The organism is Salmonella sp. 741265050_HSA (genome assembly GCF_046569445.1).
Classification (GTDB): Bacteria; Pseudomonadota; Gammaproteobacteria; order Enterobacterales; family Enterobacteriaceae; genus Salmonella; species Salmonella enterica.
In genome coordinates this window covers 1-57,538 of sequence record NZ_JBKFSV010000007.1, presented here as the reverse complement: position 1 = coordinate 57,538, position 57,538 = coordinate 1, and the positions used below count along the sequence as shown (strand labels likewise).

56 protein-coding genes, 2 tRNA genes, 1 other RNA gene and 1 riboswitch (1 of these 60 cut by a window edge) are annotated in these 57,538 nt (G+C 54.1%); of the genes, 23 read left to right on the top strand and 36 right to left on the bottom strand.

Annotated elements, in window-relative coordinates:
* Window positions 1–790 carry the 5' portion of an ATP-dependent RNA helicase RhlE gene (gene rhlE / locus ACLD4F_RS13925; RefSeq protein WP_000007065.1) on the bottom strand. 572 nt of this gene lie to the left of the window's left edge, so the window shows 790 of its 1,362 coding nt (coding positions 1–790); its start codon is at window positions 788–790; its stop codon lies off the left edge, out of view.
* A 229-nt stretch (window positions 791–1,019) separates the two neighbouring features.
* On the opposite strand from rhlE, the gene cecR reads away from it, so the two are divergent.
* From cecR to ACLD4F_RS13900, 5 genes are all read left to right on the top strand, one after another.
* Window positions 1,020–1,694: a transcriptional regulator CecR gene (gene cecR, locus ACLD4F_RS13920; RefSeq protein WP_001025254.1), complete on the top strand. Its 675-nt coding sequence runs from the start codon at window positions 1,020–1,022 to the stop codon at window positions 1,692–1,694.
* Entirely contained in the window at window positions 1,694–2,689 is a 996-nt protein-coding gene (gene hlyD, locus ACLD4F_RS13915) for a secretion protein HlyD (protein ID WP_000743431.1), read from the top strand. The genes cecR and hlyD overlap by 1 nt, the downstream gene beginning before the upstream one ends.
* Complete coding sequence (locus ACLD4F_RS13910; RefSeq protein ID WP_079944588.1) at window positions 2,682–4,418, top strand: ATP-binding cassette domain-containing protein; 1,737 nt, start codon at window positions 2,682–2,684, stop codon at window positions 4,416–4,418. Before hlyD ends, ACLD4F_RS13910 begins: the two co-directional genes overlap by 8 nt.
* Window positions 4,411–5,541, top strand: coding sequence for an ABC transporter permease (locus ACLD4F_RS13905; protein ID WP_000045762.1), 1,131 nt, complete (start codon window positions 4,411–4,413; stop codon window positions 5,539–5,541). The genes ACLD4F_RS13910 and ACLD4F_RS13905 overlap by 8 nt, the downstream gene beginning before the upstream one ends.
* A gap of 115 nt (window positions 5,542–5,656) precedes the next feature.
* Window positions 5,657–6,763: an ABC transporter permease gene (locus ACLD4F_RS13900; RefSeq protein WP_000469050.1), complete on the top strand. Its 1,107-nt coding sequence runs from the start codon at window positions 5,657–5,659 to the stop codon at window positions 6,761–6,763.
* On the opposite strand, the gene ACLD4F_RS13895 is transcribed toward ACLD4F_RS13900, so the two are convergent.
* Window positions 6,725–7,135 (bottom strand): YbhQ family protein, encoded by a 411-nt coding sequence (locus tag ACLD4F_RS13895; protein ID WP_000871970.1) that lies wholly within the window; start codon window positions 7,133–7,135, stop codon window positions 6,725–6,727. The two genes, ACLD4F_RS13900 and ACLD4F_RS13895, sit on opposite strands and share 39 nt — an antisense overlap.
* A gap of 132 nt (window positions 7,136–7,267) precedes the next feature.
* Between ACLD4F_RS13895 and ACLD4F_RS13890 the strand changes: the two genes are divergently transcribed.
* From ACLD4F_RS13890 to ACLD4F_RS13880, 3 genes are read left to right on the top strand one after another with little or no spacing between them, the layout of a single operon-like run.
* On the top strand, window positions 7,268–8,026 hold the full coding sequence (locus ACLD4F_RS13890) for an endonuclease/exonuclease/phosphatase family protein (protein WP_000192039.1): 759 nt from the start codon (window positions 7,268–7,270) through the stop codon (window positions 8,024–8,026).
* Window positions 8,023–9,264, top strand: a complete 1,242-nt coding sequence (gene clsB / locus ACLD4F_RS13885; RefSeq protein WP_000649639.1) for a cardiolipin synthase ClsB — start codon at window positions 8,023–8,025, stop codon at window positions 9,262–9,264. Before ACLD4F_RS13890 ends, clsB begins: the two co-directional genes overlap by 4 nt.
* Window positions 9,264–10,226: a YbhN family protein gene (locus tag ACLD4F_RS13880; RefSeq protein WP_001129817.1), complete on the top strand. Its 963-nt coding sequence runs from the start codon at window positions 9,264–9,266 to the stop codon at window positions 10,224–10,226. Before clsB ends, ACLD4F_RS13880 begins: the two co-directional genes overlap by 1 nt.
* Window positions 10,227–10,228: 2 nt before the next feature.
* On the opposite strand, the gene ACLD4F_RS13875 is transcribed toward ACLD4F_RS13880, so the two are convergent.
* The 9 genes from ACLD4F_RS13875 to moaA form a co-directional block, all read right to left on the bottom strand.
* On the bottom strand, window positions 10,229–10,789 hold the full coding sequence (locus ACLD4F_RS13875; protein ID WP_017441930.1) for a hypothetical protein: 561 nt from the start codon (window positions 10,787–10,789) through the stop codon (window positions 10,229–10,231).
* A gap of 7 nt (window positions 10,790–10,796) precedes the next feature.
* Window positions 10,797–11,405 carry a hypothetical protein gene (locus ACLD4F_RS13870; protein ID WP_079944589.1) on the bottom strand — a complete coding sequence of 203 codons (609 nt, stop codon included), beginning with the start codon at window positions 11,403–11,405 and terminating at the stop codon, window positions 10,797–10,799.
* A gap of 23 nt (window positions 11,406–11,428) precedes the next feature.
* A complete protein-coding gene (locus ACLD4F_RS13865) occupies window positions 11,429–12,136 on the bottom strand; it encodes a Bax inhibitor-1 family protein (RefSeq protein WP_079944590.1) in 708 nt (235 codons plus the stop codon).
* Between the two features lie 145 nt (window positions 12,137–12,281).
* Complete coding sequence (locus ACLD4F_RS13860) at window positions 12,282–12,986, bottom strand: Bax inhibitor-1 family protein (RefSeq protein ID WP_000373611.1); 705 nt, start codon at window positions 12,984–12,986, stop codon at window positions 12,282–12,284.
* Window positions 12,987–13,033: 47 nt separating this feature from the next.
* On the bottom strand, window positions 13,034–13,486 hold the full coding sequence (gene moaE, locus ACLD4F_RS13855) for a molybdopterin synthase catalytic subunit MoaE (RefSeq protein ID WP_001209385.1): 453 nt from the start codon (window positions 13,484–13,486) through the stop codon (window positions 13,034–13,036).
* 1 nt (window position 13,487) lies between these two features.
* A complete protein-coding gene (moaD, locus tag ACLD4F_RS13850) occupies window positions 13,488–13,733 on the bottom strand; it encodes a molybdopterin synthase sulfur carrier subunit (RefSeq protein ID WP_000598599.1) in 246 nt (81 codons plus the stop codon).
* On the bottom strand, window positions 13,726–14,211 hold the full coding sequence (gene moaC, locus ACLD4F_RS13845; protein ID WP_000080894.1) for a cyclic pyranopterin monophosphate synthase MoaC: 486 nt from the start codon (window positions 14,209–14,211) through the stop codon (window positions 13,726–13,728). Before moaC ends, moaD begins: the two co-directional genes overlap by 8 nt.
* A 2-nt stretch (window positions 14,212–14,213) precedes the next feature.
* A complete protein-coding gene (moaB, locus tag ACLD4F_RS13840) occupies window positions 14,214–14,726 on the bottom strand; it encodes a molybdenum cofactor biosynthesis protein B (protein ID WP_000084604.1) in 513 nt (170 codons plus the stop codon).
* 21 nt (window positions 14,727–14,747) lie between these two features.
* Window positions 14,748–15,737: a GTP 3',8-cyclase MoaA gene (gene moaA, locus ACLD4F_RS13835; protein ID WP_000168180.1), complete on the bottom strand. Its 990-nt coding sequence runs from the start codon at window positions 15,735–15,737 to the stop codon at window positions 14,748–14,750.
* Window positions 15,725–15,869, bottom strand: a riboswitch (molybdenum cofactor riboswitch). (Overlaps the previous gene by 13 nt.)
* A gap of 264 nt (window positions 15,870–16,133) precedes the next feature.
* Between moaA and yvcK the strand changes: the two genes are divergently transcribed.
* On the top strand, window positions 16,134–17,042 hold the full coding sequence (gene yvcK / locus ACLD4F_RS13830; protein ID WP_001246031.1) for a uridine diphosphate-N-acetylglucosamine-binding protein YvcK: 909 nt from the start codon (window positions 16,134–16,136) through the stop codon (window positions 17,040–17,042).
* Window positions 17,043–17,133: 91 nt separating this feature from the next.
* Here the strand turns inward: yvcK and slrP are convergent, their stop codons facing one another.
* The 7 genes from slrP to bioB form a co-directional block, all read right to left on the bottom strand.
* Complete coding sequence (slrP, locus tag ACLD4F_RS13825) at window positions 17,134–19,431, bottom strand: SPI-1 type III secretion system effector E3 ubiquitin transferase SlrP (RefSeq protein WP_411010896.1); 2,298 nt, start codon at window positions 19,429–19,431, stop codon at window positions 17,134–17,136.
* Window positions 19,432–19,438: 7 nt separating this feature from the next.
* Window positions 19,439–19,612, bottom strand: coding sequence for a hypothetical protein (locus tag ACLD4F_RS13820; RefSeq protein ID WP_001539544.1), 174 nt, complete (start codon window positions 19,610–19,612; stop codon window positions 19,439–19,441).
* Between the two features lie 308 nt (window positions 19,613–19,920).
* A complete protein-coding gene (gene uvrB / locus ACLD4F_RS13815) occupies window positions 19,921–21,942 on the bottom strand; it encodes an excinuclease ABC subunit UvrB (protein ID WP_000042502.1) in 2,022 nt (673 codons plus the stop codon).
* Between the two features lie 650 nt (window positions 21,943–22,592).
* Window positions 22,593–23,279, bottom strand: a complete 687-nt coding sequence (gene bioD, locus ACLD4F_RS13810; protein WP_001578698.1) for a dethiobiotin synthase — start codon at window positions 23,277–23,279, stop codon at window positions 22,593–22,595.
* Entirely contained in the window at window positions 23,272–24,027 is a 756-nt protein-coding gene (gene bioC / locus ACLD4F_RS13805) for a malonyl-ACP O-methyltransferase BioC (RefSeq protein ID WP_024798377.1), read from the bottom strand. Before bioC ends, bioD begins: the two co-directional genes overlap by 8 nt.
* Window positions 24,011–25,168: an 8-amino-7-oxononanoate synthase gene (gene bioF / locus ACLD4F_RS13800; protein WP_023254714.1), complete on the bottom strand. Its 1,158-nt coding sequence runs from the start codon at window positions 25,166–25,168 to the stop codon at window positions 24,011–24,013. The genes bioC and bioF overlap by 17 nt, the downstream gene beginning before the upstream one ends.
* Entirely contained in the window at window positions 25,165–26,205 is a 1,041-nt protein-coding gene (gene bioB / locus ACLD4F_RS13795; RefSeq protein WP_000090724.1) for a biotin synthase BioB, read from the bottom strand. Before bioB ends, bioF begins: the two co-directional genes overlap by 4 nt.
* Before the next feature lie 86 nt (window positions 26,206–26,291).
* On the opposite strand from bioB, the gene bioA reads away from it, so the two are divergent.
* Window positions 26,292–27,581, top strand: a complete 1,290-nt coding sequence (gene bioA / locus ACLD4F_RS13790) for an adenosylmethionine--8-amino-7-oxononanoate transaminase (RefSeq protein WP_000205502.1) — start codon at window positions 26,292–26,294, stop codon at window positions 27,579–27,581.
* Window positions 27,582–27,638: 57 nt separating this feature from the next.
* Complete coding sequence (locus ACLD4F_RS13785) at window positions 27,639–28,115, top strand: kinase inhibitor (RefSeq protein WP_080095347.1); 477 nt, start codon at window positions 27,639–27,641, stop codon at window positions 28,113–28,115.
* Window positions 28,116–28,199: 84 nt separating this feature from the next.
* On the opposite strand, the gene hutH is transcribed toward ACLD4F_RS13785, so the two are convergent.
* From hutH to hutI, 5 genes are all read right to left on the bottom strand, one after another.
* A complete protein-coding gene (hutH, locus tag ACLD4F_RS13780; RefSeq protein WP_411010895.1) occupies window positions 28,200–29,720 on the bottom strand; it encodes a histidine ammonia-lyase in 1,521 nt (506 codons plus the stop codon).
* A 1-nt stretch (window position 29,721) separates the two neighbouring features.
* Entirely contained in the window at window positions 29,722–31,407 is a 1,686-nt protein-coding gene (gene hutU / locus ACLD4F_RS13775; RefSeq protein ID WP_411010894.1) for a urocanate hydratase, read from the bottom strand.
* A gap of 196 nt (window positions 31,408–31,603) precedes the next feature.
* Window positions 31,604–32,329 carry a histidine utilization repressor gene (locus ACLD4F_RS13770; RefSeq protein ID WP_000287413.1) on the bottom strand — a complete coding sequence of 242 codons (726 nt, stop codon included), beginning with the start codon at window positions 32,327–32,329 and terminating at the stop codon, window positions 31,604–31,606.
* Between the two features lie 44 nt (window positions 32,330–32,373).
* Window positions 32,374–33,315: a formimidoylglutamase gene (gene hutG, locus ACLD4F_RS13765; RefSeq protein ID WP_000195687.1), complete on the bottom strand. Its 942-nt coding sequence runs from the start codon at window positions 33,313–33,315 to the stop codon at window positions 32,374–32,376.
* Window positions 33,312–34,535, bottom strand: a complete 1,224-nt coding sequence (hutI, locus tag ACLD4F_RS13760; RefSeq protein ID WP_001249481.1) for an imidazolonepropionase — start codon at window positions 34,533–34,535, stop codon at window positions 33,312–33,314. Before hutI ends, hutG begins: the two co-directional genes overlap by 4 nt.
* A gap of 237 nt (window positions 34,536–34,772) precedes the next feature.
* Between hutI and ACLD4F_RS13755 the strand changes: the two genes are divergently transcribed.
* A complete protein-coding gene (locus ACLD4F_RS13755; RefSeq protein ID WP_001094776.1) occupies window positions 34,773–36,056 on the top strand; it encodes a putative acyl-CoA thioester hydrolase in 1,284 nt (427 codons plus the stop codon).
* 143 nt (window positions 36,057–36,199) lie between these two features.
* Here the strand turns inward: ACLD4F_RS13755 and pgl are convergent, their stop codons facing one another.
* Window positions 36,200–37,195: a 6-phosphogluconolactonase gene (gene pgl / locus ACLD4F_RS13750; RefSeq protein ID WP_411010893.1), complete on the bottom strand. Its 996-nt coding sequence runs from the start codon at window positions 37,193–37,195 to the stop codon at window positions 36,200–36,202.
* Window positions 37,196–37,358: 163 nt separating this feature from the next.
* On the opposite strand from pgl, the gene ACLD4F_RS13745 reads away from it, so the two are divergent.
* Window positions 37,359–38,177 (top strand): pyridoxal phosphatase, encoded by an 819-nt coding sequence (locus ACLD4F_RS13745; RefSeq protein WP_023196373.1) that lies wholly within the window; start codon window positions 37,359–37,361, stop codon window positions 38,175–38,177.
* Here the strand turns inward: ACLD4F_RS13745 and modC are convergent, their stop codons facing one another.
* The 4 genes from modC to ACLD4F_RS13725 all read right to left on the bottom strand — a co-directional run bounded on the left by modC (window position 38,178) and on the right by ACLD4F_RS13725 (window position 41,017).
* Window positions 38,178–39,236: a molybdenum ABC transporter ATP-binding protein ModC gene (gene modC / locus ACLD4F_RS13740; RefSeq protein WP_000891710.1), complete on the bottom strand. Its 1,059-nt coding sequence runs from the start codon at window positions 39,234–39,236 to the stop codon at window positions 38,178–38,180.
* Between the two features lie 2 nt (window positions 39,237–39,238).
* Window positions 39,239–39,928: a molybdate ABC transporter permease subunit gene (gene modB, locus ACLD4F_RS13735; RefSeq protein WP_000604026.1), complete on the bottom strand. Its 690-nt coding sequence runs from the start codon at window positions 39,926–39,928 to the stop codon at window positions 39,239–39,241.
* The gene (gene modA / locus ACLD4F_RS13730; protein WP_000951413.1) at window positions 39,928–40,701 is read right to left on the bottom strand and encodes a molybdate ABC transporter substrate-binding protein; all 774 of its coding nucleotides are present in this window, start codon (window positions 40,699–40,701) and stop codon (window positions 39,928–39,930) included. Before modA ends, modB begins: the two co-directional genes overlap by 1 nt.
* 166 nt (window positions 40,702–40,867) lie before the next feature.
* Window positions 40,868–41,017 carry an AcrZ family multidrug efflux pump-associated protein gene (locus ACLD4F_RS13725; RefSeq protein ID WP_000891513.1) on the bottom strand — a complete coding sequence of 50 codons (150 nt, stop codon included), beginning with the start codon at window positions 41,015–41,017 and terminating at the stop codon, window positions 40,868–40,870.
* A gap of 128 nt (window positions 41,018–41,145) precedes the next feature.
* Between ACLD4F_RS13725 and modE the strand changes: the two genes are divergently transcribed.
* From modE to gpmA, 8 genes are all read left to right on the top strand, one after another.
* Window positions 41,146–41,934, top strand: a complete 789-nt coding sequence (gene modE / locus ACLD4F_RS13720) for a molybdenum-dependent transcriptional regulator (protein ID WP_001147416.1) — start codon at window positions 41,146–41,148, stop codon at window positions 41,932–41,934.
* Between the two features lie 67 nt (window positions 41,935–42,001).
* Window positions 42,002–43,477 carry a molybdate ABC transporter ATP-binding protein ModF gene (gene modF, locus ACLD4F_RS13715; protein ID WP_000096940.1) on the top strand — a complete coding sequence of 492 codons (1,476 nt, stop codon included), beginning with the start codon at window positions 42,002–42,004 and terminating at the stop codon, window positions 43,475–43,477.
* A 170-nt stretch (window positions 43,478–43,647) separates the two neighbouring features.
* A complete protein-coding gene (locus ACLD4F_RS13710; RefSeq protein WP_000885531.1) occupies window positions 43,648–44,556 on the top strand; it encodes a DUF2167 domain-containing protein in 909 nt (302 codons plus the stop codon).
* Window positions 44,557–44,778: 222 nt separating this feature from the next.
* Entirely contained in the window at window positions 44,779–45,795 is a 1,017-nt protein-coding gene (gene galE, locus ACLD4F_RS13705) for a UDP-glucose 4-epimerase GalE (protein ID WP_001265465.1), read from the top strand.
* Window positions 45,796–45,805: 10 nt separating this feature from the next.
* Window positions 45,806–46,852 carry a galactose-1-phosphate uridylyltransferase gene (galT, locus tag ACLD4F_RS13700; RefSeq protein WP_000187471.1) on the top strand — a complete coding sequence of 349 codons (1,047 nt, stop codon included), beginning with the start codon at window positions 45,806–45,808 and terminating at the stop codon, window positions 46,850–46,852.
* Window positions 46,853–46,854: 2 nt separating this feature from the next.
* Complete coding sequence (galK, locus tag ACLD4F_RS13695) at window positions 46,855–48,003, top strand: galactokinase (protein ID WP_411010892.1); 1,149 nt, start codon at window positions 46,855–46,857, stop codon at window positions 48,001–48,003.
* Entirely contained in the window at window positions 47,997–49,037 is a 1,041-nt protein-coding gene (gene galM / locus ACLD4F_RS13690) for a galactose-1-epimerase (RefSeq protein ID WP_000931428.1), read from the top strand. The genes galK and galM overlap by 7 nt, the downstream gene beginning before the upstream one ends.
* Before the next feature lie 223 nt (window positions 49,038–49,260).
* On the top strand, window positions 49,261–50,013 hold the full coding sequence (gpmA, locus tag ACLD4F_RS13685) for a 2,3-diphosphoglycerate-dependent phosphoglycerate mutase (RefSeq protein WP_000301554.1): 753 nt from the start codon (window positions 49,261–49,263) through the stop codon (window positions 50,011–50,013).
* A gap of 90 nt (window positions 50,014–50,103) precedes the next feature.
* On the opposite strand, the gene ACLD4F_RS13680 is transcribed toward gpmA, so the two are convergent.
* The 3 genes from ACLD4F_RS13680 to aroG all read right to left on the bottom strand — a co-directional run bounded on the left by ACLD4F_RS13680 (window position 50,104) and on the right by aroG (window position 53,165).
* Entirely contained in the window at window positions 50,104–50,880 is a 777-nt protein-coding gene (locus ACLD4F_RS13680; protein ID WP_001214710.1) for an ABC transporter ATP-binding protein, read from the bottom strand.
* Complete coding sequence (locus ACLD4F_RS13675) at window positions 50,880–51,959, bottom strand: FecCD family ABC transporter permease (protein WP_108638843.1); 1,080 nt, start codon at window positions 51,957–51,959, stop codon at window positions 50,880–50,882. The genes ACLD4F_RS13680 and ACLD4F_RS13675 overlap by 1 nt, the downstream gene beginning before the upstream one ends.
* A 153-nt stretch (window positions 51,960–52,112) precedes the next feature.
* Window positions 52,113–53,165, bottom strand: a complete 1,053-nt coding sequence (aroG, locus tag ACLD4F_RS13670; protein ID WP_079981576.1) for a 3-deoxy-7-phosphoheptulonate synthase AroG — start codon at window positions 53,163–53,165, stop codon at window positions 52,113–52,115.
* Window positions 53,166–53,484: 319 nt separating this feature from the next.
* Here aroG and ACLD4F_RS13665 point away from each other — a divergent pair, with 319 nt between their 5' ends.
* A complete protein-coding gene (locus ACLD4F_RS13665; protein ID WP_000784380.1) occupies window positions 53,485–53,871 on the top strand; it encodes a YbgS-like family protein in 387 nt (128 codons plus the stop codon).
* 110 nt (window positions 53,872–53,981) lie between these two features.
* Window positions 53,982–54,920 carry a CDF family zinc transporter ZitB gene (gene zitB / locus ACLD4F_RS13660; RefSeq protein ID WP_000951247.1) on the top strand — a complete coding sequence of 313 codons (939 nt, stop codon included), beginning with the start codon at window positions 53,982–53,984 and terminating at the stop codon, window positions 54,918–54,920.
* Here zitB and pnuC read toward each other — a convergent pair.
* From pnuC to ACLD4F_RS13635, 5 genes are all read right to left on the bottom strand, one after another.
* Window positions 54,917–55,636: a nicotinamide riboside transporter PnuC gene (gene pnuC / locus ACLD4F_RS13655; protein WP_000345367.1), complete on the bottom strand. Its 720-nt coding sequence runs from the start codon at window positions 55,634–55,636 to the stop codon at window positions 54,917–54,919. The two genes, zitB and pnuC, sit on opposite strands and share 4 nt — an antisense overlap.
* A gap of 24 nt (window positions 55,637–55,660) precedes the next feature.
* A complete protein-coding gene (gene nadA / locus ACLD4F_RS13650) occupies window positions 55,661–56,704 on the bottom strand; it encodes a quinolinate synthase NadA (protein ID WP_000115344.1) in 1,044 nt (347 codons plus the stop codon).
* A gap of 294 nt (window positions 56,705–56,998) precedes the next feature.
* Window positions 56,999–57,124, bottom strand: a non-coding RNA gene (locus ACLD4F_RS13645) — RtT sRNA.
* 128 nt (window positions 57,125–57,252) lie between these two features.
* A tRNA-Lys gene (locus ACLD4F_RS13640) sits at window positions 57,253–57,328 on the bottom strand.
* Window positions 57,329–57,462: 134 nt separating this feature from the next.
* Window positions 57,463–57,538: transfer RNA gene (locus tag ACLD4F_RS13635), tRNA-Lys, on the bottom strand.

Below are 57,538 nucleotides of genomic sequence, written 5' to 3'. Positions count from 1 at the left end.
GTTCCGCCAGATGGTTCGCGCCATGCTTGGTGCGGGTGAAGACCAACACCTGCTGCCAGTTGCCCTGGCCAATCATCTGCGACAACAGTTCACGTTTGCGTTTTTTATCGACAAAGTGCACGTGCTGCGTTACCTGCTCTGAGGCCGTGTTGCGGCGCGCCACTTCGATTTCCAGCGGGTTGCGCAACAGCTTTTCGGCGAGCGCTTTGATGTCGTCAGAGAACGTGGCGGAGAACAGCAGATTCTGACGCTTCGCCGGCAGTTTCGCCAGCACGCGACGAATGTCGTGAATGAAGCCCATATCCAGCATACGGTCGGCTTCATCCAGTACCAGAATCTCAATCTGATCCAGCTTCACGGCATTTTGATGTTCCAGGTCGAGCAGACGTCCCGGCGTCGCCACCAGCACATCCACGCCGCCGCGCAGTTTCATCATCTGCGGATTGATGCTTACGCCGCCAAACACCACCAGCGAGCGAATGTTGAGGTATTTACTGTAATCTCTAACGTTTTCGCCAATTTGCGCCGCCAGCTCGCGGGTTGGCGTGAGGATCAACGCGCGCACCGGGCGACGACCTTTAGCGTGCGGCTGATGGGTAATCAGATGCTGCAACAATGGCAGGGTAAAACCCGCCGTTTTACCGGTTCCGGTCTGGGCGCTGGCCATCAGATCGCGGCCTTCCAGCACGGCGGGAATCGCCTGTTGCTGAATAGGGGTAGGTTCACGGTAACCCTGCTCGGCAATGGCGCGCAGGATATCAGGGTTTAATCCCAGGGAATCAAAAGACATAACTACTCCGGACCGCCCCGACCGTTGCCGGTGTAGTTTTCAGGGAGATGCTCAAATTTGGAATGACAAAAACCACAATGTCATGAAGGGGCGGAGTGTAGCAGTTTTTGTGATGCGGCGCATAAATTATCCCGGAAGGTAGCAAAGACAAATTAATCGACCACACTGGACAAGTGCCATTATGAGTCATAGTCTTAATCAATCGATTGATTAAAAATTAGGGCGTGTGATGAATATTCCCACCACGACCACCAAGGGCGAGCAGGCGAAAAGTCAGCTCATTGCCGCCGCACTGGCGCAGTTTGGCGAGTATGGCCTCCATGCCACCACGCGCGATATCGCCGCGCTGGCGGGGCAAAATATTGCCGCCATTACTTACTATTTCGGCTCAAAAGAGGATTTATACCTCGCCTGCGCCCAGTGGATTGCCGATTTTCTTGGCGAAAAATTTCGCCCCCATGCTGAAAAAGCGGAACGTCTGTTTAGCCAGCCTGCCCCTGACCGGGACGCCATACGCGAGCTCATTCTGCTCGCCTGCAAGAACATGATTATGCTGCTGACGCAGGAAGACACCGTTAACCTGAGCAAATTTATTTCACGCGAGCAGCTCTCTCCCACGTCGGCCTATCAATTGGTTCATGAACAGGTTATCGATCCGTTGCACACCCATCTGACAAGATTGGTTGCCGCTTATACCGGCTGCGACGCCAATGATACGCGCATGATTTTGCATACCCATGCCTTACTGGGCGAAGTGCTGGCGTTCCGTCTCGGCAAAGAAACTATTCTGTTACGTACCGGCTGGCCGCAGTTTGATGAAGAAAAAGCGGAGCTGATTTACCAGACGGTAACCTGCCACATCGATCTTATTCTGCACGGTTTAACGCAAAGGAGTCTGGACTGATGAAAAAACCTGTCGTTATCGGACTGGCAATCGCAGCGATCGTCGCTGTGATTGCCGGTGGAACCTGGTGGTATCAAAGTCGGCAGGACGATGGGCTGACGCTATACGGTAATGTCGATATCCGTACCGTCAATATCAGCTTTCGCGTCGGCGGCAGGCTGGCGTCGCTGAATGTTGATGAAGGCGATGCCATCAAAGCCGGACAGGTGCTCGGCGAACTGGATCACGCGCCATACGAAAACGCGCTAATGCAGGCGAAAGCTGGCGTGTCGGTCGCGCAGGCGCAATATGATTTGATGCTGGCAGGCTATCGCGATGAAGAGATAGCCCAGGCCGCCGCCGCCGTCAGACAGGCGCAAGCCGCCTATGACTACGCACAAAACTTTTATAACCGTCAGCAAGGATTGTGGAAAAGCCGCACCATTTCCGCTAACGATCTGGAAAACGCCCGCTCATCGCGCGATCAGGCGCAGGCGACGCTGAAGTCCGCGCAGGATAAACTGAGCCAGTACCGTACCGGTAATCGTGAACAGGATATCGCCCAGGCGAAAGCCAGCCTGGAACAGGCAAAGGCCCAACTGGCGCAGGCGCAGCTTGATTTGCAGGACACCACGCTTATCGCGCCTGCCAACGGAACCTTGCTCACCCGCGCGGTCGAGCCTGGCAGTATGCTGAACGCCGGCAGCACGGTATTAACGCTCTCGCTGACCCGCCCCGTCTGGGTGCGCGCCTATGTCGATGAACGCAACCTCAGTCAGACGCAACCGGGGCGCGACATTCTGCTATATACCGACGGTCGTCCTGACAAACCTTACCACGGCAAGATTGGTTTCGTTTCGCCCACCGCGGAATTTACGCCGAAAACCGTCGAAACGCCGGATCTGCGTACCGATCTCGTCTATCGCCTGCGCATTATCGTCACCGATGCGGACGATGCGTTACGCCAGGGGATGCCAGTCACGGTGAAATTTAATGACGAGGCACGGCATGAGTGAGGCCGTTATTACGCTGCACGGTCTGACGAAGCGCTTTGCGGGAATGGATAAACCCGCCGTCGCGCCGCTCGACTGTACCATTCATTCCGGTTATGTCACCGGGCTGGTAGGGCCGGACGGCGCAGGAAAAACCACGCTGATGCGTATGCTGGCGGGCCTGCTCAAAGCCGATGGCGGCAGCGCGTCCGTATTAGGCTTCGACCCGATACAAAACGACAGCGAGCTGCACGCGGTTCTGGGCTATATGCCGCAGAAATTCGGGCTGTATGAAGATCTTACCGTCATGGAGAACCTTAATCTCTATGCCGATTTGCGCAGCGTTACCGGCGAGATACGGGAAAAGACCTTTGCCCGTTTGTTGGAGTTTACCGCCCTCGGCTCTTTCACTGGCCGTCTGGCAGGAAAATTGTCCGGCGGGATGAAGCAAAAACTGGGGCTGGCCTGTACGCTGGTCGGCGAACCGAAAGTGCTGCTGTTGGATGAACCGGGCGTTGGCGTTGACCCGATTTCACGGCGCGAGTTGTGGCAAATGGTCCACGAACTGGCGGGCGACGGGATGCTGATTTTATGGAGCACCTCCTATCTGGATGAAGCCGAACAGTGCCGCGATGTGCTGCTGATGAATGAAGGCGAGCTGCTCTATCAGGGCGAACCTAAAGCGCTGACGCAAACGATGGCCGGTCGTAGCTTTCTGATGAGCAGTCCACAGGAAAACAACCGTAAGTTGCTACAGAGAGCGCTCAGACTGCCGCAGGTGAGCGACGGCATGATTCAGGGACGTTCGGTACGCCTGATCCTGAAAAAAGAGGCGACCGCAGCAGATATTCGCCAGGCCGAAGGGATGCCGGAAATCACCCTCAATGAGACCGCGCCGCGCTTCGAAGATGCGTTTATCGATCTGCTTGGCGGAGCGGGAACCTCGGAGTCTCCGCTGGGTTCAATCCTGCATACGGTTGAAGGCACTGCCGGCGAAACGGTGATTGAAGCGCAGGAACTGACGAAAAAATTTGGCGATTTCGCGGCCACGGACCATGTTAATTTCGTCGTACAACGCGGCGAGATTTTTGGCCTGCTCGGCCCGAACGGCGCGGGTAAATCAACCACCTTTAAAATGATGTGCGGCCTGCTGGTGCCGACATCCGGCAAGGCGCTGGTGCTGGATATGGATCTGAAAGTCAGCTCCGGCAAAGCCCGTCAGCATCTGGGCTATATGGCGCAAAAATTTTCGCTTTACGGCAACCTGACGGTTGAGCAGAACCTGCGTTTTTTCTCCGGCGTCTACGGTTTGCGGGGCCGCGCGCAAAATGAAAAAATTCAGCGCATGAGTGAAGCGTTTGGTCTGAAAAGCATCGCGTCGCATCCCACCGATGCGCTGCCGCTGGGCTTTAAACAGCGACTGGCGCTGGCCTGCTCGCTGATGCACGAACCGGATATTTTATTCCTTGATGAACCAACGTCCGGGGTTGATCCCCTCACCCGCCGTGAATTTTGGCTGCACATTAATAGCATGGTGGAAAAAGGGGTCACGGTAATGGTGACGACCCACTTTATGGATGAGGCGGAATATTGCGATCGCATCGGACTGGTTTATCGCGGGAAGCTTATCGCCAGCGGTACGCCGGACGATCTCAAAGCGCAGGCCGCCGATGAGCAACAGGCCGATCCGACGATGGAGCAGGCCTTTATCACTCTCATTAATGACTGGGATAAGGAGCATACGCATGAGTAAGTCTCTCTCCTGGCGCCGCGTGCGTGCGTTGTGCGTCAAAGAGACGCGCCAGATCGTGCGCGATCCCAGTAGCTGGCTGATTGCGGTGGTAATCCCGCTGCTGTTGCTGTTTATTTTTGGTTACGGCATTAACCTCGACTCCAGCAAGCTGCGGGTGGGGATTCTGCTTGAACAACAAAGCCAGGAGGCGCTGGATTTCACTCATGCGATGACCGGTTCACCCTATATCGACGCGACCATTAGCGATAATCGCCATGAATTAATTGAAAAAATGCAGGCCGGACGCATTCGCGGACTGGTGGTGATTCCGGTGGATTTCGCGCAGCAAATGGCGCGCGCCGGTGACAGCGCGCCGATTCAGGTGATTACCGACGGCAGCGAGCCAAACACCGCCAACTTCGTTCAGGGTTATGTTGAAGGCATCTGGCAAATCTGGCAACAGCAGCGGGCGGAAGATCGCGGCGACACCTTTGAACCGCTCATCGACGTCCAGACGCGCTACTGGTTTAACCCGGCGGCGATCAGTCAGCATTTTATCATTCCCGGGGCGGTGACCATTATCATGACGGTAATTGGCGCAATCCTCACCTCGCTGGTCGTTGCCCGCGAATGGGAGCGCGGCACGATGGAGGCGCTGCTCTCAACCGAAGTGACGCGTGTTGAACTGCTGCTGTGTAAGCTTATTCCCTATTACTTTCTCGGTATGCTGGCGATGCTGCTCTGTATGCTGGTATCGGTGTTTATTCTCGGCGTGCCGTATCGCGGTTCGCTGGTGATTCTGTTTATCATCACCAGTCTGTTTTTACTGAGTACGCTGGGGATGGGGCTGTTGATTTCCACCATCACTCGCAACCAGTTTAACGCCGCGCAGGTGGCGCTGAACGCCGCCTTTTTGCCCTCGATTATGCTGTCCGGATTTATCTTCCAGATAGACAGTATGCCTGCGGTGATCCGCGCGGTGACCTATATTATTCCGGCGCGCTATTTTGTCAGCACCCTGCAAAGTCTGTTTCTGGCCGGCAATATTCCGGTCGTGTTAGGCGTTAACGTACTGTTTTTAATCGCCTCGGCGGTGATGTTTATTGGCCTGACGTGGCTAAAAACCAAACGACGGCTGGATTAAATATGTGTATGGATAATTGTCGTCGTAGGCCGGATAAGGCGTTCACGCCGCCATCCGGCATTATGCCTGATGCGCTTTGCTTATCAGGCCTACAAACTGGACTGAGAGGACGGACATGTTTCATCGTTTATGGACGTTAATTCGCAAAGAACTGCAATCGCTTTTACGCGAACCGCAAACGCGCGCGATCCTGATTCTGCCGGTGCTGATTCAGGTCATCCTGTTTCCGTTCGCCGCGACGCTTGAAGTCACTAACGCGACTATCGCCATCTATAACGAAGATAACGGCAAACATTCGGTAGAACTTACCCAGCGCTTTGCCCGCGCGAAAGCGTTTACCCATGTGCTATTGCTGAACAGTCCGCAGGAGATCCAGCCGACTATCGATACGCAAAAAGCGCTGCTGCTGGTGCGCTTCCCGGCGGATTTCTCGCGGAATCTGGATACCTTCCAGCCTGCGCCGATGCAACTCATTCTTGATGGACGTAACTCCAACAGCGCGCAAATCGCCGCCAATTATCTGCAACAGATCGTCAAGGAGTATCAGCAGACATTGATGGACGGTAAGCCAAAGCCCAACAATAGCGAACTGGTGGTACGCAACTGGTATAACCCGAATCTGGACTACAAGTGGTTTGTGGTGCCCTCGCTGATCGCCATGATCACCACTATTGGCGTGATGATCGTCACTTCGCTGTCCGTCGCCCGCGAGCGTGAACAAGGCACTCTGGATCAACTGCTGGTCTCTCCGCTCACCACCTGGCAGATTTTCGTTGGTAAAGCGGTGCCGGCGCTGATTGTCGCGACCTTCCAGGCCACGATCGTGCTGGCTATCGGCATTTGGGCATACCAAATTCCCTTCGCCGGTTCGTTAGCGCTGTTTTATTTCACGATGGTGATTTACGGGCTGTCGCTGGTAGGCTTTGGCTTGCTGATATCATCGCTTTGCGCCACGCAACAGCAGGCGTTTATCGGCGTCTTTGTCTTTATGATGCCGGCGATTTTGCTCTCGGGTTATGTCTCGCCGGTGGAAAATATGCCGGTCTGGCTGCAAAACCTGACGTGGATAAATCCTATCCGCCACTTTACTGATATTACCAAGCAAATTTATCTTAAGGATGCGAGTCTGGGAATTGTCTGGGGAAGTTTGTGGCCGCTACTGGTGATAGCGGCCACCACGGGGTCAGCGGCGTATGCGATGTTTAGACGCAAAGTGATGTAGCTTTTTATCTTTCGCCAGTAGCGAGACCACGGCGGGCCCGGCCAGGATAGCCAGCCCCGCCAGCGCCAGCAAGACATTGTTTTGCAATACGCGGGATAGCAGCCAGAGGACAATCAGCGCGGTGCCGAAGTACCAGGTGGTAGTCAGCTCTTCCAGCACATCCGCCACATCGCGCCAGCGTTGCTCATGATGGCGCTGCAACGCCAGCATCAGCAGTACCGTCACGCCATAAAGCACGCATAATCCCAGGCCGACGCGCACTAATGTGCCGCTCATCCAGCCTATTACCAGCATCGCCACTACCAGTAAATGCAACATAATCTGCCAACAACCGAGGCCGGTTGCGACACGAACGCGTTGTTGCCACTTCATGGCTTTTCTCCTGAAGCATTTTTCTCTCATTATTCAGAGTACCGAACTTTACGGAAAATTCCGTAAGACCGCATCTTTTTGTGACGACGACTACACTATTTCAATCAGGATAGTGACGCGGACAGGAAGAAAATGACTCAACACACGCGAAATTTTTCATTCAAAGTGCTCACAATTAATACGCACAAAGGTTTTACCGCCTTTAATAAACGCTTCATCCTGCCGGAGCTGCGCGACGCCGTCAGAACGGTCGGCGCCGATATCGTCTGTCTGCAAGAAGTGATGGGCGCGCATGAAGTACATCCGCTGCATATCGAAAACTGGCCGGACACTACCCACTATGAATTTTTGGCCGACACCATGTGGAGCGATTTCGCCTATGGCCGCAATGCGGTCTATCCGGAAGGCCACCACGGTAACGCGGTTCTTTCTCGCTATCCCATTGAACATTATGAAAATCGCGACGTCTCGGTCGGCGGTAGCGAAAAACGCGGCGTGCTCTATTGCCGCATTACGCCGCCCATGCTCAACCGCCCTATCCACGTCATGTGCGTACATCTCGGCCTGCGGGAGAGCCACCGCCAGGCGCAGTTAACCATGCTGGCGGGATGGGTGAATGCCTTGCCGGAATCAGAACCGGTGCTGGTGGCCGGAGACTTTAATGACTGGCGGCAAAAGGCCGGCCCGCCATTAAACGCGGCCGGGCTGGAGGAGATATTCACCCGTGCCCATGGCCGACCGGCGCGCACATTCCCGGTGAGTATGCCGCTGCTGCGACTCGATCGTATTTACGTCAAGAATGCGAACGCCAGTTCTCCTACGGCGCTACCGCTGCGGAACTGGCGACATTTATCAGACCATGCCCCCCTTAGCGCGGAGATCCATCTATGAAATGCGGCTGGCGTGAAGGTAATCAAATTCAGCTACTGGAAAACGGCGACCAGTTCTATCCTGCCGTGTTTGAGGCTATCGCTCAGGCACAGCAAAAAATCATTCTGGAAACCTTTATCTTGTTTGAAGATGAGGTGGGTAAAAAACTCCATGCCGCTCTGCTAAAAGCCGCACAGCGCGGCGTAAAAGCCGAAGTATTACTCGACGGCTACGGCTCTCCCGATCTCAGCGACGCGTTTGTCGGCGAATTAACCTCGGCGGGCGTGATTTTTCGCTATTACGACCCCCGCCCGCGTCTACTGGGGTTGCGAACCAATATCTTCCGCCGAATGCACCGCAAAATTGTGGTAATTGATGATCGTATTGCCTTTGTCGGCGGCATTAACTACTCCGCCGAACATATGTCGGATTACGGCCCGCAGGCGAAACAAGACTACGCGGTACGGGTCGAAGGGCCTGTTGTGGCCGATATCCTGCAATTCGAAGTCGAGAATCTGCCGGGGCAAAGCCCCGCGCGCCGCTGGTGGAAGCGCCATCACCAGGCTGAAGAAAACCGTCACCCCGGCGAAGCGCAGGCGCTGTTTGTCTGGCGGGATAACGAAGAGCACCGCGACGATATCGAACGTCATTATCTGAAAATGCTGACCCAGGCAAAGCGTGAAGTGATTATCGCTAACGCCTATTTTTTCCCCGGCTATCGCTTGCTCCACGCAATGCGTAAAGCCGCCCGCCGTGGCGTGAGCGTAAAACTGATTGTCCAGGGGGAACCAGATATGCCGATAGTCAAAGTCGGCGCGCGGTTGCTCTATAACTATCTGGTGAAGGGCGGCGTGCAGGTTTATGAATACCGACGCCGTCCGCTGCATGGCAAAGTGGCGCTGATGGACGATCACTGGGCCACGGTAGGGTCGAGTAATCTCGATCCGCTCAGCCTGTCGCTTAACCTTGAAGCTAACCTGATCATTCACGATCGTACCTTTAACCAGACCCTGCGCGATAATTTACAAGGCATCATCGTGAACGATTGTAAGCAGGTCGATGAGTCTATGCTGCCGAAACGCACCTGGTGGAACCTGACCAAAAGCGTGCTGGCGTTCCACTTTTTACGTCATTTCCCGGCGCTGGTCGGCTGGCTACCTGCGCATACCCCGCATCTGGCGCAGGTTCCCCCGCCTGCCCAGCCAGAAATGGAAACCCAGGATCGCGTTGATCCAGAAAATACAGGAGTGAAGCCCTAATGGCTAAATCGCATCCGCGCTGGCGGCTGGCTAAAAAAGTGCTGACCTGGCTGTTTTTTATTGCGGTCGTCGTTCTGCTGGTGGTTTATGCTAAAAAGGTCGACTGGGGCGATGTCTGGACCGTCATCCGCGACTATAACCGCACAGCGCTTTTAAGCGCTGTAGGACTGGTGATCGTTAGCTATCTTCTGTACGGCTGCTACGACCTGCTTGGACGGCTTTATTGCGGCCATAAACTGGCGAAGCGACAGGTGATGTTGGTATCGTTCGTCTGCTATGCCTTTAACCTGACGCTCAGCACCTGGGTCGGCGGGATCGGGATGCGTTACCGACTATACTCTCGCCTCGGGTTGCCCGGCAGTACTATCACGCGCATTTTCTCACTCAGCATTACCACTAACTGGCTGGGCTATATTCTGCTTGGCGGCATCATTTTTACCTTCGGCATTGTCCAGCTTCCCGACCACTGGTATATCGATGAAGGCACGCTACGTATTCTCGGTATCGTTTTATTGTTGATTATCGCGGTCTATCTGTGGTTTTGCGCCTTTGCGAAGCGGCGGCATATGACGATTAAAGGGCAGAAACTGGTGCTGCCGTCATGGAAATTCGCGCTGGCGCAGATGGCGATCTCCAGCGCGAACTGGATGGCGATGGGCGCCATTATCTGGCTGCTGATGGGTCAGGATGTGAACTATTTCTTTGTGCTGGGCGTACTGCTGGTGAGCAGTATCGCGGGCGTCATCGTGCATATTCCGGCAGGCATCGGCGTGCTGGAGGCCGTATTCCTTGCGTTGCTGGCGGGCGAACATACGTCGCAAGGCACGATTATCGCCGCCCTGCTCGCATACCGCGTGCTTTACTATTTTATTCCCCTGTTGCTGGCGCTGGTGTGCTACCTGATCCTGGAGAGCCGGGCGAAGAAGCTGCGGGCGAAAAACGAGCGGGCGATGGCAAAATAAATTTAAGCAGACGCGTTTTCGCTTTCCTGCACAACGCGTTTTATCCGGTAAAAATAAACATATGCTGAGAAAAAAGACGTATTCATCTGTAAGCGGGAAAAAAGCAGCAATGACCAGCTAAACAGCAGCAGGAGCACTTCGTGAAACTCGCCCATGAATACTGATGACAGGGTACAGAACGTTGCCAACGTAACGGAAATAATGGCCAGTAATAGCGCATAGCGGTAAATAATGACCCCGCTCATTCTTCCTTTAAGCAGGAGCTGATTTGACGGGGTAAGAAAAGCGATATAGCCCACGGCCAGAAAGAAGACCAGCTCCAGATGCTTTTTATTGTGCAACTCAAACTGCGCAATAACCATGTTTATACTGACGATCCATGTCATGGTCATCATGATCGCCGTAAGCCCAATAACGCCTCCGTGAGGAATACCTTGTTCATACCAGTTTTTTTTGTAGTGGCTGGCCGGATACACAGGTAACTTAATTTCTGGCGGGATCAACTGCCCTTTTTTCACCAGCTCAGCCAGTGTTTTTCCTGTTAGCCACGTCATCAGGTTCATGGGCTTATCATTTCCTTGTCTGTGAGGTGAGATATTTTTGTAATGCGACTCGCACTAATCGACGCTCCTGGCAGAAACGAATCATCATCGTAAACGTTTCGCCATTCATCACCCAGCGGCAAAGCACAACCATAATAATAGCGATAACCAGATCACTCTTTAGTTCGCTATTTTGATGGCACAACACGTCAAATAATCCAGTACCGCAGAGCATAATATTTAATAAAAACAGTAAAACGCAGAGGCGCAACCCCAGGATAAACCCCTTGGCAATAAGCCATACCTCAGCCATAACACATAGCATCATACCTATAGCACTGCCAAAATAAATAATTATATTTAGTGGCCAATACAGGATAAACTTATCAAAAACAAAATGCGCACTGCACACACCTCCCACAAGAAGCATAAAACTAAACGCGCAAACAGGCGCAGGATTGGGTAATGAATGTTCCCATGACAATCCGGTAATGAAATGAGAAATCAGCGCTGGCGGGCATTTCTTATTAAAATCCTCGCCGCCATTTTTAATGGCGCGAGTGACGTCTTTAGCTTCACAAAACGCTAACCAAAATTGTTTGCCACATAATTTAATCATTATACCCATCATCACCAACCTGAATAAAAAACCTGCAACGCCTACGGCCTGAAAGATAATAGTATTTCCAGAATCATCAAAATGATATAACGACACAGCGTAACCACAGCATTAATAATGCCAAGGTAAAGCGTCAGCGCGCCAAATAAAGCGCAACGAGACAGGGATGAAAACTCGCTGTGGTATAACATGCGGGCATAACCATGAAGTGTCGATTTTTCTAGTGCTGTAATCAATGTCCATACCAATACCGTCAGCATACTGACTATCCAGACCATAGTGCTACTGGCCACCAGGCTATTGACAACTATCGCAGCGATGATCCCGCTTACCGCCATAAAAATTAACGGCCTGAATAGACCAGAACTGATATTCAGGTAGAAAATAAATAAGGCATTAAGACTAAACATGATTCCAACAATCACGAAAATGGTCGCGCCACCTGAGAAAAGGTAAGCTAATGACACGCCGGTAAGCGTAATGATGGCAATATATATCAACGTTGCGACAACAGTGCCAAAGCGGGAAAGGCAGGTAATGGCCCCATACCCCAGACCAAGCAAAAGTGCTGATATCCACAAAACAACAACAGGTTGAACGTGGGTTATCAAAAAATGAGTATACAACGTTAACCATATAATGCCGGCGGTACACCATAGTCCCAACGCAGTATACCAATAGGTAAGGGATAACATTGTCGCGGGAATTAATGCTATTTGCCGTATACGTATTGCAGCCAGAGGTCCCACTTGTCATTTATCACTCTTCACATGATCACGGTGATAAGAATGGCAAGCGCAGGAAAACATTTCTAAGATATTTATGCTGTTTCGCCCTAAATATAGTCCTAAAAAAATCCTGGCGCAGGGCCAGGATTTTAAGAGATCGCTATAATTAGCGGCGATTACCAAAAATACGCAGTAACATCAGGAACAGGTTGATAAAGTCCAGGTACAGCGTTAACGCGCCGAGAATCGAATATTTACGCAGATTAGCGCTATCGCGGGTATCTATTTGCTCGCCGATATTTTTCAGTTTCTGCGTGTCATAGGCGGTCAGACCGACAAACACCACCACCCCGATATAGGTTACCGCCCACATCAGCGCTTCACTCTTCAGCCAGAAATTGACCAGCGACGCCAGAACGATACCAATAAGCGCCATAAACAGCATGTTGCCGAAACCGCTAAGATCGCGTTTAGTGGTGTACCCGTACAGGCTCATGGCGCCAAACATTCCCCCCGTCACCACAAACGTGCTGGCGATAGAGGAGTAGGTGTAAACGATAAAAATACTGGATAACGTCAATCCGGTTAGCGCCGAATAGAGCATAAACAGCGTCGTCGCCATTCCGGCGCTAAGTTTATGCACCAATCCCGACAGAACAAACACCAGCGCAAGCTGGGCAATAATTAAGCCAAAGAAGGTGATCTTACTGGAAAAGACAAACATCATGACGGCTGGCGTATTAGCCGCATACCACGCGATAAACGCGGTCAGTAACAGTCCGACCGTCATCCAGCCATACACTTGCGCCATATAGGTCTGCAGGCCGGACCGCGCCTGCACTATTGAATCAGATCGTGGAAATCTGTCCATGATGAACTCCTGTGTGGAAATGATACCCTAAAGCGTATCACATTCTGCTACCAACGTTTCGCCGACTGCTGGTCGCTGTCGCGCGCTTCGACCCAGCGATCGCCTTCCGGCGTGGCTTCACGCTTCCAGAACGGCGCACGGGTTTTCAGATAATCCATAATGAACTGACCGGCGTCGAACGCGCTACTGCGGTGCGCGCTGGTGACGCCGACAAACACAATCTCATCGCCCGGCCATAATTCGCCAACGCGATGAATCACCGTGACCCGTCCCAGCGGCCAGCGGGAACGCGCCTTCGCGACGATCTCCGCCAGAGCTTTCTCAGTCATGCCGGGATAATGCTCCAGCGTCAGCGCCTTAACGCTATCGCCCAGGTTATGATTGCGCACTTTTCCGGTAAAGGTGACGACCGCGCCGTCTTCGTCGCGCGCCGCCAGCCAGGAATATTCCTCCCCGACGCTAAACGGCGCAGGGCCGACTACAATTCGCGTTTCACGCATGTTAGCCCCCCGTGACTGGCGGGAAAAACGCCACTTCATCGCCCGCCGTCAGCGGATGGTCAAAACTTACCAGCGTCTGGTTGACCGCCGCCAACAGCTTGCCGTCTTCCAGCGCCAGCGCCCAACGATCGCTCTTTGTCGCCAGATGCTGTCGCAGCGACTCAACGGTGGAAAAATCTGCTGGAAGCTCCAGCGCGTCAGTTCCTGTAAGCTCGCGAACCTGGGCGAAGAAAAGCACCTTAATCATGCGCATCCACCTTAAAATCCCCCGATTTGCCGCCGCTTTTCGCCAGCAGGCGCACCGGACCAATTACCATATCTTTTTGTACCGCTTTACACATGTCGTAGATGGTTAACGCCGCGACGGACGCCGCGGTTAACGCTTCCATTTCGACGCCGGTTTTACCGGTCAGACGGCACAGAGACTCAATACGCACGCGGTTATGCTCCGGCTCGGCCTGCAGCTGAATCTCCACTTTACTTAGCAGTAGCGGGTGGCACAGCGGGATCAGCTCCCAGGTGCGTTTGGCGGCCTGAATACCGGCAATTCGGGCGGTGGCGAAAACATCGCCCTTGTGGTGTTTGCCATCAACAATCATCGCCAGCGTTTCACTACGCATGGTAACGAATGCTTCCGCACGCGCTTCACGAACGGTTTCCGCTTTCGCGGAAACGTCCACCATGTGCGCTTCGCCTGCGGCGTTTATATGGGTTAATTGCGACATCGTTATTTCTTTAAATGAGGGTGAAAATTACATGGGCGTGTACGGGCATCCAGCTGCGGCGCAATGATATTCTCCCATGCGGTTCTGCACGCTTTTGTGGAGCCCGGCATGGCGAAAATCAAGGTGTTATTCGCCACGCCAGCTACCGCGCGCGACTGCAGAGTTGCGGTACCGATCTCTTCAAACGAGAGCATGCGAAACACTTCGCCAAATCCTTCCACTTCACGATCGAACAGCGGCAACAGCGCTTCCGGCGCCTGATCGCCTTCGGTCAAACCGGTCCCGCCAGTTATCAATACGACCTGCACCTCATCACTGGCGATCCAGGCGGAAACCTGGGCGCGAATCGCGTAACGGTTCTCTTTAACGATGGCTTTCGCCACCACTTCATGCCCGGCCTCCTGCGCCGAATCACGCAGATAATGACCGGAGGTGTCGTCTTCTTCGCCGCGTCGGCTGGAAACAGTAAGAATAGCGATGCGGGTCGGGATAAATTCAGCGCTGACCTGACTCATCTGAAATCTCCTTATTAAGGATTAACCGCCAATGTAAGATAAATTTTGCGTAATACCAGTATTGCTCTGGTGAAGGAAATGGGTCTGCTTTTTCTCCCGCAACGCGTCGGAAATACGTTCCTCAAGCGCGTATTGCTGCGCATCATCCTGTAACAGGTCGCGTAAACTCACGCCGCCGTCGCCAAACAGACATAAATGCAGCTTACCGACGGACGAAACACGCAGGCGATTACAGGTGGCGCAGAAATCTTTTTCGTACGGCATAATGAGACCGATCTCACCGGCGTAATCGGGATGACAAAAAACCTGCGCCGGGCCATCGCTACGCTGGCGGAGCTGGTGGATCCAGCCGCGCTTAATCAGCTCGTCGCGTAATACCTGACCCGAAATATGATGTTTGCGGAAGAGATCGCTCCCCTCGCCCGTCTCCATAAGTTCAATGAAGCGTAACTGAATGGGGCGAGGCTGAATCCAGGCAAGGAAGGTATCCAACTGATGGTGATTTACGTCGCGCATCAGCACGGTGTTGACTTTCACCTTTTCGAAACCGGCGTCAAAGGCGGCATCGATGCCCGCCATCACCTGGCGGAATTTGTCCTGACCGGTAATCGCATGGAACTGACGCGCATCCAGACTATCCACGCTAACATTGACGCCCGTCAGCCCCGCTTCGCGCCAGTTCGCGGCATCGCGCGCCAGTCGATAACCGTTAGTGGTCACCGCGATCTGGCGAATAGCATCATTTTCACCCACGGCGGCAATGATGTCGGTAAAATCGCGGCGTAATGAAGGCTCGCCGCCGGTAAGACGCACCTTCTCCGTGCCAAGACTGGCAAAAGCGCGCGTAACGCGACGAATTTCATCGACGGTAAGGAAACCGTTGTTAGTGACGCCGCCAGGTTTGTAGCCATCCGGCAGACAGTAGGTGCAACGAAAGTTGCACACATCGGTAATCGACAAACGTAAGTAGTAAAACTTACGCGCGAAAGCATCGGTAAGTTGTGAAGCCATGTACACCTTTCCAAATACGGGAGGCGAAGTCATTTCTTCCTGCGCCCTGGTGGCAAACGTTAAACGTTGTCACGGCCAAAGCACCATATCAAAAATGACCCAGGTGCAGAGGCTAGAGTGTTTACTGTGGTTACGCCGATACTAGCGTGTAAATGACAATTTCGCCATCACGCTTTCGCTATATAAACATATACATAGCGATATGATCGTGCTATTTAGCGACAGAATACGTGAAAATCACACTTTTACATTGATATATATCATTTAGCCGTGGTAACGCCCTCGCTATAAAGGGGTAGTCGGGAATAATTAATTGTCTTTTAGCCGGTCGGCTAATTGCTGAAAACCCGCGACTTGCGCTACTGTAGCGCTGCTTATTTGACTTCAGGAATTTTTATGCGCAATCGTACGCTGGCTGACCTTGATCGTGTCGTTGCCCTCGGCGGAGGGCATGGATTAGGACGCGTCCTCTCCTCGCTTTCTTCATTAGGTTCGCGCCTGACCGGCATTGTGACTACCACAGATAACGGGGGGTCAACTGGCCGTATTCGCCGCTCGGAAGGCGGGATCGCCTGGGGCGATATGCGCAACTGTCTGAATCAGTTAATTACCGAACCCAGCGTCGCATCCGCTATGTTTGAGTACCGTTTTGGCGGTAATGGCGAACTTTCTGGTCATAACCTCGGAAATTTGATGTTAAAGGCGTTAGATCACCTGAGCGTGCGGCCTCTGGAAGCGATTAATTTAATTCGTAATCTGCTTAAAGTGGACGCGCAACTGATCCCGATGTCGGAGCTACCGGTAGATCTGATGGCGATTGACGATCAGGGGCATGAGATTTATGGCGAGGTGAATATCGATCAGTTAGCGACGCCGCCGCAGGAGATCATGTTAACGCCAAACGTTCCGGCGACGCGGGAAGCGGTACAGGCCATTAATGACGCGGATCTGATTCTGATTGGCCCTGGCAGTTTTTATACCAGCCTGATGCCTTGCCTGCTGCTGGATGAACTGGCGCAGGCGCTGCGGCGCACCCCAGCGCCAATGGTGTATATCGGCAATCTGGGTCGCGAACTGAGTCTGCCCGCCGCCAGTTTAACGCTGGTCGATAAGCTGGCGATGATGGAGCAATATATTGGCAAAAAAGTCATTGACGCGGTGGTGGTTGGACCGCAAGTTGACGTCAGTGCGGTGAACGATCGGCTGGTGATTCAGGAAGTGCTGGAGGCCAGCGATATCCCCTATCGCCACGATCGTCAGTTATTACACAATGCGCTGGAAAAAGCGCTACAGGCGTTGGGTTAAGCCCGTTTACCGACGACGCTGCGCTTATCAGAAGCCTGTTTACACCGAAGGGTAAACAGGCTCTCTCCCCCTTCTGATAAACTGCGTTCAGCTATCGCCAGTAGGCGCTCATGAGCGAGCTCAACTCTTTTTTCAGCAATATATTCTCCATGATCTCAGTAAAGAGGGTCTGATTGATCTCTTCCATTATTTTTATCCCAATAGCACGCTCTGCATCCATCTGTACCTCAGTAGTACGCTCTGCGTCAGAGTCGTCTGCTATTCTTAAATCTTCCAGTTCAGCATTGACCCGGCTCTGATACTCATCCGTTTCAATACACTCATCCCTTTTAGCCATCCTTTCACGCCACTCTTCTGGCGCTATACGCTCCAGCACTTTATGCCACGGCCCCCACAGCGCAAACCATTTGTGAAACTCCCTATTTTCAGCAATTTTTATCCTTATTTCCGCCTCGTCCAGGTCAGACTCAGTGATACCCGAAACGTTATAAAATCGCATATCCTGGGTCATTGTTGTCAGCGACAGCGACTCTCGTAACTGATTCTGAAAACCCAGGTATACTTCGACTTCGTCAATAAAAAACAGCCGTTTTACCTTTTCTCTGGCGAGCGATTCTATTTGCTCCAGCCGAAAAATTTCACGCCCCGCCATAATCAGTTCCGCTAAGTGGCTATCAAAGGCGCCTCTTTCAGCATCATGAACCAACGTCGCTTCCTGCATTTGGTGGTATGCCAGTGTGACCCGATCTTCACAGCTTATCGTTGCATCCATCGCTATAATAAATGCGGTTTCTCTTAGTGTGCTATCATCAGCCAGGCGCATTAGCCAGGCGGAGACTTGTTCCTTAAAATCCGGGTGTCGGGTGTTCTGCGTATCGCTAAGACGATCCAGAAACATGCTGAAAGCCGCCGCGTTTGCCTCTGCCTCAAACGCCCGCCATTGGTTGACGTCTTCCTCCTCGAGATTGGTTAGCCACCCCTGGACAGCTTGATGCAGTGGTCGAGTTACCCGAACAATTGAAAAGTCGCCCATGGCAAAAAATACCTGGGGTCCCTGATAACCCGCAGAGGACATTAGCCGCTGCATATTCTGTATTGTTCGTTCTGAAAAAGGATTATGTTCTACGATTATTCTTGTAGGTTGAGGTCCTTCACCACGAAAACGGGGTAACGACTCCGGGAGACGGACCAGGCGATTGCGAGAGGCCTGCATTATTTGTAATGCCGCCGGGAGGTTTTCCGGTAGATTACTCAATGCGTTACGGGAAACGTCCAGCGTTGTTATCGTGGGAGGTAGTGTTTCAGGCAGAACAGTAATCTGATTTTTACTTACATCCAGGACCTGTAATTCTGGTGGTAACGATGCGGGCAGACTGGTTAAGGCATTTTCGCCGGCCTCCAGAGTCTTCAGGCCCGGCGGCAATGTTTCAGGCAGAGCGGTTAACGAATTACTCTGCACATTCAAATGGGTAATCCCTGACGGAAGATGTTCTGGCAGTGTCCTTATGCGGTTATCATAAACGCTCAGGCACCGAAGTTCCTCAGGTAGATTTTCAGGTAAGGAACTAATTTTATTATGAAAAAGATCCAGCGATTGAAGCGCTGAAGGCAAACGTTCCGGCAATTCAGTAATACGGTTAATGCTCAGCTCCATTTTCTGTATGGTATCCGGTAACGTGGCAGGGATACTGGTTAGCTGATTACTTCTGGCATACAGGGTCTTTATATTTCCCTGTAAATTTTCCGGCAAACTTTTCAGTTCATTGTTATCGAGTATCAGAGTAGTTATCTGCTCAGGAATACAGGTGGGTATAGTGGTAAGTCCTAATATTTTCAGACGGAGTTCCGTCTTATTATTTTTCAGGCAGTCACGCATCCGTTGTACGGCTTCTTCACGATTTGCTGCCTCTTCCGCTGGCGCCGCTTTTACCCACTCAGACCAGATTAACTCATAATTCACAGCATCTTTGGAGCCGGAAGCGCTACTCGCCTGCTCGCTTTCTGTCACACGGGTATAGGTGACTGATTTTCCCCCTCCCTCAACGGTATAGCCCTCTGTATTAAAAACTATAGACAGAATTTCCTGACTATTTTCACTCAAAATACAGTATTGGTCTGCCCCTCCTCTACTATACTGAATATTATCCGCATACGCCGGGAAAGCTAACATCCTTAAACATTCAAACTTGCTTTTGATCTCTTCTGGCGAGGCGGTTTCAGGTGGATGACAAAGATAAGCGATGCAGCTTTGTGCTTCAACCTGATGTTCTGAAGAGAAAAAGGCACTTATTTTATTCCATATCTCTTCTTTTAAAGGCACCTCTGTTGATGCCTCATTGCTAATACTTTGATGCCTTGCCGTAGATTGTATATTAGTAATATTAAACATATTTTCCCTACCTGATCTGAACGTAACCTAAAGTAACAGATAAGGATATTCTCAACTTTAAACAAGAGGCCATAGTCGTCATTATTTCGGACAAATCATTCAGTATTTGCAGCGCTTGACTTATAAATGCTCGCGCTTCCATCACCTCTTTTTTAAGTAGAATGATGTAATCTGTTGCCATGACACGCTTTCAACGAACTCACATAAGATTAAAATGACGATCATAAGGATAGCTATACCGATAATACGGGGCGTTTTTTTTCATAGCCGAGGAGAGAGGGAAAATTAGCGTTGGGTTCAGCCTCAACGCTAATTTTCTTCAGTTGTGATTAAACTAGCTACCCCATTGATGTTTTGAGTTTTTCGACAATCCCGTTAGTCAAAGCCTGTCACTGTTTTTCATTCCTGACTGACTTAGCCCTTACTATTGCACTAAAATTCTCAAAAGCGAGCCATGGTAACGATGACTCGCTGGCGATCGACACATTGTCAGGACGCCGCGATAAACAACTCGCGTAACTGGTGCAACTGGTCGCGAATTTGCGCGGCTTCTTCAAACTCCAGATTTTGCGCGTGCTGCATCATTTGCCCTTCCAGTTCATGAATTTTCTGCTGCAACGCTTTCGGCGTCATATCCAGTTCGACAATTCCGGCTTTCGCCGTAGAACGGCCCTTGCCTTTCCCCTTCGCTTTGGTTTTCGCAATGTTCTGCCCCAGCGCCAGGATGTCGACCACTTTTTTGTTCAGCCCCTGCGGAGTGATACCGTGCTCTTCGTTGTACTTCTGCTGCTTCTCGCGACGTCGCTCGGTTTCGCCAATCGCCTTCGCCATCGACGGCGTGATTTTATCGCCATACAGAATCGCTTTACCGTTAACGTTACGCGCCGCGCGTCCTATGGTCTGAATCAGGGAGCGCTCGGAGCGCAGAAAGCCCTCTTTATCGGCGTCCAGAATCGCCACCAGCGAGACTTCCGGCATATCCAGCCCTTCGCGCAGCAGGTTAATCCCCACCAGAACGTCAAACTCGCCCAGACGCAAATCGCGGATGATTTCCATGCGCTCCACGGTATCAATATCTGAGTGCAGGTAACGCACGCGCTCGCCGTGTTCTTCCAGATATTCGGTCAAATCTTCCGCCATCCGTTTGGTAAGCGTAGTGACAAGGACACGCTCATTAATGGCCGCACGCTGACGAATTTCGGACAGCAGATCGTCCACCTGGGTCGCCACCGGACGCACTTCAATAATCGGGTCCAGCAGCCCGGTCGGTCGCACGACCTGATCCACCACCTCATCACCAGATTTTTCCAGCTCATAGTTGCCGGGCGTGGCGGAAACATAGATAGTTTGCGGCGCTAAGGCTTCAAACTCCTCAAACTTCAGCGGACGGTTATCCAGCGCCGAAGGCAGACGGAAGCCATACTCGACCAGCGTCTCTTTGCGCGCCCGGTCGCCGCGGTACATGCCGCCTATCTGCGGGATGGTGACATGAGACTCATCCACCACCAGCAGTCCGTCGGCGGGCAGATAATCGAACAAGGTTGGCGGCGGTTCGCCCGGCCCGCGGCCCGACAGAAAGCGGGAATAGTTTTCAATGCCTGAGCAGTAGCCCAGCTCGTTCATCATCTCTAAATCGAACTGCGTGCGCTGGCTTAATCGCTGCTCTTCAAGCAGCTTATTATTCGCCAGCAAGACCTTACGCCTGTCCGCCAGCTCATCTTTTATCTCTTCCATCGCCTGCAGAATACGCTCGCGCGGCGTTACGTAGTGCGTTTTGGGATAGATAGTATAACGTGGCACCGTTGACTCTACCTGCCCGGTTAACGGGTCGAACAGCGACAGGCGTTCCACTTCTTCATCAAATAGCTCAACGCGTAGCGCGATGTCGTCAGATTCAGCCGGGAAGATGTCGATCACTTCGCCGCGCACGCGAAAAGTACCACGCTGAAAAGCTTGATCGTTACGGGTGTATTGCAATTCCGCCAGCCGACGCAAAATCGCGCGCTGGTCAATCAGCATTCCCACCGTCAGATGCAGCATCATTTTCAGGTAGAGATCCGGATCGCCCAGACCGTAAATCGCGGACACGGAAGCCACCACCACGACATCGCGTCGCTCAAGCAACGCTTTCGTTGCCGACAACCGCATTTGCTCAATATGTTCGTTTACCGAAGCGTCTTTTTCGATAAACGTATCCGAACTTGGCACATACGCTTCCGGCTGATAGTAGTCATAGTAGGAGACGAAATACTCCACCGCGTTTTCCGGGAAAAACTCTTTCATTTCGCCGTAGAGCTGCGCCGCCAGGGTTTTATTGGGCGCAAGCACCATCGTTGGCCGCTGCAAGTCCGCAATGACGTTGGCGATGGTGAATGTCTTCCCGGAGCCGGTCACGCCCAATAACGTCTGATGCGCCAGCCCGTCCTCCAGCCCCTCTTCCAGACGACGTATAGCGTCCGGCTGATCGCCAGAAGGTTTAAAAGCGGAATTCAGTTTGAACGGTTTACTCATGAGCGGCTACCTGAAGGAGTGAGCGGGCAGGGGTGTAATTTTACTCTCGACGGTGAATATTGCCAATAAAAAATACTGGATGAAAAAACAGTAACACTCCAGTGTATAATGGCTATCGGCAGATACCCCACGCTATTTAGAGGTAAAACATAGACAGTCGCGGGGTAAAATTCCAGCAGTGTGCTGGTTATCCCCAGACCAGAGTCTTTTTTAACATTTGTCAAGTCGGATGATGAAAGTTTTATGTCAACGTATCCCCCTTCCTTTACAACCATTGATTTTATATAACTTGCTGTCTGAAAAGGGATATTTTCTCAAGCCGTCTTTCGCGCCAATTTAGTCGCAGGCCGCGTCGCCTCTCGCTTACGTTGTGTTTTCTAACTCTAATACACAAGGTTATCCACAGGAATAGTGGATAACTGCTTCCAGCCCGTATCCCCTGCCGCCTGGCAAAATCAGCCCTTGACGTTTTCGCCGGGCGATAAAAAAAAATTATCGCTATTTTTGGCAGATTATTGGCTAACGAGAAGGGAAAAATTGAGGCGTAGACGCTCACATTTTGCACATTTTTAGCATGGCGACGTCAGGAGGGTCTGGCGAAAGAACAGCAGGATCGTCAGATCCTGCAAGAAGGCGGTTTTTAAGCGCGGTCAGGCGCGTTCCAGGGGGCTGAGGTCCAGATACTGTCCTGTCGCCGCCTGCGATGGAGAAACGCCCAGCCACGGGATTTCCCCTAACAGCGGGGCCGGTATGACGCGGCGAAGCGTCGCGAGATATTCACCATGACGCGCGCCCGGCGGCTGTATGTCGTTGGCTATCCATCCGACAAGTGGTAATCCGGCCTGTTCTACCGCCAGCGCCGTCAGCATGGCGTGATTAATACAGCCCAACTTGACGCCAACAACCAGAATCACCGGCAGCTGCTCCGTCTGTACCCAGTCGGCAAACGTCAGCGTGGCAGAGAGCGGTGTAAACCAGCCGCCCGCCCCTTCTGTCAACACCCAGTCTGCCTGCGCCTCCAGCGTTCGCAATCCGCGTGATAATACCGCCGCGTCTATCGCCCGGCCTTCGTCGGCGCTAACGATGTGGGGAGAGGTAGGCTCGGCAAAAGTATAAGGATTGATAGCGGAATAAGGTTGCGGCAGGCTGCTGTGACGCTGCAAGGCCAGGGCATCGCTATTGCGTAGCCCGTCGGTTGTCATTTCGCTGCCGGAAGCGACGGGCTTATAGCCTACGGTTTGATAACCTAACTGCGTTGCGGCCTGCAATAAGGCGCAACTGGCGACCGTTTTACCGACTTCAGTATCAGTACCGGTCACAAAATAGCGTTTAGTCACGTTCAATCACTCCCATAAAAAGATGGTACGTCAGCGGATATTTCCCCTGCCGCTGCGGCCATGCCAACTGAATCTGTCTAAGCCGGGCGCGGGTTAATACATCCGACTCCCGCCCTTCATGAAGATGGGTGGCGCCAATGCCTTTAAGCGAGCGCATCGCGCTCAGGGCATCCTCAAACCACAATGTCATCGCCTGAGTATGACGAGACGCCCGCCAGCCGCGCAGCGCGTGGTCAATGGTCTCTTCCGGCAAAAAGCTATTCGCGTGAGCGCGATTATCGACGGCCTGCCATGCCTGACGCAGTTCCGGCAACGACCCCTGGCACAAGGTGGTAAACGCCACCACGCCGCCGGGCCGTACAACCCGATACAACTCGCTCAACGCATCACGTAAATCGCCGCACCACTGGACCGCCAGGTTGCTCCAGGCCAGGTCAAAAACTTCGGCGTCATGGGGAATCGCTTCGATATCCGCCAGCAAATAGTGATGTGCCGCCTGACGGTCGCGCGCCTGTTGCAGCATCGGCAGCGAAAGATCCAGGGCGGTCACTTCGCTCCCCCGCTCTCGCCAGTAACGACTCATACGTCCGGGGCCGCAGCCTGCGTCCAACACACTGGCAAACTGGCGGCCTGTCAACAGCGTCAGCAGCGCATCCGCGCTGTGTTGCTGCAAAGAGGCGTGCTGTTCATATTGCGATGCGGCCCGGCCAAACGCCGCCGCAATAGCCTGCTTATTCACCTGCGCCATGCAGCACCTCCAGCAGACGGTCGATATCGCACGCTTCATGCGCCTGCGTTAACGTTAAGCGCAGGCGCGCCGTGCCGACAGGCACCGTCGGCGGGCGAATCGCCGTCGCCCAGCATCCTTGTTGACGCAGCGCCTCCGCCAGGCGCAATGCACGGCTGTTATCGCCCACGATTAACGGCTGGATGGCGCTATGGGCATTCAGTAGCGTAAATCGGGACGCGTTAACGCCGGCCCGAAAGCGCTGAACCAGAGCGGCGAGTTTTTCGCGCCGTTCACCACCTTCATCGCTACGGATCACCGCCAGCGAGGCGCTTAACGCCTGCGCCTGGGCGGGCGGCATACTGGTGCTGTAAACCAGATGACGGGCGAATTGCAGCAGATAATCCGCGACGCTTTCCGAGCAGAGCACCGCTGCGCCGCTGACGCCAAACCCCTTACCGAAAGTCACCACCAGCAACTCAGGCTTCACCCCCCGTTGCCAGCAGGTGCCCCTCCCCTCATCGCCAGTCACGCCGATGCCGTGCGCATCATCAACCAACAGCCAGGCATGATGCCTGCGGGCAATGTGCTGGATTTCCGCCAGCGGCGCGCTGTCGCCGTCCATGCTGTATACACCTTCTGTCACCACCAGTTGCTGACCCACGCAGGGCGATTGCAGTAAACGCGACAGATGCTGCGTATCGTTATGGATAAAGCGGCGAAGCTGCGCCGGACTCAGATTGGCGGCCTCCAGCAGGGAAGCATGACTCAACCTGTCGGCCACAATCCGGTCATTTTTTTTCATTAAGGCGGTAATGACCGCCTGATTCGCCGCAAAGCCAGAGATAAACAGCAGCGCGCGTGAATATCCTAACCATTGCGCCAGTTCCTCCTCTAACGCCTGGTGCGCCACGGAATAACCGCTGATATGACCCGACCCGCCGCTGCCGACGCCAAAACGCATCGCTGCCTGTTGCCAGGCGCGAATAATCTGCGGGTGTTGACTTAAGCCGAGGTAATCATTGCTGGAGAAGTTAAGATACTGTCGCCCGTTCGCTACCAGCCAGCGTCCGGCCCCCTGCGACACCACATAGCGGCGGCGCAATGTATCCGTCGCCCGACGCGCCGTCAGCGCATCGTCGACGCGTTGTTGCCAACTCATAAGGCTGCCGCGTTGTAATAATCATCGGTGTCAGGCGTCATCAGCGTCTGCTCCAGACGTTGCTGCTGCTCGTTATCGCCCGCCAGCACCCTGGTCTGCTGCGGATTCAGCCCCAGCTTACGGAATAACTGCAGATCCTTGTCCTCTGCCGGATTTGGCGTAGTTAACAATTTGCAGCCATAGAAAATCGAGTTCGCCCCGGCCATAAAGCACATCGCCTGGGTCTGCTCGTTCATCTGTTCACGTCCTGCGGAAAGACGCACGTATGAGGTCGGCATCATGATGCGCGCTACGGCGATAGTACGAATAAAATCAAACGCATCCACGTCATCGTTATCCGCAAGCGGCGTGCCTTTCACCTTCACCAGCATGTTGATTGGCACGCTTTCCGGCGGCGTCGGCAGGTTCGCCAACTGCAACAACAGTCCGGCGCGATCGGTAACCGTTTCGCCCAGACCCACAATGCCGCCGGAGCACACTTTAATCCCTGCTTCACGGACTTTTTCCAGCGTGTCGAGGCGCTCCTGATAGGTACGGGTAGTGATGATATTGCCGTAAAACTCCGGCGAGGTATCGAGGTTGTGGTTGTAGTAATCCAGCCCGGCGTTAGCCAGGCGCTGCGCCTGGCTCTCGTTCAACATGCCGAGCGTCATACAGGTTTCCAGCCCCATCGCTTTGACGCCCTGTACAATCTTCTCCAGATAAGGCATATCGCGTTCATGCGGATTCTTCCAGGCCGCTCCCATACAGAAGCGGGTCGAACCGGCGTTTTTCGCTTTACGGGCGGAGTCCAGTACCTGCTCTACCTCCATTAAACGCTCGGCTTCCAGCCCGGTTTTATAGCGCGAGCTCTGCGGGCAGTATTTACAATCCTCCGGGCAGGCGCCGGTTTTGATCGACAGCAGCGTACTAACCTGTACCTGCTGCGGATCGAAATGCTGGCGATGAATTTGCTGCGCTTCAAACAGCAATTCCAGCAGTGGTTTTTCAAATAATTCGGTTACTTGCGACAGTGTCCAGCGTGGGTGGCGAGCCATCGGGCTTCTCCAAAATATGTTGTTTGTTTTTGATATGGTGTAGACTCGTAAACCTAAATCTTTTTAATTTGGTTTACAAGTCGATTATGACAACGGACGATCTGGCCTTCGATAAACGCCATATTTGGCATCCTTACACTTCCATGACCTCGCCGCTGCCGGTATATCCCGTTGAGCGGGCCGAAGGCTGCGAGCTGGTTCTCGCCTCGGGCGAACGCCTGATTGAGGGGATGTCCTCCTGGTGGGCGGCCATTCATGGTTATAACCACCCGCAATTGAACGCGGCGATGAAAGCGCAAATTGACGCCATGTCGCATGTCATGTTCGGCGGCATAACCCATCAACCTGCGGTGAATCTGTGCCGTAAGCTGGTCGCGATAACGCCTGAGCCGCTGGAGTGTGTCTTTCTGGCCGACTCTGGTTCGGTGTCGGTAGAAGTGGCCATGAAGATGGCGCTGCAATACTGGCAGGCGCGCGGCGAATCGCGTCAGCGTTTTCTGACGTTTCGCCACGGTTATCATGGCGACACGTTCGGCGCGATGTCGGTGTGCGATCCGGATAACTCCATGCACAGCTTGTGGAAAGGCTATCTGCCGGAAAACCTGTTCGCGCCGGCGCCGCAAAGCCGGATGGATGGCGAATGGGATGAAAGCGACATCGCGCCATTTGCCCGCCTGATGGCCGCGCATCGCCATGAAATAGCCGCCGTGATTCTGGAACCTATCGTTCAGGGCGCGGGCGGGATGCGCATATATCATCCACAATGGCTCAGGCGTATTCGTAACATGTGCGATCGCGAAGGCATTCTGCTGATTGCCGATGAAATAGCCACCGGGTTTGGCCGTACCGGCAAACTGTTCGCCTGCGAGCACGCCGGGATCGCGCCGGATATTCTGTGTCTCGGCAAAGCCTTAACCGGCGGCACCATGACCCTCTCGGCAACGCTCACGACACGCCAGGTTGCAGAGACTATTAGCAACGGCGAGGCGGGATGTTTTATGCATGGCCCGACGTTTATGGGGAATCCGCTGGCCTGCGCCGTCGCCTGCGCCAGCCTGACGCTGCTGGAAAGCGGCGAATGGCGTCAGCAGGTGGCGTCTATCGAGTCTCAGTTACGCGCTGAGTTAGCCCCCGCGCAACGTTCGCCCTGGGTGGCGGATGTGCGGGTGTTGGGCGCGATTGGGGTGGTTGAAACCACGCATCCGGTCAATATGGCGGCGCTTCAACGCTTCTTCGTCGGGCAAGGCGTCTGGATCAGGCCGTTCGGCAAGCTAATCTACCTGATGCCGCCCTACATTATTCGTCCGGATCAACTGCGCCGTTTGACCCAGGCGGTCAATGACGCAGTACACAATGAAACATTTTTTAGCCATTAATCAGCGGTAAGCGATGCTGCTTCTGGCTACACTTCTGGTGAGTCAAAAGGAGAGCGCATGAAACTTATCAGCAACGATTTGCGCGATGGAGATAAACTTCCTCATCGCCACGTTTTTAACGGTATGGGCTATGATGGCGATAATATTTCGCCGCATCTGGCCTGGGACGACGTGCCGATGGGCACCAAAAGTTTTGTCGTGACCTGTTACGATCCCGACGCGCCGACCGGCTCCGGCTGGTGGCACTGGGTGGTGGTGAACCTCCCGGCGGATACGCGCTTACTGACCCAGGGGTTCGGCTCAGGCCTGGTGGCCGTACCAGACGGCGTCATTCAGACGCGTACCGATTTCGGTAAAGCGGGCTACGGCGGCGCGGCGCCGCCTAAAGGGGAAACACACCGCTATATCTTTACGGTTCACGCGCTGGACGTCGAGCGTCTTGACGTTGATGAAGACGCCAGCGGCGCGATGGTCGGCTTTAATGTGCATTTCCATTCGCTCGCCAGCGCCTCGATCACGGCGATGTTCAGTTAAACGCTGTGCCGGATGGCGGCGTAAACGTCTTACCCTGCCAACGGGTTGGGTAAGCCGAATACGCGCCGCGCCATCCGGCAGCATTCACATAAAGTCCGGCACCAGACGCTGTAACGCTCCTTGCGCCAGAAGCGCCGTCGCACACTCAATATCGGGCGCGAAAAAACGATCCTGCGTATAGTGCGCCACCTGCTCGCGCAGTGTCTGCCGCGCCTGTTCCAGTAACGGGCTGGAGGTTAACCCTTCCCGTAAATCTATCCCCTGACAGGCAGCCAGCCACTCCACGGCAATGATGCCGCGGGTATTCGCCGCCATTTCCCAGAGTCGCCGTCCTGCCGCCGGGGCCATTGAGACATGATCTTCCTGATTCGCCGAGGTCGGCAGGCTATCCACGCTGTGCGGGTGCGCCAGCGCTTTATTCTCGCTGGCGAGCGCCGCGGCGGTGACCTGGGCAATCATAAAACCGGAATTAACGCCGCCATTTTTCACCAGGAACGGCGGTAACTGCGACATATGTTTATCCATCATCAGCGCGATGCGCCGCTCCGATAGCGCACCGATTTCCGCTATCGCCAGCGCCAGATTATCCGCCGCCATGGCAACCGGTTCAGCATGGAAGTTACCGCCGGAGATCACCTCCCCCGCCTCGGCAAAGACCAGCGGATTATCGGACACCGCGTTGGCCTCAGCCAGCAGTACCTCTTTCGTCTGACGTAACTGGGTCAGACAAGCGCCCATTACCTGCGGCTGGCAGCGAAGGGAATACGGGTCCTGAACTTTATGACAGTGGTGATGTGATTCAGCAATAGCACTGGTATCGGTCAACAGATGCCGGAACAACCGCGCGGCGTCAATTTGCCCCTGTTGTCCGCGCGCGGCATGAATGCGCGCATCAAAAGGACGGCGCGATCCCAGTACGGCTTCGGTGGTCAGCGCGCCGCAGACGACGGCGGAGGCAAATAACTCCTGTGCCTCAAACAAACCGCGCAGCGCGAAGGCCGTTGACGCCTGGGTGCCGTTAAGCAGCGCCAGCCCCTCTTTGGCCGCCAGCGCGACAGGCTCCAGTCCGGCCTTTTTTAGCGCCGTCTGCGCCGGAAGCCATTCGCCCTGCCAGCGCGCTTTTCCTTCGCCAAGCAGCGTCAGCGACAGATGCGCCAGCGGTGCTAAGTCGCCCGACGCGCCAACCGAGCCTTTTGCCGGAATCAGCGGATACACGCCGGCATTCACCAGAGCGATGAGCGCCTCTATCACGCTCAACCGAATCCCGGAAAACCCGCGCGCCAGACTATTGATTTTCAATACCATGATCAGACGCACCATCGCGTCATCCAGTGGGTCGCCTACGCCCGCGGCGTGAGACAGCACCAACGATCGCTGTAGATTTTGCAAGTCTTCATCAGCGATGCGCGTCTGCGCCAGCAGGCCGAAACCGGTGTTGATGCCGTAGGCGGTACGCCCTTCGGCAACGATATCATTGACGCACGCGACGCTGGCGTTAATGCCGTCAATGGCGCTGGCGTCCAGCCGAAGCTGTACCGGATGACGCCAGATATCGTACAGTTGAGAGAGGCTTAACTGCCCCGGAGTGAGTGTCATGGTGTTCATATCAGCCTTTCCCCTGCGTCGCCGCAACCATCGGTAAATTCAGACCTTGCTCAACAGCGCATTCCACCGCGAGATCATATCCGGCATCGGCATGGCGCATGACGCCCGTCGCCGGATCGTTGTGTAACACGCGGCGAATACGCGCGGCGGCCTCGTCAGTGCCATCACAGACAATCACCATACCGGCGTGTTGCGAAAACCCCATTCCCACCCCGCCGCCATGATGGAGCGATACCCATGTCGCCCCGCTGGCGGTATTCAGCAACGCATTTAACAGCGGCCAGTCGGAAACCGCGTCGGAACCGTCGCGCATCGCTTCGGTTTCACGGTTAGGGCTGGCGACAGAGCCGGAATCCAGGTGATCGCGGCCAATCACAATGGGCGCGGATACCTCGCCGCAACGCACCATTTCGTTGAACGCCAGCCCCAGTTTTTGCCGCCACTCCAGGCCTACCCAGCAGATACGCGCCGGTAGCCCCTGAAAATGAATGCGCTCGCGCGCCATATCCAGCCAGTGATGCAGATGTTTATCCTCAGCCACTATCTCTTTGACTTTGGCATCGGTTTTATAGATATCCTGCGGATCGCCGGACAGCGCCACCCAGCGAAACGGCCCGATGCCACGACAGAACAGCGGACGAATATAGGCTGGCACAAATCCCGGAAAATCAAAGGCGTTTTCCACCCCCATCTCTTTCGCCATCTGACGAATATTGTTGCCATAGTCAAAGGTCGGCACGCCCATTTGACTGAACGCCAGCATCGCCCGAACATGCGCCGCCATGGAACGTTTCGCTGCCTGCATCGTCCCGTGGGGATCGGATTGCGCGTTTTTCTGATACTCCTCCCAGCGCCAGCCGGAGGGTAAATAGCCATGTAGCGGATCGTGGGCGCTGGTCTGATCGGTCACCAGGTCCGGGCGCACGCCGCGATTAACCAGTTCCGGCAGGATATCCGCCGCGTTCGCGCACAGGGCGACGGACACGGCTTTCCCCTCGCGGGTGTAGCGCGTAATGCGGGCCAGCGCGTCATCCAGCGTGGCGGCCTGCTCATCCACGTAGCGAGTACGCAGACGAAAATCGATACGGCTTTGCTGGCATTCAATCGTCAGCGAACACGCTCCGGCCAGCGTCGCGGCTAGCGGTTGCGCGCCGCCCATGCCGCCCAGTCCGGCGGTCAGCACCCAGCGTCCCGCCAGCGTGCCGTTATAGTGCTGACGCCCCACCTCGACAAAGGTTTCGTATGTTCCCTGCACGATTCCCTGACTGCCGATATAGATCCAGCTTCCGGCCGTCATTTGACCGTACATCGCCAGCCCTTTCGCATCCAGTTCGTTAAAGTGTTCCCATGTCGCCCAGTGGGGAACCAGGTTGGAGTTGGCGATTAATACCCGCGGCGCGTTGTCGTGCGTTTTAAATACGCCGACCGGTTTGCCAGACTGAATAAGCAACGTTTCATCCGCCTCCAGCCGGGTGAGCGCATCAACAATAGCGTCATAGCATTCCCAGTTGCGCGCGGCGCGACCAATCCCGCCGTAGACCACCAGCTCATGCGGATTTTCCGCCACGTCAGGATCGAGATTATTCATTAACATCCGCAGCGGGGCTTCTGTCAGCCAGCTTTTCGCCGTTAATACCGTGCCTCGGGGCGCGCGGATAGTCTGCTGACGATACTTGCTTTCAGGCATAGCAATGACTCCTCATTATTATCGGTCTGCCATCGCCAAATAACGCTAAAACGCCACTATCAGGCACCGCCGCAGACCCACAGATAAGAATCAGACATATACTTGTCTATACAAGTAAGCACAAGAATAGAATTAACAAAAATGATACAATTTTGTTATATTGTGTCAGCAATCACGTTTTCCGGCAGCAGTCCGCTCAGGAGATAAATCGTCCCTGTAGCCGGTAGCGCGACCCGGGGAAAAGTAAGCGGGCGTGAGAAACAATCCGCGACGCGGACCAGGTTGTACGACGAATGAGCAGACAAGGCTCATGCTCTTTGATAGTTAACCACGCGCACTCTTGCGCCGTGGCGCGCACCGCCTCCACAATATGTTCCCCTTCCGTTAGCGGCGCGATCCGCGACAAATAAGCGTGCGGCGTGGTCTGACGGTAATCCTGCGTCAGGTAATCCACGGCAATATCCGCATTCACGCAGCGATCTTCAATTTGTACCGGCAGATCGTTTTCATAATGCACCATGATGGAATGGAAAATGACATCGCTCTCATTGACGTTGAGAGCGCTGGCCTGGATGGCGTTTGCCCGCACGCGCTCCAGCGTGAGCACCTCACAACGATGCTGATGACGGCGGGCGGCAATCTCCTCGGCGATACTGCGGACTTCAAACAGCGCGGACTGGCCTTTCGGTTCGGCGACAAACGTCCCCACGCCCTGTAAACGCACCAGCCACCCTTCATCCGTCAGCTCACGCAGCGCCCGGTTGATGGTCATTCGGCTAAAGCCATACTGAGCGACCAGTTCAGCTTCCGACGGAATGCGATCGTGCGGCTGCCAGACGCCGCCGGCTATTTTTTTACAGATGTCCTGTTTCACCGTTTCGTAAAAAGGCGCAGGCGCAGAACGGGAGCGGGATGAATACATGCGTGAAGCCTTCCTTATGCGGATAGTGTTTTCCGGATGACAGATTAACGCCACCAGTGCGCGATTTGCCAGCCAAGCCGCGCCGCCACGCGCGCCGCTGCGCCATCGTCATCAAAGCGTGGATTAAATTCAACCAGATCCGCCGCCTGTAATTTTCCGCTACGGCAAACCGGCTCAATTAAACGCAGAACCTGTATCAGCGGCACGCCCAGCGCTGCGGGAGCGGAGACGGCCGGCATTTCCCAGACAGGCAATACGTCGAGATCGATAGTCAGATAAATTTTATCCACCTTGTCGATAAACTGCGCCATCTGCGCCAGCGCGTCATGGCAGTCCAGATCCTCCACCACGGTAACATTCCGCCACTGCGCTTCCCGCCACAACGCCTGCGTATTCGCCGCACGGCTCACGCCGAAACAGGCATAATGAAACGCGCGGCTCTGCGCGTCGCATAGCTGCGCCAGTTGACGAAACGGCGTCCCGGATGTTGCCCGGTCGGTCTGACGGAGATCCAGATGCGCATCAAGATTAATGATCCCTACGCTTTCCTGCGCAAACGCGTCCAGCACCCCCGCGCCGTGTCCAAACGCGGTTTCATGCCCGCCGCCCAGTACCAGCGTGCGCATCCCGGCCCGCAGACAGCGGCTTACCGCATCGCGCAAGGCCTGCTGCGCGCCTTCCAGATCGGGCGTCGGCGCAACCCAATTGCCTAAATCCACCAGCCGTTCATGTCCCTGGTGGCTGGCCATATTCGCCAGCGCTTTACGCAACGCGTCCGGGCCGCCTGCCGCGCCGGGACGACCTGCATTGCGTTTTACCCCCTCGTCGCAGGCAAATCCCATTAACGCGATCTTTTGCTGCCAGTTTTCGGGGGAAAAGGTCTCGCTGCGCGTGACGGTCTGAAACAGACGCCGCGCATCCGGCGCTTCTATACTGTCATCGCGCCCCTGCCAGAGCGCCGGAGAAGCCGGATACCATTGCGTCATGAGATTTGTCCTCTGTATACCCGCTGATATAAAGGGTTACGCCCCGGCTCATACACAATCTCTACCGGCTGTTCAGCATCCCACACCACAAAATCCGCCCGGTAGCCGGCCCTGATCTGCCCATGCGTCGCCTGTCTTCCCAGCGCGCGAGCGGCATGGCGCGTAACGCCCGCCCATGCCTCTTCCGGCGTCAGACCAAACTGTACGCAGGCCATATTCATCGCCAGATGCAAACTGCAAAACGGGCTGGTGCCGGGATTGAAATCGCTGGCGACGGCGACAGGCACCTGATAGCGGCGCAGCAGTTCTACCGGCGGGCGCTGCGTCTCGCGCAGAAAATAAAACGCGCCGGGCAATAATACGCCGACAGTACCGCCGTCACGCATCGCCGCGACGCCCGCTTCATCAAGATATTCGATATGATCCGCCGATAAACCCTGATAACGGCTCAACAACTGCGCGCCGCCCAACAGCGAAAGCTGCTCAACATGGCCTTTAACGGGAATACCTAACGCCTTCGCCGTCTGCAACACGCGCTCACTCTGCGCCACATTAAAGCCGACGCTCTCGCAAAAGAGGTCTACCGCATCAAATAACCCTTTTTGCCAGAGCTGCGGAATCATCGTCTCGCAGACCAGAGTGATGTAGCCGTCCGGGTCGTCACGATACTCCGCTGGCGTAGCATGAGCGGCCAATAGCGTGGGGCTAATGTCGATAGCGTTTTCGGCGGCAAGTTTTGCAGCGACGCGCAGCAGCTTTTCTTCTGTCGCCAGCTCCAGACCATAGCCGGATTTAATCTCCAGCAGCGTAACGCCTTCGCTGGCAAGGCGCATCATGCGTTCGCGCGCCAGCAGGTAGAGCGTCTCCTCCGCACAGGCGCGGGTTGCTGATACCGTCGCGTTAATGCCGCCGCCCTGAGCGCTAATATGCTGGTATGACGCGCCGTTAAGCCGCTGCTCCCACTCTGCGGCGCGGTTACCGGCAAACACCAGATGCGTGTGGCAATCGATAAGTCCCGGGGTTACCAGTCGTCCCTGCATATCATGGATATTGTCCCCACTGACAGGAAGCTGCGTCTCTGGCACGATATCGCAAATATGCCCTTCGCGTACAATCAGCGCCTGGTTATCCACCAGCCCGTACGGGGCTTGCCGCTGCGGGTCCATTGTCGCCAGCCTGATGTTTCGCCAGACAGTATCGCCCGGTAAAAGTTGCCGCATTCCTGTCGCTCTCTTGCCTGCCATGAGTTGTATAGACATTTATTTTCTTTCTGCTCCGGATTGTCAACTCAAAGCGCGAAAGTTGTTGCTTAATTGTGATAAAACTATCTGATGCTACAGGTGTTTCCAGCCTGAAAAGGAACTTTTTACCTTTTCGCCTTCCCGTTTCGTTCAACTTAGTATAAAAAAGCAGGCTTCAATGGATGTCATTTAACTTTTTCAAGCCCGGAGCAACCTGTGAATACATTATCGGTTTCCCGTCTGGCGCTGGCACTGGCTTTTGGCGTGACGCTGAGCGCCTGTAGCTCTACGCCACCCGATCAGATCCCTTCCGATCAAACCGCGCCTGGCACCGCCTCGCGCCCAATTCTGTCGGCAAATGAAGCGAAAAACTTCGTTGCGGCGCGCTATTTTGCCTCCCTGACGCCGAATACCGCCCCGTGGTCGCCGTCGCCGATTACCCTGCCCGCACAGCCTGACTTTGTGGTGGGGCCGGCAGGTACGCCAGGCGTTACGCACACCTCGATTCAGGCCGCGGTCGATGCGGCAATGGTTAAACGCACGAACAAACGCCAGTACATTGCTATTATGCCGGGCGACTATCAGGGGACCGTGTATGTTCCCGCCGCGCCGGGAAGTCTGACCCTGTACGGGACCGGTGAAAAACCGATCGATGTGAAAATTGGGATGGCGATTGATGGTGAAATGAGCGTCGCTGACTGGCGCCGCGCGGTGAATCCTGGCGGGAAATATATGCCTGGTAAACCCGCCTGGTATATGTTCGATAACTGCCAAAGCAAACACGCCGCGACGATCGGTGTGATGTGTTCTGCCGCGTTCTGGTCGCAGAATAACGGTCTGCAGCTACAAAATCTGACCATCGAGAACACGCTGGGCGACAGCGTCGATGCCGGAAACCATCCGGCGGTGGCGCTGCGTACCGATGGCGACAAAGTCCAGATTAACAAGGTCAATATCCTTGGCCGCCAGAACACCTTCTTTGTGACCAACAGCGGCGTGCAGAACCGTCTGCAAACCGATCGCCAGCCGCGTACGCTGGTGACGAACAGCTATATTGAAGGCGATGTGGATATGGTTTCCGGACGCGGCGCCGTGGTGTTCGATAACACCAACTTCCAGGTCGTCAACTCCCGCACACAGCAGGAAGCCTACGTCTTCGCCCCGGCGACGCTGTCCAATATTTACTATGGCTTTTTGGCGATCAACAGCCGCTTTAACGCCTCCGGCGATGGCGTCGCGCAGCTTGGCCGCTCGCTGGATGTCGACGCCAACACCAACGGTCAGGTCGTGATCCGCGACAGCGTGATTAACGAGGGCTTCAACGTTGCCAAACCGTGGGCCGACGCGGTCATCTCGAAACGTCCGTTTGCCGGAAATACGGGAACCGTGGATGACAAAGACGAGGTGCAGCGTAATCTGAACGACACGAACTACAACCGCATGTGGGAATACAACAACCGCGGTGTAGGCAGTAAAGTGGTGGCGGAACCTAAGCAGTAATCGCCGTTCCGGTTCAGGCTTATAAACGGGCCGCCGCAGCAGATGTGGCGGCCCGTGGTTTTACTGCAAGCGATGTTTATTGAAATTAATCAGGCATCCCGCCTTGATGAGCTCCAGCCCGCCGCCCTCCGGCACACAGCGCTTTAGTACGCGTTCACTACAACCCACATTGGCCCCTGGCCGACGGCATAACGGCCTTTTTCCGTCAGCAACCCCTGAGTGCCCGTAATTTCATAGACCGCGATATGATGTGATTTTTGACCCGCAGCAATCAGGTATTTTCCGCTATTGTCGATATTAAAGCCGCGCGGTTGGGCTTCCGTAGGCTGGAAGCCTTCAACGCTCAGTACGCTGCCATCTTCGGAGACACTAAAGACGGTAATCAGACTGGCGGTGCGGTCACAGGCATACAGATGCCGTCCATCCGGCGTAATATGAATATCCGCCGCCCAACGGGTATCGGAAAAATCGGCGGGCATCATATCCAGCGTTTGCACGCACTCTATCTCGCCATGCGGATTTTTAAGCTGCCAGACATCCACCGAACTGTTCAGTTCATTGACGCAATACGCATATTGTCGATTCGGGTGGAAGACCATATGACGCGGGCCTGCCCCTTCAACTGTATTTACTTCCGCCGGCTCCTGGGCCACCAGATGGCCGTCATCGCTTAGCGTAAACAGACAAATGCGATCCTGTTTTAGCGCAGGCACCCACAGGGTACGGTTATCAGGCGTAATATTTGCCGAGTGGCAGCCGTCCAGCCCCTCCACCACATCCACCAGCTCAACCGGCAGGCCATCCTGTAAGCGCGTCACGCTGACATTACCGGCGTTATACGATCCGACAAAGACAAAACGACCATGATGATCGGTAGAAATATAGGTCGGGCTACCCGGCAGGGCGGATTCGGCGGCAAACGTCAGCGCGCCATCATCCGGCGCAATACGATACGCCAGGACACGAAACTCCGGGCGCACGCCGACATAGAGGTAGCGTTTATCCGGACTGACCACCATCGGCTGAACCTGACCGGGCACATCCACGACCTGCACCAGCGTCAGCGTCCCTTCGTGGTTCAGGCTCCAGACGTGAATTTGCTGACTCTCAGGGCTGGCGGTATAGACTGTTTGTTTCATGAATACTCCTTTGCATATGGCATGTAGCTGCAATAACAGGACACAGCTTAACGTAGTCGCTTTTGACGGCGAATGCTGAATTCAGACGCAGAATTTTGTCTGCTTACCGTCCCGGTGTACCATGCCGACAGACGGAATTATTACTCTTAATCTGGAAAAAATTATGACTGCACGCGTGATTGCCCTCGATTTAGACGGAACATTATTAACCCCGCATAAAACCTTACTCCCCTCCTCGCTTGACGCGCTATCACGCGCCAAAGAGGCGGGCTTTCAACTTATCATTGTCACTGGTCGCCATCACGTTGCTATTCATCCTTTTTATCAGGCGCTGGCGCTGGAAACACCTGCTATTTGCTGCAACGGCACCTATTTGTATGATTATCAAGCTAAAACTGTTCTGGATGCCGATCCTATGCCCGTGGATAAGGCGTTGCAGTTGATTGATTTACTGGATGAGCATCAGATTCACGGCCTGATGTATGTTGATGACGCTATGCTTTACGAACACCCAACCGGTCACGTCGTGCGTACCTCCCGGTGGGCGCAGACCTTGCCGCCGGAACAACGTCCAACCTTTACACAGGTCTCTTCGTTAGCGCAGGCGGCGCGCGACGTGAATGCCGTGTGGAAGTTTGCGCTTACCGATGAAGATATTCCCAGGCTACAGCGGTTCGGTCAGCATATTGAACAGGCGCTTGGCCTGGAGTGCGAATGGTCATGGCACGATCAGGTGGATATCGCGCGCAAAGGCAACAGTAAAGGCAAGCGCCTTACCCAGTGGATAGAAGCGCAGGGAGGGTCAATGAAAAATGTGATCGCTTTCGGCGATAACTACAACGACATCAGTATGCTGGAGGCGGCAGGCACCGGCGTTGCGATGGGCAACGCCGATGAGGCGGTGAAAGCGCGCGCTGACGTCGTGATCGGCGATAACACTACCGATAGCATCGCCAAATTTATTTACACCCACCTGCTATAGTCAGGCGGTGATAGAAACGCTTTTCACCTGCGCGTAAAGCCACAGGCCAGGCTTGATATTCAGCTCATCCCTGGCCCACGGGCTTATTCGCGCCCACAGCGTTCTGCCGCCTATCTCAAGCTGGACTTCCACCTGTCCGTTATCGTCATAACAATTCGCCACTTTTGCCCGCAATACGTTGCGGATACTGGTCTGCTGCGGCGGCTGTAGTACCAGCGAGACATCCGACGCCTGTATACGAATACGCAGTGTGGATTGCAGCGGCTGATTGAGTTTATTTACCCATAGGTGCTGGTCGCCAAGCGCCAGAGCGGTCATGGCATAATGCGGGTGATGCTCCAGCACGCTGACTTTCAGAATACTGCTCTGTTGCTCTTTCGGCAGCCACGGGTGCATAACGCTGCTTCCCCAGACCTCCTCCAGCGGGCCAAACGCTTTAACCTGTCCATCCTCCAGCACCATGACTTTATCCGCCAGGTGGAGAATTTCATCGAGAGAATGGCTGACATACAGCATGGGAATATTGATTTCTCGCGCCAACCGTTGCAGGTACGGCAGTAATTCGCGTTTTCGCGGGATATCCAGCGAGGCCAACGGTTCGTCCAACAGCAGCAACTCCGGGGCGGTGAGCAATGCCCGGCCTATCGCTACGCGCTGTTTTTCTCCGCCGGACAAGCTCCCCGGCAGGCGATCAAGCAACGCTTCAATTCCCAGCAGCGACACCAGCTTATCAAACTGGCCGGTCATGCTTTTCGCCATGCCGTAGCGCAAATTGCCGCGTACTTTGTAATGGGGGAACAGGCGCGCATCCTGGAAAACATAACCGATGCGGCGCTTTTCCGGCGTTAAACAGATACCGTTTTCCGCGTCATGCAACACCCGGCCATTCAGCGCGATGCGTCCTTTTTGCGGGCGAGTCAAACCGCTGATGGCATTAATCAGCGAGGTTTTTCCCGCGCCGGAGACGCCAAAGATAGCCGTGATCCCACTGGCTGGCAGCGTTTCGTTGAGGGTTAAACAGTGCGTTCCCAGCGTCTGGGAAAAATTAAGCTCCAGCATGGTTAGCGCCCCGTCCGTTCACGGCTAATCCGCGCCAGCCATTCAGAAATTAATAGCGAAATCAGCGCTAATACAATCGAAATCACGCACAGCCTCGCCGCCGCGCTCTCCCCGCCAGGCGTCTGGATCAAGGTATACATGGCGGAAGGTATGGTGCGGGTTTCGCCCGGAATATTGGAAACAAAGGTAATGGTCGCGCCAAATTCGCCAAGCGAACGGGCAAACGCCAGCACCGTACCGACAATAATGCCCGGCAGGGTAAGCGGTAAGGTGATAGTCAGAAAAACGCGCCAGCGCCCGGCGCCCAGCGTTCTGGCGGCCTGTTCAAGCTTGATATCCACTCCCTCCAGCGCCAGCCGAATGGCCCGCACCATCAGCGGGAAGGACATCACCGCCGCCGCCAGCACGGCGCCGCGCCAGCTAAAGGCAAACGTGAGACCGAACCAGTCATACAGCCACTGGCCAATAAACCCGCGTCGCCCCATCGACACCAGCAGCAGATAGCCGACCACCACCGGCGGCAGCACCAGCGGCAGATGCAGGACGCTATCAAGTAAGGCTTTGCCCGGAAACCGGCATCGCACCAGTAACCAGGCAAAAAAGATCCCAAACGGCAGGCTAAACAGCACGGCCAGGGAAGACACTTTCAGGCTAAGAAGGACAGCCTGCCATTCTGGATCGGTCAGTATCATTACTTCGTCGTAAATCCATAACGTTTAAAGATTGCCGAGGCCTGCGGTCCTTTCAGGTAATCATAGAACGCGCTGACGGCCGCATTTTTATGCCCCTCCACGATAGCGATGGGGTATTCCACTTTTTTATGTGAATCTTCCGGGAACGTCGCCACCACGTTGACCCCCTTGCTGGCGACCGCATCAGAACCGTATACAATGCCTAAAGGCGCTTCGTTACGTTCGACCAGCGCCAACGCACCGCGCACATCCTCGCCCGGCGCCAGTTTCGGTTCAAGCGTTTGCCATGCGCCCAGCTTTTGCAGCGCTTCTTTGGCATAAATTCCCGCCGGTACGTGTTGCGGATCGCCCACCGCCAGACGCCCGCCGTTCAGCAGATGAATCCAGTCCGTTTTGTTGTCGATGGTAAACGGTTTCTGCTCGCTGGCTTTCGGCGCTACCACTACCAGGCTATTGCCAAGCAATGTTTCGCGCGTCGTGGTATCCACCGCTTTTTTATCGGCTGCGTAATCCATCCATTTCTGGTCAGCAGAGATGAACAGATCCGCCGGCGCGCCCGCTTCTATCTGGCGCGCCAACGTTGAAGAGGAAGCGAATGAGGAAACCACATCCACATTTTTCTCTTTTTTATATTCTGCCGCAATGTCTTGCATCGCGTTCGTTAGCGACGCGGCGGCGAATACGGTGATCTTGCCTTCATCCGCCAGCGCATGACCAGCGATGACGAAAGATAATGTCGCCCCTGCGACCAGGCGTAACCAGGAATGCGCCATCTGTAACTCCTTGTGCGTTTCGTTATGTAAACGACAATATAACGATAATCTCAGGGGTTTCCCAGCGGTTATTCATACCCATTAACGATTAAACACAGAAAATATCGGCAGGAAAAGCAGGATCTTGAGTAACAAAAACGCCCGACTGAGCGGGCGTTTGGGGAAATCAGCGGTTCTGTCTGGACTGGTCTTTCTGACCGATACCGGAAAAAATGTTGAACACCTCACCCAGACCGTAAATCAGACCGAGGATGATGGCCATCACTACCGGTACCATGATGACGGCGAATACCAGACTTTTTAATAACTCTAACATGGGCAACTCCAGATATAGTCCTTTTTGTATTTTAACCGCATCACACAGAAAAGCACTCCCCTTTTGTGCGGTCGGCTTTGCGCTGACGCGCTTTTCAGTCACAATAGTCCTTTTACCAGGAGCTGGTTATGCAGGCCGAAATCCTTCTTACCCTGAAACTTCAGCAAAAGCTTTTTGCCGATCCCCGACGTATCTCTCTGCTGAAACACATTGCGCTTTCCGGCTCGATTAGTCAGGGCGCGAAAGACGCGGGAATCAGCTATAAGAGCGCCTGGGATGCGATAAACGACATGAACCAGCTTAGCGAACATATGCTGGTTGAACGCGCAACGGGCGGCAAAGGCGGCGGCGGCGCGGTATTAACCCGCTATGGTCAGCGTCTGATCCAGCTTTACGATTTGCTGGGCCAAATTCAGCAAAAAGCGTTCGATGTGTTAAGCGACGATGACGCCCTGCCGCTTGACAGTCTGCTGGCCGCTATCTCCCGCTTTTCACTGCAAACCAGCGCCCGAAATCAGTGGTTCGGCACCATTACCGCCCGCGATCGCGATCAGGTACAACAGCATGTCGACGTGCTGCTGGCCGACGGCAAAACGCGGCTTAAAGTCGCGCTGACGGCGCAAAGCGGCGAGCGTCTCGGCCTGGAGGAAGGTAAAGAAGTGCTGATCCTGCTAAAAGCGCCATGGGTTGGCATTACCCGGGATGCAGCCGTTGCACGCGCCGCTGACAATCAGTTGTCGGGAACGATCAGCCATATCGAGCGCGGCGCGGAACAGTGTGAAGTGTTGATGGCGCTGCCGGACGGCCAGACGCTGTGCGCCACGATACCGACTGCGGATGCCGCCACGTTAAAGGAAGGCGATGACGTGATTGCCTGGTTTAATGCGGACAGAGTGATTATTGCAACGTTGTGCTAAGCACATTGACATCCGTTGCCGAAAGACGTATCCCTGTCATTCATCGCTGCAAAAAATGGGATGCAAAATGTCATCGTTGCAAATTTCGCAAGGCACGTTTCGTCTGAGCGATACAAAAACACTTCATCTGGATTCGCTGACGCTCAATGCGGGCGATAGCTGGGCATTCGTTGGGGCTAACGGGAGCGGGAAGTCGGCGCTCGCCCGCGCGCTGGCGGGTGAACTGCCGTTATTAACAGGCGAGCGCCAGTGTCGGTTTACCCGCATTACTCGTCTGTCCTTTGAACAATTGCAAAAGCTGGTCAGCGATGAGTGGCAACGTAATAACACCGATATGCTCAGTCCTGGCGAAGACGATACCGGGCGCACTACCGCGGAAATTATTCAGGATGAAGTTCACCATCCTGCCCGCTGTGCGATGCTGGCGCAGCAGTTCGGCATTTCCGCTTTACTCGACAGGCGTTTTAAATACCTTTCTACCGGCGAGACGCGAAAAGCGCTGCTGTGTCAGGCGCTGATGTCTGAGCCAGAGTTATTGATCCTTGATGAACCGTTCGACGGGCTTGACGTGACCGCCCGTCAACAACTGGCGCAACGCCTGACGGCGTTGAACCAGGCGGGTATGACCCTGGCGCTGGTACTCAACCGTTTTGATGAAATCCCGGACTTCGTGCAGTTTGCCGGGGTGCTTGCCGACTGTACGCTGGCGGAGACCGGAACGACGGCAGAGTTGCTGCAACGGGCGTTGGTTGCTCAACTCGCGCACAGCGAGCGTCTGACCGACGTACAATTACCCGAACCGGACGAACCTTCCGCCCGCCATGCGTTACCCGATGGCGAACCACGGATCGTACTTAACGATGGCGTAGTCTCGTATAACGATCGCCCTATCCTCCACCACCTAAGCTGGCGAGTCAATCCGGGCGAACACTGGCAGATCGTCGGTCCTAACGGAGCGGGTAAGTCTACGTTGCTTAGCCTTATTACTGGCGATCATCCGCAAGGCTACAGCAACGATCTTACGCTGTTCGGGCGGCGGCGAGGAAGCGGCGAAACAATCTGGGATATCAAAAAACATATCGGCTACGTCAGCAGCAGTTTACATCTGGATTACCGCGTCAGTACCACGGTACGCAATGTCATTCTCTCCGGCTATTTCGATTCTATCGGCATTTACCAGGCCGTTTCAGACAGGCAACGAAAACTGGCGCAACAGTGGCTGGATATTCTGGGAATCGATAAGCGTACGGCGGATGCCCCCTTCCACAGTCTCTCCTGGGGACAGCAGCGGCTGGCGCTGATCGTGCGCGCGCTGGTTAAACATCCGACAGTGTTGATTCTGGATGAGCCGCTGCAAGGGTTGGATCCGCTGAACCGCCAACTGGTACGCCGTTTTGTAGATGTATTAATTCGCCAGGGAGAGACCCAACTGCTGTTCGTTTCCCATCATGCAGAGGATGCGCCTGCCTGTATTACTCACCGGCTGGAATTTGTACCAGAGGGCGAACGTTATAAGTACGTTTCCGGACGATGCAATAATTAAATGTATTATCAGAATGGCGCTGCGCGCCATTCTGGAACCACTCTCCTTTTATTAAGAATAATAATAACGGTCGATAAGCTTACTATCTCTTGAATCGCTGACCGCCTCATTGTCATAATAATTCTGAAATTTTCGACAATGATGTCGTATGTGAATATAAGGGATTCATTATGGCTTTTCGTTTTCCACAAATAATACTATTTTTACTGGCAGCCATGTTATTTTGCCCCAGCAGTTATGCTGAGCAAAAGCCGACCGCTGCGCAGGAAGCGCGTAAAACCGCCGTTGAGGTCGCTGTTGAAGGCATGAGTCGCGCCGCCGTTGCGGGTCCGACAAAAATTAGTTTAGGTGATAAAGCCACGCTTAATCTACCGGAAGGATTTACCTGGATACCCGCAAAAGAAGCGGCGGTATTTATGCGTGAAATTGGTAACTATGTTGACGATGAATATTTTTACGGTCTCGTATTTAAAAAGGAAATGAATGGATTTATTTCTATCGAATATGATGATTCTGGTTATGTAAAAGATGATGATGCAAAAAATTGGGATGCCGATGAATTAATGGATAACCTGCGCAAAGGCACAAAAGAAGCGAATAAAGATCGTATTGCAAAAGGCATTGAGCCGATAGAAATTATTGGCTGGATCGAGAAGCCTACCTACGATGCAACCAATCATCGTCTGATCTGGTCCGCCGCCATCCAGGATATCGGCACCAACGAACCACTGAATGAACAAGGCGTGAACTACAACACCTATCTGCTGGGACGTGAAGGCTATTTTTCTTTAAATCTGGTGACCGACAGAGGTTCTGTTGACCATGAAATCCCTCTGGCGAAAAGAATTCTCAGTTCCGTCAAGTTCAACGCTGGACAACGCTACGCTGACTTCAACGAATCAACGGACAAAATAGCGGAGTATGGGCTCGCCGCGCTGATTGGCGGTATCGCGGCCAAAAAAGTAGGTCTGCTTGCTATGCTCGGTATCGCGCTGCTTAAGTTCTGGAAAGTGACCGCCATCGGCGTCGTCGCTGTCGGGGCGCTCGCCAGGAAGCTACTCTCGCGTAAAAAAGACTGACAGCTCCTGCCCCGTCCGTTTCATTCCCAGGCGCGTAACGCGCCTTTTTTTCGGATAAAAAGCAGAAGCATTCTCAAGCCAGATGATTTGTAATCATTTAATTGATATAAATGCGTAAAATCACCAGTGTGTAAACGATTCCACTAATTTATTACATGTCACACTTTTCGCATCTTTGTTATGCTATGGTTATTCCATACCATAGGCTTAACGGAGCGAATTATGAGAGTATTGGTTACAGGTGGTAGCGGTTACATTGGAAGTCATACCTGCGTACAATTGCTGCAAAATGGTCATGACGTCGTCATCCTCGATAACCTCTGCAACAGCAAGCGCAGCGTGCTGCCCGTTATTGAACGTCTGGGCGGTAAGCACCCGACCTTTGTCGAAGGCGATATTCGCAACGAAGCGCTTATAACCGAAATTCTGCACGATCACGCGATTGATACCGTGATTCACTTTGCCGGCCTGAAAGCCGTCGGCGAATCGGTCGCCAGGCCGCTGGAGTACTATGACAACAACGTCAACGGTACGCTGCGGTTGGTCAGCGCCATGCGTGCGGCCAACGTTAAAAACCTTATTTTTAGCTCCTCCGCCACCGTTTATGGCGATCAGCCCAAAATTCCTTACGTCGAAAGTTTTCCTACCGGCACGCCGCAAAGCCCCTACGGCAAAAGTAAATTGATGGTAGAACAGATCCTCACCGATCTGCAAAAAGCCCAGCCGGAGTGGAGTATTGCGCTGCTGCGTTATTTCAATCCGGTCGGCGCGCACCCGTCGGGCGACATGGGAGAAGATCCGCAAGGTATTCCGAATAACCTGATGCCCTATATCGCCCAGGTCGCCGTGGGTCGTCGCGAATCGCTCGCCGTTTTCGGCAATGATTACCCGACCGAGGATGGCACCGGCGTACGCGATTACATTCACGTTATGGACTTAGCCGACGGGCACGTCGTGGCGATGGAAAAACTGGCGGACAAATCCGGCGTACATATTTATAACCTCGGCGCGGGTGTCGGCAGTAGCGTCCTGGATGTGGTCAACGCCTTTAGTAAAGCCTGCGGTAAACCCATTAATTACCACTTCGCGCCGCGTCGCGACGGCGATCTCCCGGCGTATTGGGCGGATGCCAGCAAAGCCGATCGCGAGCTGAACTGGCGCGTCACCCGCACGCTTGACGAAATGGCGCAGGACACCTGGCACTGGCAGTCACGCCATCCGCAGGGATACCCAGATTAAGGATGTTGTTATGACCCCATTTAATCCCATCGATCATCCGCATCGCCGTTATAACCCGCTTACCGGCCAGTGGGTTCTGGTTTCGCCGCATCGCGCAAAACGCCCCTGGCAGGGGGCGCAGGAAACACCGTCTCAGCAAATGCTGCCGGCCCACGATCCGGACTGCTTCCTGTGTGCGGGCAATACGCGTGTCACCGGCGATAAAAATCCCGATTACAAAGGGACTTACGTCTTTACTAACGATTTCGCGGCGCTGATGGCCGATACGCCGGATGCGCCGGACAGCCACGATCCGCTGATGCGCTGTCAGAGCGCGCGCGGCACCAGCCGCGTGATCTGCTTTTCTCCCGATCACAGTAAAACGCTGCCGGAGTTGAGCCTGCCCGCGCTGACGGAAATCGTCAGAACCTGGCAAACGCAGACCGCCGAGTTAGGCAAAACCTATCCGTGGGTGCAGGTCTTTGAAAATAAAGGCGCGGCGATGGGCTGTTCGAACCCGCATCCGCATGGACAGGTCTGGGCCAACAGCTTCCTGCCGAATGAGGCCGAACGCGAAGATCGTTTACAAAAAGCCTATTTCGCCGAACAGCGTTCGCCAATGCTGGTGGATTATGTCCAGCGGGAACTGGCGGACGGCAGCCGCACCGTGGTCGAAACCGAACACTGGCTGGCGGTGGTGCCTTACTGGGCGGCGTGGCCGTTCGAAACGCTACTGTTACCCAAAACGCATGTCCTGCGCATTACCGATTTAAACGACGAGCAGCGCGACTCTCTGGCGCTGGCGTTGAAAAAGCTGACCAGTCGTTATGACAACCTGTTCCAGTGTTCCTTCCCTTACTCAATGGGCTGGCACGGCGCGCCGTTTAACGGTGAAGAAAACGCACACTGGCAGTTGCACGCACACTTTTACCCGCCGCTGCTGCGCTCTGCGACCGTCCGTAAATTTATGGTCGGCTATGAAATGCTGGCGGAAACCCAGCGTGATTTAACCGCAGAACAAGCGGCTGAACGCCTGCGCGCGGTCAGCGACATCCATTTTCGCGAATCCGGAGTATAAAAATGAATCTGAAAGAGAAAACGCGCGCGCTGTTTGCTGAAATTTTCAGCTACCCTGCCACCCACACGATTCAGGCGCCAGGCCGCGTCAACCTGATCGGCGAGCATACTGATTACAATGATGGTTTCGTTCTGCCCTGCGCTATCGATTACCAGACCGTAATTAGCTGTGCGCCGCGCGACGATCGTACCGTACGGGTGATTGCCGCCGATTACGACAATCAGGTGGACGAATTTTCACTGGATGCGCCGATCGTGACCCACGATAGCCAGCAGTGGTCTAACTATGTGCGCGGCGTAGTGAAACACCTGCAACAGCGTAACAACGCGTTTGGCGGCGTGGATATGGTCATCAGCGGCAATGTGCCGCAGGGCGCCGGGTTAAGCTCCTCCGCCTCGCTGGAAGTGGCGGTGGGCACCGTCTTCCAGCAGCTTTATCACCTGCCGCTGGACGGCGCGCAAATTGCGCTCAACGGACAAGAGGCCGAGAACCAGTTTGTCGGCTGTAACTGCGGCATTATGGATCAGCTCATCTCTGCGCTCGGCAAAAAAGATCATGCGTTGCTGATTGATTGCCGTACGCTCGGCGCCAAAGCGGTTTCCATGCCGAAAGGTGTCGCCGTGGTGATCATCAATAGTAACTTTAAGCGCACGCTGGTGGGCAGCGAGTATAATACCCGCCGTGAACAGTGCGAAACCGGCGCCCGTTTCTTCCAGCAGCCGGCCCTGCGCGATGTCAGCCTTGAGGCGTTCAATGCCGTTGCCAGCGAACTGGACCCGGTAGTCGCAAAACGCGTTCGCCATGTATTGAGCGAAAATGCGCGCACCGTTGAAGCGGCAAGCGCGCTGGAGAAAGGTGATTTGCAACGTATGGGCCAACTGATGGCGGAGTCCCATGCCTCAATGCGCGATGATTTCGAAATTACCGTCCCGCAGATAGACACGCTGGTAGACATCGTCAAAGCGACCATCGGCGATCAAGGCGGCGTGCGCATGACCGGCGGCGGCTTCGGCGGCTGTGTTGTCGCACTGATCCCGGAAGATCTGGTTCCCGCTGTTCGGCAGGCCGTTGCGCAACAGTACGAAGCGAAAACCGGAATCAAAGAAACCTTTTATGTATGCAAACCGTCACAAGGAGCAGGACAGTGCTAAATGAAACGCCCGCACTGGCCCCCGATGGTCAACCGTACCGCCTGCTAACCCTGCGCAATAGCGCAGGGATGGTGGTAACGCTGATGGACTGGGGAGCCACTCTTCTTTCCGCCCGTATTCCGCTGTCTGACGGCAGCGTTCGGGAAGCATTGCTGGGCTGCGCCAGCCCGGAACACTACCCTGAACAGACGTCATTCCTCGGCGCCTCTATTGGCCGTTACGCGAACCGTATCGCCAATAGCCGTTATACGTTTGCCGGCGAAACCGTACAGTTAAGCCCAAGCCAGGGCGAGAACCAGCTACACGGCGGACCGGAAGGCTTTGACAAGCGCCGCTGGCAAATTGTGAACCAGAACGATCGCCAGGTATTATTCGCGCTCACCTCTGATGACGGCGACCAGGGCTTTCCTGGCCATCTTTGCGCCACGGCGCAATATCGTCTGACCGATGACAATAGAATCTCCATCACCTACCGGGCGACGGTCGATAAACCCTGTCCGGTGAATTTGACCAACCACGTCTATTTTAATCTGGACGGCGATCGGACCGACGTGCGCCAGCATAAGCTGCAAATTCTGGCGGATGAGTATCTGCCGGTAGATGAATCCGGTATTCCACGCCAGGGGCTAAAATCGGTAGCCAATACCTCGTTTGACTTCCGGATGCCAAAAGTCATTGCCAGTGAATTTCTCGCCGATGACGATCAGCGCAAGGTTAAAGGCTACGATCATGCTTTCCTGCTACAGACGCAGGGTGATGGCAAAAAGCCGGCGGCCCGTCTGTGGTCACAGGATGGAAAGCTACAAATGATGGTTTACACCACCGCCCCGGCGCTACAGTTTTATTCCGGCAATTATCTGGCGGGTACACCTTCCCGCGGACCGGAACCTTATGCCGACTGGCAAGGGCTGGCGCTGGAAAGCGAACTGCTGCCGGACAGCCCGAATCATCCTGAATGGCCGCAGCCTGACTGTATCCTTCGCCCTGGCGAGGAGTACGCCAGCCTGACCGAGTATCAGTTTATTCCGTTCTAACGATATGCCGCTACATGCCCGATGACGCAAGCTTATCGGGCCTACGCGCCATTGCCCTGCTCAAACCTCCACCACTTAAAGACAAAATCGCAACTCTGAGTTCACAAGAACCTTACACTGCGCCACTATTTTCGCTATGGTTATGCGTAAGCATTGCCGCCAACACCTCGCGGCAATATAATGAGAATTATTATCATTACATATGATTTATAGGAGTGAGAGTATGGCTGTAACTAAGCTGGTTCTGGTACGTCACGGTGAAAGTCAATGGAACAAAGAGAACCGTTTCACCGGCTGGTATGATGTTGACCTGTCTGAAAAAGGCGTAAGCGAAGCAAAAGCAGCGGGTAAACTGCTAAAAGAAGAAGGTTTCAGCTTTGATTTTGCCTACACTTCCGTACTGAAACGCGCTATCCATACGCTGTGGAACGTACTGGATGAACTGGATCAGGCGTGGCTGCCGGTGGAAAAATCCTGGAAACTCAATGAACGTCACTATGGCGCGTTGCAGGGGCTGAATAAAGCGGAAACGGCAGAAAAATATGGTGACGAGCAGGTTAAACAGTGGCGCCGCGGTTTTGCCGTGACGCCGCCGGAACTGACCAAAGATGATGAGCGTTATCCGGGTCACGATCCACGTTATGCCAAACTGAGCGAGAAAGAGCTGCCGTTGACCGAAAGTCTGGCGCTGACCATCGACCGCGTTATTCCTTACTGGAACGACACCATCCTGCCGCGTATGAAGAGCGGTGAGCGCGTGATCATCGCCGCTCACGGTAACTCATTGCGTGCGCTGGTGAAATACCTGGATAACATGAGTGAAGATGAGATTCTTGAGTTAAACATCCCGACCGGCGTGCCGCTGGTGTATGAGTTCGACGAAAACTTCAAGCCGATCAAACATTACTATCTGGGCAACGCTGACGAGATCGCTGCGAAAGCGGCTGCCGTGGCGAATCAGGGTAAAGCGAAGTAATCACCTTTGCCGGATGGCGGTATAACTGCCTTATCCGGCCTACGAGCAATGGGTAGGCCGGATAAGCGCAGCGCCATCAGGCAATACGTCTTAAACAGCGATCACGCCGTCCAGCACCACCTGCAATTTCCCCTGCGAACAGCGCTCCACGCGTCCTCGTACCCGGTACACTTCAGCCAGACGCTCCGCAGTAATCACCGTCTCCGGCGCGCCGCTGGCGACCAGCCTGCCGTCTTTTAGCATCAGGACATGGTCACCATGACGCAGTGCAATATTAATGTCATGCGCCACGACTATCGTCACCCTATTTTGCGCCTGGGTATCCCGACGCACGAGATCCATTACGTGAAACTGATAGTTTAAATCCAGCGCGCTGAGCGGCTCATCCAGCAACAGAAGTTCAGGGCGACGAATCAGCGATTGCGCCAGACCCACTAACTGCCGCTGACCGCCGGAAAGCTGGTCGAGATACTGCAACGCCAGATGCGTTATGCCCAATTGCTCAAGGATAGCCAGTATCTGCGCTCTGCCCTGCGCATTGTCTCTGCCGCCTGATGCCCGCAGTACCACGATAATCGACTCCAGTACATGCAGATGTACGCCCTGCGGTAATGACTGCGGCAAAAACACAACTTTCTGCGCCCGCTCGGCAAACGATAACGACATGAGATCTTCGCCATCAAGCAGCGCCTCGCCGTCGGCGTTATTCAGCCCGGCCAGCGAACGTAGTAACGTCGATTTACCACAGCCGTTCGGCCCCAGCAAAATGGTAATTTTCCCGCGCGGCAGTAAGGGAACGTTGAGATCTGCAATAACCGGCTGAGTGGAATAGCCGGCGCTAAATGAGCGGAGCATTAACCCGCGCATCAGAGACTCCCCCGATGTCGCAATACAATGCTTAAAAAGAACGGAACCCCGACCAGCGAGGTGACAATCCCCACCGGCACCATGACGCCCGGAATACTATTTTTCGCCGCAATAGAGGCCAGCGATAACACCAGCCCGCCTATCAGCACGCTACCCGGAAGGTAGAAACGGTGATCTTCCCCCAAAAGTATTCGTGCAATGTGCGGTGCAACGAGACCAATAAAACCAATCGGCCCGACGAAAGCTACCGCCAGCGCTGATAACAAGCTGATACGCAACAATGACAGCAGGCGTAAACGGCGGACATGAACCCCAAAGCTCATCGCCCTCTCTTCGCCCAGACGTAATGCCGTGAGTTGCCAGGCGCTTCGTAACGCGCAAAAAAGCACAGCAATAAACACCACGGCCAGTACGCCCAATTTTTCCCACGACGCGCGGACCAGGCTCCCCATCGTCCAGAATACCAGCCCCTGCAGCGTATCTTCATCAGCCACAAACTGCATAATGGCGACCAACGCGTTAAAGGTGAATACCAACGCAATACCGAACAACACCACTCCGGATGCGGCGACGCCTGTCCAACGGGTAATACCGTCCAGGAGTAACGCGGATAAAAGCGCAAAGATGAACGCATTGGCCGGGATAAACCAGGCGGCAGGAATACCGGGAATACCGATCCCCAACACAATCGCCAGCGCAGCGCCAAAAGCCGCCGCGGACGATACGCCGAGGGTAAACGGTGTCGCCAGCGGATTATTTAAAATGGTTTGCATTTCGGCGCCCGCTAACCCTAACGCCATGCCCACCAGTAGGGCCATCAGGGCATAGGGTAAGCGGATATCCCAGACAATAACGTGTATGCCCGCATTCACCTTTTCCGGCTGGAAAAGCGCCTGCCACAGCGCACTGAGCGGTAAACCAGAAGACCCACAGGTTACATCCACCATCAGTGAAACCATCATCGCCAACGCAATAGCTAACATGAGCACAGCCCGTTTGCGTATGATCTGGCGATAGCGCGGAATGACGGGCGTGGAAGCGAGAGCGGGGGCTAAAAGTGATTTGTCCTGACAGGTCATGGTTCGGGCTACGTTATTAATCAGAGGAGAATTATAGCGCCGAATTATTTCGTTATATATTTATTTATATTTCGATTAATGACACGGTGGCCTATCTCACCGGCCTCCAAATAAAAAACCGCCCTTGCGGGCCGGTTTAAGACGTAATGAAGATTAACCGCGACGGGCTTTTACCGCTGCCGACAACTGACGAAGCAGCGCATCGGTATCTTCCCAGCCAATACAGGCGTCAGTAATGCTTTTACCGTAGGCCAGCGGCTGACCGCTTTCCAGACTCTGGTTTCCTTCTACCAGATGACTCTCTACCATCACGCCAATAATCGCTTTTTCACCGCCCGCTATCTGCTGACAGACATCGGCGCAAACCTCCATCTGCTTTTGAAATTGCTTACAGGAGTTGGCATGGCTGAAATCGATCATGACCTGCGGCGTCAGTCCCGCTTTGGTGAGGCCTTCTTTTACCTCAGCAACATGCTGCGCGCTATAGTTTGGCGCTTTACCGCCGCGCAGAATGATATGGCAGTCGCCGTTGCCGCTGGTATTCACAATCGCCGAATGACCCCATTTAGTGACGGAGAGGAAGCAATGCGGCGCGCCGGCGGCGTTGATGGCGTCAATGGCGACTTTAATCGTGCCATCAGTACCATTTTTAAAACCGACCGGACAAGAGAGGCCAGACGCCAGTTCGCGATGAACCTGGGATTCAGTAGTCCGCGCGCCAATGGCGCCCCAGCTCATCAGATCGGCCAGATATTGCGGCGTGATCATATCGAGGAATTCGCCGGCGGCAGGCAGGCCGCTGTCGTTAATATCCAGCAGCAGTTTGCGCGCAATACGCAGACCGTCGTTAATCTGGAAGCTGTTATCCATGTGCGGATCGTTAATCAGCCCTTTCCAGCCGACGGTGGTACGCGGTTTCTCAAAATAGACGCGCATGACAATTTCAAGCTCGCCTTGAAGCTCATCGCGTAGCGCCAGCAAACGGGCGGCATACTCTTTCGCCGCTGCCGGATCATGAATTGAACAAGGACCGATCACCACCAGCAGACGATCGTCATTGCCTTTGAGAATTTTATGGATGGCTTTGCGCGCGTGAGCAACGGTATTTGCTGCATTTTCCGTGGCGGGAAACTTTTCCAGCAGCGCGACCGGAGGTAATAACTCGTTGATTTCTTTAATGCGTAAATCGTCGTTCTGATAATTCATGTTTATTCCAGTGTTGCCGTACTTATCCCAATGAATGCAATCCCTCCAATCTATCTCTTCAATTAAATAGTGTAAACGGGCTTTTACACTTTGAACGGAATAATCCTGGAATTCAGGAAAAAAACGCACAAATGTAGCGAAAAATGGGATCTAACCTACACTTTTTAACTGTAACCACTCTGTTTATGAATTATTGCAAGATTCTCTGCTGCGTTAACCCGCGGCGGCGAACGTTTTTTATCCCTTATTTGAGGATTTGACTGACACGTGCACTGTTGGAAGAGGTTATCCGACATATCCACCATAACAGGAGCATCTTATGAAAATGACAAAACTGACTACGCTTTTACTCACCGCTACCCTCGGCCTTGCCAGCGGCGCAGCGTTAGCTGCTGAATCTAACGCGCAATCCAGTAATGGCCAGGCGAACTCGGCGGCAAATGCCGGTCAGGTTGCCCCGGACGCCCGCCAGAATGTAGCGCCGAATGATGTGAATAACAATGACATCAATACCAACGGCAATACTAACAGCACGATGCAGCATCCAGACGGTTCAACCATGAATCATGACGGAATGACCAAGGATGAAGAGCATAAAAATACCATGTGTAAAGACGGTCGCTGCCCGGATATTAATAAAAAAGTGGAAACCGGTAATGGCGTCAATAATGACGTGAATACCAAAACCGACGGTACCACACAGTAATGCAGAAAAAAGTCTGATAACGGGAGAGCTTTCGCTCTCCTTTTTATTTTGTCAGCGAAAAATCAGTATGATGTCTACAGTATTGATGAGAATAACAAAGGAATGACGTTATGGCGCACTCACACTCTCATGCCGATTCACACCTGCCGAAAGATAATAATGCTCGTCGCCTGCTTTTCGCCTTTATCGTCACTGCCGGATTTATGCTCCTTGAGGTGGTGGGCGGGATACTCTCCGGCTCTCTGGCGTTGCTGGCGGATGCGGGACATATGCTCACCGACGCGGCGGCCCTTCTCTTTGCGCTGCTGGCGGTTCAATTTTCCCGTCGTCCCCCGACTGTTCGCCACACTTTTGGCTGGCTAAGACTCACCACACTGGCGGCTTTTGTGAATGCCATTGCGTTGGTGGTCATTACCCTTCTCATTGTCTGGGAAGCGATAGAGCGCTTTTACACGCCACGTCCGGTGGCGGGCAATCTGATGATGGTGATTGCGGTTGCGGGTCTGCTGGCGAACCTGTTTGCGTTCTGGATTCTCCATCGGGGAAGCGATGAAAAAAACCTGAACGTGCGCGCTGCCGCGCTACATGTGATGGGCGATTTGCTGGGTTCCGTCGGCGCAATAGTCGCCGCGCTGATCATTATCTGGACGGGCTGGACGCCAGCGGACCCGATTCTCTCTATTCTGGTTTCGGTACTGGTGTTACGCAGCGCCTGGCGTTTGTTAAAAGATAGCGTCAACGAATTGCTGGAAGGCGCACCGGTTTCGCTGGATATTAATGCCTTACAGCGCCATTTAAGCCGGGAAATCCCCGAAGTCCGCAACGTACACCATGTGCATGTCTGGATGGTCGGCGAAAAACCGATCATGACATTGCACGCTCAGGTCATTCCGCCACACGACCATGATGCGCTGCTGGAACGTATCCAGGATTTTCTGATGCACGAATACCATATTGCGCACGCTACGATTCAGATGGAGTATCAAGTGTGTCACGGCCCGGACTGTCATCTGAATCAGACGCCATCCGGGCATGTTCATCACCATTAACGGGAAAGCGCGCGCGATCCTCGCTCCCGCGCGCTGTTTATCCACAGGCGGCTACCGTTCACGGCGATAAATGTCAGGATCAGATATTCCAGCGACATCGCATAGACGCCCTGCAAAGCAAAAATCACCACACTGATCACGTTGATTACCACCCACAGGAGCCAGTTTTCGACATATTTGCGTGTCATCAGAATCATCGCCGCGATAGACAGAACCATCATGCAAGAGTCCCAGAACGGGAAAGCGTCCGGTTGCAGTACAGGCATTGTCACCTGTAACCCCAGCATCTGCATAATGGCGACGGCCACGCGCGTCAGGACGGCGAATACGGGATCGATATATCGCGTCATCAAACCGATAGCTATCACACATATCGCCAGCCATGCCATTGCTTTTGGCAACGGCAGCCAGCGGATTTTAAGCTCGGCTTGATTATCCTTTGTTTGCCGCGACCACGCATACCAGCCATAAATATTGGCGGCAAAGAAAAAGAGTTGCAGCAACAGGCTGGCATAAAGCTGGATCTGAAAGAAAATAATCGCAAACAGGGTGACGTTAACCAGTCCAAAAAAGTAGTTGCTGATCTTCTCCAGACTGGCGAGCCAAATACAGAGCAGGCCGGCGATGGTTCCTACCGCTTCGATCCACGAAAGATCGTACCCGCCAGCGCCAATCGGAATATGAATCAGTATGTTGTGCGTACTAAAAAAATCCATTCTCTCCCCCAAAGATTTCCGTCTTTACGCCCGAAGTGTAGTCGCAAAATCCAGCATCCGGTTGAGGGGAAGTAATGCGCCCTCGCGTAGCGCCGCATCAACCTGTATTTCATGCGCCGCGCCTCCCTGCTCCAGCCCTTCAGCAATGGCTTTCAGGCCATTCATCGCCATCCACGGACAGTGCGCGCAGCTACGGCAGGTCGCCCCCTCGCCAGCCGTGGGCGCTTCAAGCAGTTCTTTTTCAGGCACCGCCTGCTGCATTTTGTAGAAGATGCCGCGATCGGTCGCCACGATAAGCTGTCTGTGCGGCAGCGTTTTTGCCGCCTTAATAAGCTGACTGGTGGAGCCCACCGCATCGGCCATCTCGACAATGGACTGCGGCGATTCAGGGTGAACCAGAAGAGCGGCATCGGGATAGATTTTTTTTAAACGGGTCAACGCTTGGGTTTTAAACTCGTCATGCACGATACACGCCCCTTGCCAACACAGTACATCGGCCCCGGTCTGTTTTTGCACGTAATTCCCCAGGTGTCTGTCCGGCGCCCAGATAATTTTTTCCCCCAAACTATCCAGATGCTCAATCAGTTCTACGGCAATACTGGAGGTCACAACCCAGTCCGCACGCGCTTTAACAGCAGCCGAGGTGTTAGCATAGACCACTACGGTTCTGTCAGGATGCGCATCACAAAAAGCGCTAAATTCGTCTATTGGGCAGCCTAAATCCAGCGAACATTCCGCCGCCAGGGTAGGCATAAGAATGGTCTTTTCCGGGCTGAGGATTTTGGCGGTTTCCCCCATAAACCGTACGCCCGCTACCAGCAGCGTGGATGCGGCGTGCTTCGCGCCGAAACGGGCCATTTCCAGCGAGTCGGAAATACAGCCGCCTGTTTCTTCAGCGAGTTGTTGAATTTCCGGATCGGTGTAGTAGTGCGCCACCATGACGGCATTGCGCTCTTTGAGCAAGCGCTTGATTTTCTCACGATAAAATTGCTTTTCATCGTCGTTCAACGGCGTTGGTTTCGGCGGGAACGGGTAGATTGCGGCTTGTGGGTCAAACATTACGCTCATCGTGGCTTCTCGTTTTACTGACTTAACGAAACAACCGAATGAAAGCGTAATAAACGCCACAATCGGTTAATTTGTTTTATATGCTAAACAAGATAGCTGATTCAATAAGGAAAGTCACAATAATTACGTAGCCCCGTATCTGATGGCGGCGTAACGTCTTATCTGGCCTACGTGAGCGGTACCGTCTGTAGGCCTGATAAGCGCAGCGCATCAGGCAAGACCCAAACCTGCGGCAGGTTCGAATCTTCCATATCGCAGATAGCAAAAAAGCGCCGCCAGCGCCCTCTTTTACATTGGTGGGTCGTGCAGGATGACTCGCTTCGCTCGCCCTTCGGGCCGTCGCCGTAAACGGCTCCGTTGTCTCACTGCATGAGACCCGAACCTGTGGCGGGTTCGAATCTTCCATATCGCAGATAGCAAAAAAGCGCCTTTAGGGCGCTTTTTTACATTGGTGGGTCGTGCAGGATGACTCGGCTTCACCTCGCCCTTCGGGCCGTTGCTGACGCAACGTTATCCTTCACGCTCAACATCTGAGTTTGATGTTAAATTGGTGGGTCGTGCAGGATTCGAACCTGCGACCAATTGATTAAAAGTCAACTGCTCTACCAACTGAGCTAACGACCCCTTGGATAAGGGTTACTGCTTCAATCATTCAGGATGGTGGGTCGTGCAGGATGACTCGGCTTCGCCTCGCCCTTCGGGCCGTTGCTAAAGCAACATTATCCTTCACGTTCTCTACCAGTTACCACCTTGTATATTGGTGGGTCGTGCAGGATTCGAACCTGCGACCAATTGATTAAAAGTCAACTGCTCTACCAACTGAGCTAACGACCC

Coding starts and splice junctions, on each gene's coding strand:
- yvcK (WP_001246031.1), top strand. CDS start 16,134: ATGCGCAATCGTACGCTGGCTGACCTTGATCGTGTCGTTGCCCTCGGC.
- ACLD4F_RS13745 (WP_023196373.1), top strand. CDS start 37,359: ATGACTGCACGCGTGATTGCCCTCGATTTAGACGGAACATTATTAACC.
- aroG (WP_079981576.1), bottom strand. CDS start 53,165: ATGAATTATCAGAACGACGATTTACGCATTAAAGAAATCAACGAGTTA.
- ACLD4F_RS13860 (WP_000373611.1), bottom strand. CDS start 12,986: ATGGACAGATTTCCACGATCTGATTCAATAGTGCAGGCGCGGTCCGGC.
- ACLD4F_RS13770 (WP_000287413.1), bottom strand. CDS start 32,329: ATGTATTCATCCCGCTCCCGTTCTGCGCCTGCGCCTTTTTACGAAACG.
- ACLD4F_RS13905 (WP_000045762.1), top strand. CDS start 4,411: ATGAGTAAGTCTCTCTCCTGGCGCCGCGTGCGTGCGTTGTGCGTCAAA.
- ACLD4F_RS13890 (WP_000192039.1), top strand. CDS start 7,268: ATGACTCAACACACGCGAAATTTTTCATTCAAAGTGCTCACAATTAAT.
- gpmA (WP_000301554.1), top strand. CDS start 49,261: ATGGCTGTAACTAAGCTGGTTCTGGTACGTCACGGTGAAAGTCAATGG.
- bioB (WP_000090724.1), bottom strand. CDS start 26,205: ATGGCTCGCCACCCACGCTGGACACTGTCGCAAGTAACCGAATTATTT.
- pgl (WP_411010893.1), bottom strand. CDS start 37,195: ATGAAACAAACAGTCTATACCGCCAGCCCTGAGAGTCAGCAAATTCAC.
- ACLD4F_RS13665 (WP_000784380.1), top strand. CDS start 53,485: ATGAAAATGACAAAACTGACTACGCTTTTACTCACCGCTACCCTCGGC.
- slrP (WP_411010896.1), bottom strand. CDS start 19,431: ATGTTTAATATTACTAATATACAATCTACGGCAAGGCATCAAAGTATT.
- moaA (WP_000168180.1), bottom strand. CDS start 15,737: ATGGCTTCACAACTTACCGATGCTTTCGCGCGTAAGTTTTACTACTTA.
- modA (WP_000951413.1), bottom strand. CDS start 40,701: ATGGCGCATTCCTGGTTACGCCTGGTCGCAGGGGCGACATTATCTTTC.
- cecR (WP_001025254.1), top strand. CDS start 1,020: ATGAATATTCCCACCACGACCACCAAGGGCGAGCAGGCGAAAAGTCAG.
- galT (WP_000187471.1), top strand. CDS start 45,806: ATGACCCCATTTAATCCCATCGATCATCCGCATCGCCGTTATAACCCG.
- hutG (WP_000195687.1), bottom strand. CDS start 33,315: ATGACGCAATGGTATCCGGCTTCTCCGGCGCTCTGGCAGGGGCGCGAT.
- ACLD4F_RS13880 (WP_001129817.1), top strand. CDS start 9,264: ATGGCTAAATCGCATCCGCGCTGGCGGCTGGCTAAAAAAGTGCTGACC.
- galK (WP_411010892.1), top strand. CDS start 46,855: ATGAATCTGAAAGAGAAAACGCGCGCGCTGTTTGCTGAAATTTTCAGC.
- ACLD4F_RS13875 (WP_017441930.1), bottom strand. CDS start 10,789: ATGAACCTGATGACGTGGCTAACAGGAAAAACACTGGCTGAGCTGGTG.
- bioA (WP_000205502.1), top strand. CDS start 26,292: ATGACAACGGACGATCTGGCCTTCGATAAACGCCATATTTGGCATCCT.
- ACLD4F_RS13895 (WP_000871970.1), bottom strand. CDS start 7,135: ATGAAGTGGCAACAACGCGTTCGTGTCGCAACCGGCCTCGGTTGTTGG.
- moaB (WP_000084604.1), bottom strand. CDS start 14,726: ATGAGTCAGGTCAGCGCTGAATTTATCCCGACCCGCATCGCTATTCTT.
- hlyD (WP_000743431.1), top strand. CDS start 1,694: ATGAAAAAACCTGTCGTTATCGGACTGGCAATCGCAGCGATCGTCGCT.
- clsB (WP_000649639.1), top strand. CDS start 8,023: ATGAAATGCGGCTGGCGTGAAGGTAATCAAATTCAGCTACTGGAAAAC.
- uvrB (WP_000042502.1), bottom strand. CDS start 21,942: ATGAGTAAACCGTTCAAACTGAATTCCGCTTTTAAACCTTCTGGCGAT.
- ACLD4F_RS13675 (WP_108638843.1), bottom strand. CDS start 51,959: ATGACCTGTCAGGACAAATCACTTTTAGCCCCCGCTCTCGCTTCCACG.
- zitB (WP_000951247.1), top strand. CDS start 53,982: ATGGCGCACTCACACTCTCATGCCGATTCACACCTGCCGAAAGATAAT.
- ACLD4F_RS13710 (WP_000885531.1), top strand. CDS start 43,648: ATGGCTTTTCGTTTTCCACAAATAATACTATTTTTACTGGCAGCCATG.
- modC (WP_000891710.1), bottom strand. CDS start 39,236: ATGCTGGAGCTTAATTTTTCCCAGACGCTGGGAACGCACTGTTTAACC.
- nadA (WP_000115344.1), bottom strand. CDS start 56,704: ATGAGCGTAATGTTTGACCCACAAGCCGCAATCTACCCGTTCCCGCCG.
- modB (WP_000604026.1), bottom strand. CDS start 39,928: ATGATACTGACCGATCCAGAATGGCAGGCTGTCCTTCTTAGCCTGAAA.
- ACLD4F_RS13785 (WP_080095347.1), top strand. CDS start 27,639: ATGAAACTTATCAGCAACGATTTGCGCGATGGAGATAAACTTCCTCAT.
- hutI (WP_001249481.1), bottom strand. CDS start 34,535: ATGCGGCAACTTTTACCGGGCGATACTGTCTGGCGAAACATCAGGCTG.
- ACLD4F_RS13820 (WP_001539544.1), bottom strand. CDS start 19,612: ATGGCAACAGATTACATCATTCTACTTAAAAAAGAGGTGATGGAAGCG.
- ACLD4F_RS13900 (WP_000469050.1), top strand. CDS start 5,657: ATGTTTCATCGTTTATGGACGTTAATTCGCAAAGAACTGCAATCGCTT.
- ACLD4F_RS13680 (WP_001214710.1), bottom strand. CDS start 50,880: ATGCGCGGGTTAATGCTCCGCTCATTTAGCGCCGGCTATTCCACTCAG.
- galE (WP_001265465.1), top strand. CDS start 44,779: ATGAGAGTATTGGTTACAGGTGGTAGCGGTTACATTGGAAGTCATACC.
- modF (WP_000096940.1), top strand. CDS start 42,002: ATGTCATCGTTGCAAATTTCGCAAGGCACGTTTCGTCTGAGCGATACA.
- moaD (WP_000598599.1), bottom strand. CDS start 13,733: ATGATTAAGGTGCTTTTCTTCGCCCAGGTTCGCGAGCTTACAGGAACT.
- pnuC (WP_000345367.1), bottom strand. CDS start 55,636: ATGGATTTTTTTAGTACGCACAACATACTGATTCATATTCCGATTGGC.
- modE (WP_001147416.1), top strand. CDS start 41,146: ATGCAGGCCGAAATCCTTCTTACCCTGAAACTTCAGCAAAAGCTTTTT.
- ACLD4F_RS13725 (WP_000891513.1), bottom strand. CDS start 41,017: ATGTTAGAGTTATTAAAAAGTCTGGTATTCGCCGTCATCATGGTACCG.
- hutH (WP_411010895.1), bottom strand. CDS start 29,720: ATGAACACCATGACACTCACTCCGGGGCAGTTAAGCCTCTCTCAACTG.
- bioC (WP_024798377.1), bottom strand. CDS start 24,027: ATGGCGCAGGTGAATAAGCAGGCTATTGCGGCGGCGTTTGGCCGGGCC.
- moaE (WP_001209385.1), bottom strand. CDS start 13,486: ATGCGTGAAACGCGAATTGTAGTCGGCCCTGCGCCGTTTAGCGTCGGG.
- ACLD4F_RS13910 (WP_079944588.1), top strand. CDS start 2,682: ATGAGTGAGGCCGTTATTACGCTGCACGGTCTGACGAAGCGCTTTGCG.
- moaC (WP_000080894.1), bottom strand. CDS start 14,211: ATGTCGCAATTAACCCATATAAACGCCGCAGGCGAAGCGCACATGGTG.
- bioF (WP_023254714.1), bottom strand. CDS start 25,168: ATGAGTTGGCAACAACGCGTCGACGATGCGCTGACGGCGCGTCGGGCG.
- hutU (WP_411010894.1), bottom strand. CDS start 31,407: ATGCCTGAAAGCAAGTATCGTCAGCAGACTATCCGCGCGCCCCGAGGC.